Source organism: Streptomyces sp. NPDC050997 (assembly GCF_040660135.1).
GTDB lineage: Bacteria > Actinomycetota > Actinomycetes > Streptomycetales > Streptomycetaceae > Streptomyces.
Genome location: NZ_JBFAGK010000025.1, coordinates 57,672 through 114,044 on the forward strand (window position 1 = coordinate 57,672; position 56,373 = coordinate 114,044).

General features: G+C 70.6%; 50 protein-coding genes and 1 pseudogene (2 of these 51 running past the window's edge). 25 read left to right on the plus strand and 26 right to left on the minus strand.

Annotated features, from left to right (window positions below; genetic code table 11):
* The 11 genes from AB0H86_RS37710 to AB0H86_RS37760 form a co-directional block, all read right to left on the minus strand.
* Nucleotides 1-1,505 carry the 5' portion of a biotin carboxylase N-terminal domain-containing protein gene (locus AB0H86_RS37710; RefSeq protein WP_362449471.1) on the minus strand. Its footprint begins 337 nt before the window's first position, so 1,505 of the gene's 1,842 nt are visible here — the first part of the coding sequence; the start codon lies at nucleotides 1,503-1,505; its stop codon lies beyond the left edge, outside the window.
* Between the two features lie 5 nt (nucleotides 1,506-1,510).
* Nucleotides 1,511-3,109: a carboxyl transferase domain-containing protein gene (locus AB0H86_RS37715; protein ID WP_362449473.1), complete on the minus strand. Its 1,599-nt coding sequence runs from the start codon at nucleotides 3,107-3,109 to the stop codon at nucleotides 1,511-1,513.
* Nucleotides 3,106-4,785 (minus strand): acyclic terpene utilization AtuA family protein, encoded by a 1,680-nt coding sequence (locus AB0H86_RS37720; RefSeq protein ID WP_362449475.1) that lies wholly within the window; start codon nucleotides 4,783-4,785, stop codon nucleotides 3,106-3,108. Before AB0H86_RS37720 ends, AB0H86_RS37715 begins: the two co-directional genes overlap by 4 nt.
* Nucleotides 4,782-5,579, minus strand: a complete 798-nt coding sequence (locus tag AB0H86_RS37725) for a TIGR03084 family metal-binding protein (protein WP_362449477.1) — start codon at nucleotides 5,577-5,579, stop codon at nucleotides 4,782-4,784. Before AB0H86_RS37725 ends, AB0H86_RS37720 begins: the two co-directional genes overlap by 4 nt.
* A 140-nt stretch (nucleotides 5,580-5,719) precedes the next feature.
* Nucleotides 5,720-6,094 carry a hypothetical protein gene (locus tag AB0H86_RS37730; protein ID WP_362449479.1) on the minus strand — a complete coding sequence of 125 codons (375 nt, stop codon included), beginning with the start codon at nucleotides 6,092-6,094 and terminating at the stop codon, nucleotides 5,720-5,722.
* A gap of 452 nt (nucleotides 6,095-6,546) precedes the next feature.
* The gene (locus AB0H86_RS37735; RefSeq protein ID WP_362449481.1) at nucleotides 6,547-7,797 is read right to left on the minus strand and encodes a helix-turn-helix transcriptional regulator; all 1,251 of its coding nucleotides are present in this window, start codon (nucleotides 7,795-7,797) and stop codon (nucleotides 6,547-6,549) included.
* A gap of 546 nt (nucleotides 7,798-8,343) precedes the next feature.
* The gene (locus AB0H86_RS37740) at nucleotides 8,344-8,604 is read right to left on the minus strand and encodes a hypothetical protein (RefSeq protein WP_362449483.1); all 261 of its coding nucleotides are present in this window, start codon (nucleotides 8,602-8,604) and stop codon (nucleotides 8,344-8,346) included.
* Complete coding sequence (locus tag AB0H86_RS37745) at nucleotides 8,601-8,963, minus strand: DUF6247 family protein (RefSeq protein WP_362449485.1); 363 nt, start codon at nucleotides 8,961-8,963, stop codon at nucleotides 8,601-8,603. The genes AB0H86_RS37740 and AB0H86_RS37745 overlap by 4 nt, the downstream gene beginning before the upstream one ends.
* A 297-nt stretch (nucleotides 8,964-9,260) precedes the next feature.
* Nucleotides 9,261-10,097 (minus strand): ABC transporter permease subunit, encoded by an 837-nt coding sequence (locus tag AB0H86_RS37750; protein WP_362449487.1) that lies wholly within the window; start codon nucleotides 10,095-10,097, stop codon nucleotides 9,261-9,263.
* Nucleotides 10,094-11,656, minus strand: coding sequence for an ABC transporter permease subunit (locus AB0H86_RS37755; protein ID WP_362449489.1), 1,563 nt, complete (start codon nucleotides 11,654-11,656; stop codon nucleotides 10,094-10,096). The genes AB0H86_RS37750 and AB0H86_RS37755 overlap by 4 nt, the downstream gene beginning before the upstream one ends.
* A complete protein-coding gene (locus AB0H86_RS37760; RefSeq protein WP_362449491.1) occupies nucleotides 11,653-12,642 on the minus strand; it encodes an ATP-binding cassette domain-containing protein in 990 nt (329 codons plus the stop codon). Before AB0H86_RS37760 ends, AB0H86_RS37755 begins: the two co-directional genes overlap by 4 nt.
* A 139-nt stretch (nucleotides 12,643-12,781) precedes the next feature.
* On the opposite strand from AB0H86_RS37760, the gene AB0H86_RS37765 reads away from it, so the two are divergent.
* Together AB0H86_RS37765 and AB0H86_RS37770 are read left to right on the plus strand one after the other, a co-directional pair.
* Entirely contained in the window at nucleotides 12,782-14,041 is a 1,260-nt protein-coding gene (locus tag AB0H86_RS37765) for a HAMP domain-containing sensor histidine kinase (RefSeq protein ID WP_362449493.1), read from the plus strand.
* A complete protein-coding gene (locus tag AB0H86_RS37770; RefSeq protein ID WP_362449495.1) occupies nucleotides 14,038-14,715 on the plus strand; it encodes a response regulator transcription factor in 678 nt (225 codons plus the stop codon). The genes AB0H86_RS37765 and AB0H86_RS37770 overlap by 4 nt, the downstream gene beginning before the upstream one ends.
* Before the next feature lie 276 nt (nucleotides 14,716-14,991).
* Here the strand turns inward: AB0H86_RS37770 and AB0H86_RS37775 are convergent, their stop codons facing one another.
* Nucleotides 14,992-15,438 (minus strand): DUF1772 domain-containing protein, encoded by a 447-nt coding sequence (locus AB0H86_RS37775; RefSeq protein ID WP_362449497.1) that lies wholly within the window; start codon nucleotides 15,436-15,438, stop codon nucleotides 14,992-14,994.
* A 91-nt stretch (nucleotides 15,439-15,529) separates the two neighbouring features.
* Here AB0H86_RS37775 and AB0H86_RS37780 point away from each other — a divergent pair, with 91 nt between their 5' ends.
* On the plus strand, nucleotides 15,530-16,108 hold the full coding sequence (locus tag AB0H86_RS37780) for a TetR/AcrR family transcriptional regulator (RefSeq protein ID WP_362449499.1): 579 nt from the start codon (nucleotides 15,530-15,532) through the stop codon (nucleotides 16,106-16,108).
* A gap of 82 nt (nucleotides 16,109-16,190) precedes the next feature.
* Here the strand turns inward: AB0H86_RS37780 and AB0H86_RS37785 are convergent, their stop codons facing one another.
* The 3 genes from AB0H86_RS37785 to AB0H86_RS37795 all read right to left on the minus strand — a co-directional run bounded on the left by AB0H86_RS37785 (nucleotide 16,191) and on the right by AB0H86_RS37795 (nucleotide 20,991).
* Nucleotides 16,191-17,150, minus strand: coding sequence for an EamA family transporter (locus AB0H86_RS37785; protein ID WP_362449501.1), 960 nt, complete (start codon nucleotides 17,148-17,150; stop codon nucleotides 16,191-16,193).
* A gap of 148 nt (nucleotides 17,151-17,298) precedes the next feature.
* A complete protein-coding gene (locus AB0H86_RS37790; RefSeq protein WP_362449503.1) occupies nucleotides 17,299-18,063 on the minus strand; it encodes a metallophosphoesterase family protein in 765 nt (254 codons plus the stop codon).
* A gap of 9 nt (nucleotides 18,064-18,072) precedes the next feature.
* Nucleotides 18,073-20,991 carry an FAD-binding and (Fe-S)-binding domain-containing protein gene (locus AB0H86_RS37795; protein WP_362449505.1) on the minus strand — a complete coding sequence of 973 codons (2,919 nt, stop codon included), beginning with the start codon at nucleotides 20,989-20,991 and terminating at the stop codon, nucleotides 18,073-18,075.
* 281 nt (nucleotides 20,992-21,272) lie between these two features.
* Here AB0H86_RS37795 and AB0H86_RS37800 point away from each other — a divergent pair, with 281 nt between their 5' ends.
* From AB0H86_RS37800 to serC, 7 genes are all read left to right on the plus strand, one after another.
* Complete coding sequence (locus AB0H86_RS37800) at nucleotides 21,273-23,045, plus strand: ATP-binding protein (RefSeq protein ID WP_362449507.1); 1,773 nt, start codon at nucleotides 21,273-21,275, stop codon at nucleotides 23,043-23,045.
* Nucleotides 23,042-23,449 carry a roadblock/LC7 domain-containing protein gene (locus tag AB0H86_RS37805; RefSeq protein WP_362449509.1) on the plus strand — a complete coding sequence of 136 codons (408 nt, stop codon included), beginning with the start codon at nucleotides 23,042-23,044 and terminating at the stop codon, nucleotides 23,447-23,449. The genes AB0H86_RS37800 and AB0H86_RS37805 overlap by 4 nt, the downstream gene beginning before the upstream one ends.
* Entirely contained in the window at nucleotides 23,446-23,793 is a 348-nt protein-coding gene (locus AB0H86_RS37810) for a DUF742 domain-containing protein (RefSeq protein ID WP_362449511.1), read from the plus strand. The genes AB0H86_RS37805 and AB0H86_RS37810 overlap by 4 nt, the downstream gene beginning before the upstream one ends.
* Before the next feature lie 13 nt (nucleotides 23,794-23,806).
* On the plus strand, nucleotides 23,807-24,400 hold the full coding sequence (locus tag AB0H86_RS37815) for an ATP/GTP-binding protein (RefSeq protein ID WP_362449583.1): 594 nt from the start codon (nucleotides 23,807-23,809) through the stop codon (nucleotides 24,398-24,400).
* Complete coding sequence (locus AB0H86_RS37820) at nucleotides 24,397-25,605, plus strand: cytochrome P450 (protein ID WP_362449513.1); 1,209 nt, start codon at nucleotides 24,397-24,399, stop codon at nucleotides 25,603-25,605. The genes AB0H86_RS37815 and AB0H86_RS37820 overlap by 4 nt, the downstream gene beginning before the upstream one ends.
* 393 nt (nucleotides 25,606-25,998) lie before the next feature.
* On the plus strand, nucleotides 25,999-27,219 hold the full coding sequence (locus AB0H86_RS37825) for a cytochrome P450 (RefSeq protein WP_362449515.1): 1,221 nt from the start codon (nucleotides 25,999-26,001) through the stop codon (nucleotides 27,217-27,219).
* Nucleotides 27,220-27,441: 222 nt separating this feature from the next.
* Nucleotides 27,442-28,560, plus strand: a complete 1,119-nt coding sequence (gene serC, locus AB0H86_RS37830; protein ID WP_362449517.1) for a phosphoserine transaminase — start codon at nucleotides 27,442-27,444, stop codon at nucleotides 28,558-28,560.
* 90 nt (nucleotides 28,561-28,650) lie between these two features.
* Here serC and AB0H86_RS37835 read toward each other — a convergent pair whose 3' ends face one another.
* Nucleotides 28,651-30,264 carry an alpha/beta hydrolase gene (locus AB0H86_RS37835; protein WP_362449519.1) on the minus strand — a complete coding sequence of 538 codons (1,614 nt, stop codon included), beginning with the start codon at nucleotides 30,262-30,264 and terminating at the stop codon, nucleotides 28,651-28,653.
* A gap of 300 nt (nucleotides 30,265-30,564) precedes the next feature.
* Here AB0H86_RS37835 and AB0H86_RS37840 point away from each other — a divergent pair, with 300 nt between their 5' ends.
* A complete protein-coding gene (locus tag AB0H86_RS37840; RefSeq protein ID WP_362449521.1) occupies nucleotides 30,565-31,071 on the plus strand; it encodes a hypothetical protein in 507 nt (168 codons plus the stop codon).
* 50 nt (nucleotides 31,072-31,121) lie between these two features.
* On the opposite strand, the gene AB0H86_RS37845 is transcribed toward AB0H86_RS37840, so the two are convergent.
* The gene (locus tag AB0H86_RS37845; RefSeq protein WP_362449523.1) at nucleotides 31,122-31,790 is read right to left on the minus strand and encodes a class I SAM-dependent methyltransferase; all 669 of its coding nucleotides are present in this window, start codon (nucleotides 31,788-31,790) and stop codon (nucleotides 31,122-31,124) included.
* A gap of 118 nt (nucleotides 31,791-31,908) precedes the next feature.
* Between AB0H86_RS37845 and AB0H86_RS37850 the strand changes: the two are divergent.
* From AB0H86_RS37850 to AB0H86_RS37875, 6 genes and pseudogenes are all read left to right on the plus strand, one after another.
* A pseudogene (locus tag AB0H86_RS37850) lies at nucleotides 31,909-32,391 on the plus strand (DUF5753 domain-containing protein); the annotation flags it as partial.
* Between the two features lie 540 nt (nucleotides 32,392-32,931).
* Nucleotides 32,932-33,822: an alkaline phosphatase family protein gene (locus AB0H86_RS37855; protein ID WP_362449524.1), complete on the plus strand. Its 891-nt coding sequence runs from the start codon at nucleotides 32,932-32,934 to the stop codon at nucleotides 33,820-33,822.
* 5 nt (nucleotides 33,823-33,827) lie between these two features.
* Nucleotides 33,828-35,102, plus strand: coding sequence for an MFS transporter (locus AB0H86_RS37860; RefSeq protein WP_362449526.1), 1,275 nt, complete (start codon nucleotides 33,828-33,830; stop codon nucleotides 35,100-35,102).
* Entirely contained in the window at nucleotides 35,099-36,121 is a 1,023-nt protein-coding gene (locus tag AB0H86_RS37865) for a TolB-like translocation protein (protein ID WP_362449527.1), read from the plus strand. Before AB0H86_RS37860 ends, AB0H86_RS37865 begins: the two co-directional genes overlap by 4 nt.
* A 383-nt stretch (nucleotides 36,122-36,504) precedes the next feature.
* Nucleotides 36,505-38,310: a hypothetical protein gene (locus tag AB0H86_RS37870; RefSeq protein ID WP_362449529.1), complete on the plus strand. Its 1,806-nt coding sequence runs from the start codon at nucleotides 36,505-36,507 to the stop codon at nucleotides 38,308-38,310.
* A gap of 199 nt (nucleotides 38,311-38,509) precedes the next feature.
* On the plus strand, nucleotides 38,510-39,355 hold the full coding sequence (locus AB0H86_RS37875) for a hypothetical protein (RefSeq protein WP_362449531.1): 846 nt from the start codon (nucleotides 38,510-38,512) through the stop codon (nucleotides 39,353-39,355).
* Between the two features lie 83 nt (nucleotides 39,356-39,438).
* Here the strand turns inward: AB0H86_RS37875 and AB0H86_RS37880 are convergent, their stop codons facing one another.
* The 3 genes from AB0H86_RS37880 to AB0H86_RS37890 all read right to left on the minus strand — a co-directional run bounded on the left by AB0H86_RS37880 (nucleotide 39,439) and on the right by AB0H86_RS37890 (nucleotide 42,976).
* Nucleotides 39,439-40,992 (minus strand): cellulase family glycosylhydrolase, encoded by a 1,554-nt coding sequence (locus tag AB0H86_RS37880; protein WP_362449533.1) that lies wholly within the window; start codon nucleotides 40,990-40,992, stop codon nucleotides 39,439-39,441.
* Nucleotides 40,993-41,096: 104 nt separating this feature from the next.
* Complete coding sequence (locus AB0H86_RS37885; protein ID WP_362449535.1) at nucleotides 41,097-41,936, minus strand: ABC transporter permease; 840 nt, start codon at nucleotides 41,934-41,936, stop codon at nucleotides 41,097-41,099.
* Nucleotides 41,933-42,976: an ATP-binding cassette domain-containing protein gene (locus tag AB0H86_RS37890; protein WP_362449537.1), complete on the minus strand. Its 1,044-nt coding sequence runs from the start codon at nucleotides 42,974-42,976 to the stop codon at nucleotides 41,933-41,935. The genes AB0H86_RS37885 and AB0H86_RS37890 overlap by 4 nt, the downstream gene beginning before the upstream one ends.
* Nucleotides 42,977-43,165: 189 nt before the next feature.
* Between AB0H86_RS37890 and AB0H86_RS37895 the strand changes: the two genes are divergently transcribed.
* The gene (locus tag AB0H86_RS37895; RefSeq protein WP_362449585.1) at nucleotides 43,166-43,900 is read left to right on the plus strand and encodes a TetR/AcrR family transcriptional regulator; all 735 of its coding nucleotides are present in this window, start codon (nucleotides 43,166-43,168) and stop codon (nucleotides 43,898-43,900) included.
* Here AB0H86_RS37895 and AB0H86_RS37900 read toward each other — a convergent pair.
* On the minus strand, nucleotides 43,883-44,854 hold the full coding sequence (locus AB0H86_RS37900; protein ID WP_362449539.1) for a WD40 repeat domain-containing protein: 972 nt from the start codon (nucleotides 44,852-44,854) through the stop codon (nucleotides 43,883-43,885). The two genes, AB0H86_RS37895 and AB0H86_RS37900, sit on opposite strands and share 18 nt — an antisense overlap.
* Before the next feature lie 98 nt (nucleotides 44,855-44,952).
* On the opposite strand from AB0H86_RS37900, the gene AB0H86_RS37905 reads away from it, so the two are divergent.
* The 3 genes from AB0H86_RS37905 to AB0H86_RS37915 all read left to right on the plus strand — a co-directional run bounded on the left by AB0H86_RS37905 (nucleotide 44,953) and on the right by AB0H86_RS37915 (nucleotide 47,374).
* Nucleotides 44,953-45,636, plus strand: coding sequence for a GDSL-type esterase/lipase family protein (locus tag AB0H86_RS37905; protein ID WP_362449541.1), 684 nt, complete (start codon nucleotides 44,953-44,955; stop codon nucleotides 45,634-45,636).
* Nucleotides 45,637-45,724: 88 nt separating this feature from the next.
* Nucleotides 45,725-46,330 carry a Uma2 family endonuclease gene (locus AB0H86_RS37910; RefSeq protein WP_362449543.1) on the plus strand — a complete coding sequence of 202 codons (606 nt, stop codon included), beginning with the start codon at nucleotides 45,725-45,727 and terminating at the stop codon, nucleotides 46,328-46,330.
* A gap of 51 nt (nucleotides 46,331-46,381) precedes the next feature.
* Entirely contained in the window at nucleotides 46,382-47,374 is a 993-nt protein-coding gene (locus AB0H86_RS37915; protein WP_362449545.1) for an aldo/keto reductase, read from the plus strand.
* Nucleotides 47,375-47,524: 150 nt separating this feature from the next.
* Here AB0H86_RS37915 and thpR read toward each other — a convergent pair whose 3' ends face one another.
* Nucleotides 47,525-48,097 carry an RNA 2',3'-cyclic phosphodiesterase gene (thpR, locus tag AB0H86_RS37920; protein WP_362449547.1) on the minus strand — a complete coding sequence of 191 codons (573 nt, stop codon included), beginning with the start codon at nucleotides 48,095-48,097 and terminating at the stop codon, nucleotides 47,525-47,527.
* Between the two features lie 112 nt (nucleotides 48,098-48,209).
* On the opposite strand from thpR, the gene AB0H86_RS37925 reads away from it, so the two are divergent.
* Complete coding sequence (locus AB0H86_RS37925; protein ID WP_362449549.1) at nucleotides 48,210-48,797, plus strand: Uma2 family endonuclease; 588 nt, start codon at nucleotides 48,210-48,212, stop codon at nucleotides 48,795-48,797.
* Nucleotides 48,798-48,809: 12 nt separating this feature from the next.
* Here the strand turns inward: AB0H86_RS37925 and AB0H86_RS37930 are convergent, their stop codons facing one another.
* Nucleotides 48,810-50,267 carry an MFS transporter gene (locus AB0H86_RS37930; protein ID WP_362449551.1) on the minus strand — a complete coding sequence of 486 codons (1,458 nt, stop codon included), beginning with the start codon at nucleotides 50,265-50,267 and terminating at the stop codon, nucleotides 48,810-48,812.
* A gap of 27 nt (nucleotides 50,268-50,294) precedes the next feature.
* Nucleotides 50,295-50,732, minus strand: coding sequence for a MarR family transcriptional regulator (locus tag AB0H86_RS37935; protein ID WP_362449553.1), 438 nt, complete (start codon nucleotides 50,730-50,732; stop codon nucleotides 50,295-50,297).
* Between the two features lie 151 nt (nucleotides 50,733-50,883).
* On the opposite strand from AB0H86_RS37935, the gene AB0H86_RS37940 reads away from it, so the two are divergent.
* Entirely contained in the window at nucleotides 50,884-51,075 is a 192-nt protein-coding gene (locus tag AB0H86_RS37940; RefSeq protein ID WP_362449555.1) for a ribbon-helix-helix protein, CopG family, read from the plus strand.
* Between the two features lie 78 nt (nucleotides 51,076-51,153).
* On the opposite strand, the gene AB0H86_RS37945 is transcribed toward AB0H86_RS37940, so the two are convergent.
* A complete protein-coding gene (locus tag AB0H86_RS37945) occupies nucleotides 51,154-52,605 on the minus strand; it encodes an NCS2 family permease (protein WP_362449557.1) in 1,452 nt (483 codons plus the stop codon).
* Between the two features lie 158 nt (nucleotides 52,606-52,763).
* Between AB0H86_RS37945 and AB0H86_RS37950 the strand changes: the two genes are divergently transcribed.
* Nucleotides 52,764-53,045 carry a DUF2530 domain-containing protein gene (locus tag AB0H86_RS37950; RefSeq protein ID WP_362449559.1) on the plus strand — a complete coding sequence of 94 codons (282 nt, stop codon included), beginning with the start codon at nucleotides 52,764-52,766 and terminating at the stop codon, nucleotides 53,043-53,045.
* Between the two features lie 113 nt (nucleotides 53,046-53,158).
* A complete protein-coding gene (locus AB0H86_RS37955; protein WP_362449561.1) occupies nucleotides 53,159-55,549 on the plus strand; it encodes a cation-translocating P-type ATPase in 2,391 nt (796 codons plus the stop codon).
* 103 nt (nucleotides 55,550-55,652) lie between these two features.
* On the opposite strand, the gene AB0H86_RS37960 is transcribed toward AB0H86_RS37955, so the two are convergent.
* Nucleotides 55,653-56,373, minus strand: the 3' portion of a protein-coding gene (locus tag AB0H86_RS37960; RefSeq protein WP_362449563.1) for a hypothetical protein. 122 nt of this gene lie beyond the right edge of the window; 721 of the gene's 843 nt are visible here — the last part of the coding sequence; its start codon lies beyond the right edge, outside the window — the gene reads right to left on this strand; it ends in the stop codon at nucleotides 55,653-55,655.

Sequence of the window (56,373 nt, forward strand, 5' to 3'; positions counted from 1 at the left end):
ACTTCGAGTACGACGAGACGCGCGTCGGCGTGGACGACGAGGACGCCGTCCGCCGCCAGGCCGGCGCGGGTGTGGGTGTAGTGGACCTCGTGCTCCTCCCCCGCGATCGCGTAACGCTTGACCTGCGGCTGGGACGGGACGTTGCGCCAGCCGCCGAAGCGGGAGCGGGCGTGGGCGTCGGCGAGGGCCGCGGCGAGGGGGGCGTACGGGTCGGGTGCGGGCTTGGTGAGGTCGGTGAGGTGGCGGTCGTAGAAGCCGGTGTTCATGCGGGCGGAGGTGAACTCCGGGTGCCGTAGCGACCGTACGAGGAGGTCCCGGTTGGTGGGCGGGCCGTGGAGTGTCGCTCTGTCCAGGGCTGATGCCAGCTTGCGGACGGCCTCCTCGCGGGTGGGCGCGTGCGCGATGACCTTGGCGAGCATGGGGTCGTAGTGGACGCCGATCGTGTCGCCGTCGCCGTAGCCCGTGTCCAGGCGGACGCCGTCCGGGACGGTCAGGCGGTGCAGGGTGCCGGTCTGGGGGGTCCAGTCGTTCGCCGGGTCCTCGGCGTAGAGGCGGGCCTCGACGGCGTGGCCGGACGGGAGCGGCGGGTCGGTGTCCAGTGCGGTGCCCTCGGCGACGCGGAGTTGCAGGGCGACCAGGTCGATGCCGAACACCGCCTCGGTCACGGGGTGTTCGACCTGGAGGCGGGTGTTCATCTCCAGGAAGTGGGCCTTGCCGTCGGCGACCAGGAACTCGACGGTGCCGGCGCCGACGTAGTCCACCGCGCGGGCGGCGCGTACGGCCAGGGCGTGCAGTTCCCGGGTGAGCCCGCCCGGGAGTCCCGGTGCCGGGGCCTCCTCGATCACCTTCTGGTGGCGGCGCTGGAGGGAGCAGTCCCGCGTGCCCAGGGGCCAGACCGTGCCGTGTGTGTCGGCGAGGATCTGTACCTCTACGTGCCGGCCGCCTTCCACGTAGGACTCGACGAACACCTCGCCGTCCCCGAAGGCGCTCGCGGCCTCGGCGCGCGCGCCCTCCAGAGCGGCGTCCAACTCCTCGAGTCGGCGCACGATCCGCATTCCGCGCCCCCCGCCGCCCGCGGCCGCCTTCACGAGCACGGGCAGGTCGGCCTCGGTGACGTCGCGCAGCGGCTCAAGGCCCATCAGCTTCTTGGCGCGGGTCTTGGACGCCATCGCCTCGATCGCCTCCGGGGGCGGGCCGATCCAGACCAGGCCCGCGTCGAGGACGGCACGGGCGAAGTCGGCGTTCTCGGAGAGGAAGCCGTAGCCGGGGTGCACGGCGTCCGCGCCCGCGGCGACGGCGGCCTTCACGATCAGGTCGCCGCGCAGGTAGGTGTCGGCGGGCGCCGCGCCCGGCAGCCGTACCGTCGCGTCGGCCTCCCGGGTGTGGAGCGCGTTGTCGTCGGCGTCCGAGTGCACGGCGACCGTGCGGATGCCGAGCTCGCGGCAGGTGCGGAGGACACGGCAGGCGATCTCGCCGCGGTTGGCGACAAGGAGTGTCGAAATCATGGGCCTCACATCCGGAAGACGCCGAAGCCGCCGCGCGCGCCCTCGTAGGGAGCGGTGTGGATCGCGGACAGGCACAGGCCGAGGACGGTGCGGGTGTCTCGGGGGTCGATGACGCCGTCGTCGTAGAGCCGCCCGGACAGGAACATGGGCAGCGACTCGGACTCGATCTGCTGCTCCACCATGGTGCGCAGGGCGGCGTCCGCGTCCTCGTCGTACGGCAGGCCCTTCGCCGCCGCCGACTGCCGGGCCACGATCGACAGGACGCCCGCGAGTTGCTGGGGGCCCATGACGGCCGACTTGGCGCTGGGCCAGGCGAACAGGAAGCGGGGGTCGTAGGCGCGGCCGCACATGCCGTAGTGGCCGGCGCCGTACGAGGCACCCATGAGCACCGACAGGTGCGGCACCCGGGAGTTGCTCACCGCGTTGATCATCATCGCGCCGTGCTTGATGATGCCGCCCTGCTCGTACTCCTTGCCGACCATGTAGCCGGTGGTGTTGTGCAGGAACAGCAGGGGGATGTCGCGCTGGTTGGCGAGCTGGATGAACTGGGCGGCCTTCTGGGACTCCTCGCTGAAGAGGACGCCCTGGGCGTTCGCCAGGACACCGACGGGATAGCCGTGCAGGGTGGCCCAGCCGGTGGTGAGGCTCGTCCCGTACAGGGGCTTGAACTCGTCGAAGTCGGAGGCGTCGACGATCCGGGCGACGACCTCGCGCGGGTCGAAGGGGGTGCGCAGGTCGCCGGGGACGATGCCGAGCAGTTCGTCCTCGTCGTACTTGGGCGGCGCGGCCGGGCCCGGATCGCCGTACGCCTTGCGGTGGTTGAGGCGGGCGACCACGCGGCGGGCCTGGCGCAGGGCGTCCCGTTCGTCCACGGCGAAGTGGTCGGCGAGGCCCGACACGCGCGCGTGCATCTCCGCGCCGCCCAGCGACTCGTCGTCGCTCTCCTCGCCGGTGGCCATCTTCACCAGGGGCGGACCGCCGAGGAAGACCTTCGCGCGTTCCTTGACCATGATCACGTGGTCGGACATGCCGGGGATGTAGGCGCCTCCGGCGGTGGAGTTCCCGAAGACGACGGCGACGGTGGGGATGCCTGCGGCGGAGAGCCGGGTGAGGTCGCGGAAGACGGCCCCGCCCGGGATGAAGATCTCCTTCTGGGACGGCAGGTCCGCGCCGCCGGACTCGACGAGGCTGATGCAGGGCAGCCGGTTGGCGAGCGCGATGTCGTTCGCGCGCAGGGCCTTCTTCAGGCTCCACGGGTTGCTCGCACCGCCGCGCACGGTCGGGTCGTTGGCCGTGATCAGGCACTCCACGCCCTCGACGACTCCGATGCCGGTGACGAGGGAGGCGCCGACGGTGTGGTCGCTGCCCCAGGCCGCCAGCGGGGACAGCTCCAGGAAGGGCGTGTCGGGGTCGAGGAGCAGCTCGACGCGCTCGCGGGCGAGCAGCTTGCCGCGCCCCCGGTGCCGTTCCACGTACTTCGGTCCGCCTCCCGCGACGGCCTTCGCGTGTTCGGCGTCGAGGTCGGTGAGCTTGGCGAGCATGGCGTCGCGGTGGGCGCGGTAGTCGGCGCCGGTGGTGTCGAGGGTGGTCTCGATGACCGTCACAGGAGGGCCTCCGGGATGTCCAGGTGGCGGGAGCGCAGCCATTCGCCGAGGGCCTTGGCCTGCGGGTCGAAGCGGTGCTGGGCGGCGACGCCCTCGCCGAGGATGCCCTCGACGACGAAGTTGAGGGCGCGGAGGTCGGGGAGCGGGTGCCGGGTGACGCGCAGGTCCGCGGTCTCCGGCAGGAGTTCGCGCAGCAGGTCGACGGTGAGCGTGTGGGCGAGCCACCGCCAGGCGTCGTCCGTACGGACCCAGACGCCGATGTTGGCGTTCCCGCCCTTGTCGCCGCTGCGGGCTCCCGCGACGAGCCCGAGGGGGGCACGGCGGGCGGGCCCCGGTGGCAGGGGTTCCGGCAGCGGCGGCGCCGGCACCGGATCGAGTACGAGGGTCTCCTGGGCCGGCGCCACAGGGATGCGGCGCCCGTCGTAGAGGACGGCCACATGGTCGACGGCACCATGGGGGACGTACACATCCTCGAAGACTCCATAGGGCGCGCCCTTTCCCGGTGGCGCCAGCACATGGAAGCCGGGGTAGCTGGCGAGCGCCAGCTCTACGGCCGCACCGCTCAGTGCCCGCCCGACGACCTCCTGCTGCGGGTCCCGTACGACGAGCCGCAGCAGGGCGCTCGCGCTCTCCTCGGTCGGGGCGTCGGCCCGGTCGGTGCGGACGAGGTCCCAGCGGACGTCGGCGGGGGTCGCCTTGGCCAGCGCGTCCGTCATCTGCTGCCGGACCAGCTCGGCCTTGGCCTCGATGTCGAGGCCGGTCAGCACGAAGGCGACCTCGTTGCGGAAGCCGCCGAGGCGGTTGCGGCCGACCTTGAGGGTGGGCGGCGGGGCCTCTCCTCGTACGCCCTCGATCCGCACCCGGTCGGGGCCGTCCTCGGTCAGCCGTACGGTGTCGAGGCGGGCGGTGACGTCGGGGCCGGCGTACCGGGCGCCCGTGGTCTCGTAGAGGAGCTGCGCGGTGACGGTGCCGATGTCGACGAAGCCCCCGGTGCCGGGGTGTTTGGTGATGACGGCGGTGCCGTCCTGGTGGATCTCGGCGAGCGGGAAGCCGGGTCGGCGCACCTCCCGCGCGCGCTCCCGGAAGAACGCGTAGTTGCCGCCGGTGGCCTGTGTCCCGCACTCCAGGACGTGCCCGGCGACGACGGCCCCCGCGAGCCGGTCGTAGTCCGTCGGTGTCCAGCCGAAGTGGGCGGCGGCGGGCCCGGTGACGAGCGCCGCGTCCGTGACCCGGCCCGTGACCACGACGTCCGCGCCCTCCCGCAGACAGGCCGCGATACCGAAACCGCCGAGGTAGGCGTGGGCGGCGAGAGCGCCGGGGTGGGCGGCGGTGAGATCGTCGCCCTCGACGTGCGCGACCCGCACGGGCAGGCCGAGCCGGTCCGCCAACTGCCGTACTTTCTCGGCAAGTCCGGCGGGATGGAGGCCTCCCGCGTTGGTGACGATCCTGACGCCCCGCTCATGAGCGAGCCCGAGACACTCCTCCAACTGCCGCAGGAACGTGCGGGCGTATCCGGCGCCGGGGTCCTGCAGACGGTCACGGCCCAGGATCAGCATGGTGAGTTCGGCGAGGTAGTCGCCGGTGAGGACGTCGAGTTCGCCGCCGGTGAGCATCTCGCGCATGGCGTCGAAGCGGTCGCCGTAGAAGCCGGAGGCGTTGCCTATGCGCAGGGTCACAGGGTGGTGTCCCCCTTCGGCGGGCGTCCGGCGCCGGGCGGGCCCGCGAAGGCCTGGGCGATGTCCAGCCAGCGGTCGGCGTCCGGGCCGTCGGCGTGGAGGGCGAGGTCGGCGCGGTGGGCGCGCTGGGTGACCAGGAGGCAGAAGTCGAGGGCGGGGCCGGTGACACGCTGGGGGGCCTCTTCGGGGCCGTACGCCCACAAGTCGCCGGACGGGCCCACGAGTTCGACGCGGAACTCGTCGGCGGGCGTGGACAGCCCGTGCACACCGAAGGCGAAGTCCCGGGCCCGTACGCCGATGCGGACGACGTGGCGAAGGCGGTCGGTGGCGGCGCGGGTCGCCTGGAGCGCGTCCGCCACGTCCTGACCGTGCGCCCAGGTCTCCATCAGGCGGCCGTTGGCCATGGAGGCCGCGGACATGGGCGGGCCGTACCAGGGGAAACGGGCGCCGGGCGGCGAACCGCGCAGCGCCACGTCGAGCGCGGTACGTCCCTCACGCCACCGGGCGAGCAACTCGGCGGCCGGAAGCCGGGCCCCGTCCTCCGCACCCTCGTCGACGAACGAGCCGGGCGCGGCGAGCGCCTTCTCGACCAGCGCGCGGAACGCGTCCTCGTCGGTGACCGCCAGCAGGGCCGAGCGGTCGGTCCACGCGAGGTGCGCGATCTGGTGGGCGATGGTCCAGCGCGGGGCGGGAGTGGCGAGGGTCCACTGCTCCGGACTCAACTCGGCTACGAGCAGGTCGAGTTCGTCGCTCTCGGCACGTAGGTCGTCGAACACGGGGGTCGGGTCGGCCATGGGGGGAGCATGGCAGCAGGGTCAGAAACAATCAAGCGTGCTTGCATGAATTGTTGAGCGGCCCACGTCCTGGGGAGACGTCATGGCCCCGGCTCTCCTGGGTGAGAGCCGGGGCCATGACGCTGCTTCATGACCTCGGTCTATGTTGTTGTTCCCTGTTGGAGTTGCGGCCCGCCGTCGCCGTCGTCCTCGCCGTCGTCCTCCGGGTCGTCGACGATCAGGTCGGGATCGTCGAGCTTCCCGGCCATACGCGCACCCCGGCTGTCCGCGACGCGCATCACGTCGGTCAGTGCCTCGCTCATCCGGGCCAGCAGGAAGCGGAGTTGATCTGACGTCGCCTTGCGGTCGGCGAGCATGTCGGCTGCGTGGTCGAGGAGGTCACCCGCCATACCGAGTTGCATGCTTTCCACGTTGTCCGCGACCTTGGACAGGTACCCGTTCCCGTCGCTCGACAGGAAGCACGGCTTTCCCTCAGGGGACGCCCACGGCAACAACCGCGTCTCCACCGAGAACATCACCGCGTCACCTCCACCCCGTGGATCAAGAGGTGGCCCATGTCGACTCCGCGCGAGGCAAAACACAGTTCACGTGGCCTGACTGGCCGCGGCCTCCCCGGCTCGCGCCGTTCGTGCGCGATCACGTACGGAAGGGCAAGGCTGATCTCCTCGCCGTCGAGTACAGGAACCCTGCCCCGTGGCAGAGGCACAGCCGGCATGTCCGGACGCTGGTCGGCGTTGCCCCGGTCGTCGCGCCTGTGCCGCCCAGGGACGGGCAATAACAGACGCATCAGCGTTTCGAAGATGCGGGCGATACAGTTCGGCAAGTCGACGCTCCTAGCGGCGTTGGCCATGCCCCCGGACCGTCCACCACGGTCGCGGGGGTCTCCGGTAATCGGAGGCCACTGACCATAGGACTGCCGAACAACGGGAGAGGGCACACTCTGTGCCCCCTTCTACTCACGTTCTACTCAAGCCGCCAAAATGCCGACTTTGACAGCCAGTTCACTTGCGCGCCGACGTTGCCCCGAGCTCTTCGATTCGGCTTCTTCCAGGATGATGCGGCGGGCGTACCCGTTGTAGCGGATCGTCTCGGGCGCCGCCTCGTACGCCTTGTCGAGAGTGGCCAGCGCCACCTCGGCTTGACCATCAAGTTGGTATCCGCGCGCCTCCTCGATGCGGTGCCGGGCGCGGCGGGGACGAGACGGAATGGCCATGGTGTCCGCGGCGGCGGCCTGCCTGACGCTCTCGGCACCCGCGTTGAGTTCCACCGCGATCGTCACCGCGTGGGCCCCCATGACGGCGTGGGAGAAGGAAGTCACGGGGTGGTAGTAGTCGGTGGGCAACCTGTCGGCCATGGATCGGGCCATGTCCCAGTGGCGCCATGCCGTTCCTGTGTCGCCCCGGCGTGCTGCCGTGTATCCGGCCTCGAACTGCAGCGCTCCCGCAATGGCGAGCACATCGTCATCAGCGTCCGGCAAGAACGGTTCCAGGTAGTGAAGCGTTTCCAGGTTCACCGCGTCGGCGGCGTCGAAGTGCGCAGGTCCGCTGTCCCGATGTGCCTGTGCGGCAAGCCACGCGGAGACACCGATGGTGTGCGGGTCTTCGGATTCCTGAGCCGCGATCATTCCCCGCTCGACGACTCGCCAGAGCAACGACGCATCCGGTTGGTATGCAATGAAGAACTGACTCAGGCTGTACACCTCGGACAGAATCGCCTGCGCCCTGCGCCGTTCACTCGCTGAATCGGCTTGCATCACAGAATGTCGCGCATCCCTGATGAGCTCAGGCAGCAGGGCACCGATGACGTCCCGGTGATTCGGTGCCGAATGCCGGGCACCCCACGCACGAACGAGCCGCTGTCGTAGGTGTTCTGGCGTCGGCGCCTCTCGTCGCGCGCTCAGAGGATAGAGGTTGATCGCCGCTTGCACTTGAGGCAGTCGAGCGTGTCCAGGGCCCGTGAACAAGGCAACGGCCATGGAGTGATCGCCAGTCAGGTCGGACAGGTCGCGAACCCTGAGTGCCTCTGCGATACGCAAAATCGTTGGGAGTTTAGGCATCTGAAGCCGTCCACCCTCGACTTGTTTGACCCAGCTCTGCGACTTGCCCAGCAGGCCGGCCAGAACGCTCCGGCTCATCCCGCGACGGGTTCGGAGGATCTGCATACGCTGGCCGAACGCGATCGGCTCAGCGAACGGGTCGGGGGTAGCTTCGGGAGACACGGCCTTGCCCCTCTCTGTACAGTTCGTCACTGCCAGCGTACGGGTCGGCACCACGCCTGGTGATCCCTCTCGGAAGTCCTCTTCCCTCCCGCGCCCCGCCAAGGGGGCGCGCCGCGTTTCCCCCTTCTTGAACTCCTGCACCTCGGGCCTCGTAGCCCGTGTACGTAGGCCGTCGACACCAGGCCACGACTCAAGCTGGCCTGCTCAGGCCGGGGCACAGCGGAGCTGAGTTTCAAGCCGACGGGTGCCGGCACACCGGCCAAGGTGCCTTGTGATCAGTCCGTGGTCCGGCAGCGGATCACCGCGGGCAACCAGATCCACATCGACGTCGACGCCACCCAAGGATCCAGCGGCGTGATCGCCTGGGAGACCGACTCCATCTGACACAGGCCTACGGGCGCCTCCGGGCTCAGCAGCCGGAGGCGCCCATCCCGCACCGTGACATGGCCTCAATCCCTGCGCGAGCACGGGGACGGCTGGGCCAAAAGACCCCTTTCGCCAGCGAGAGCGAACAGCACGTCTCGGTCTGGGAGAAGGCTCGAAGCCTCACGGAAGGGGATCGGGCGTCACCTGCCAGATGGAGACGAGTTCAGAGCGCGGCGTGACCATGTAGACGAAGAAGCCGCCGAGAACGAAAACGTGCTTCGCCCCTTCATCCATCCCCTGGTATCCCGGGCCGTGAATGTAGAGGGCTTCGGCGGCTCGGACCAGTTCGTCCGCCTTCTTCTCCACCTCGGCGAGAAACGCGGGCGGAGCTCCGGCCGCCACGGTCTCCTCGTCCGGGACGTACTCCCAGCCCCAGCTCACTCGGTGTGCACCGCCTTGACGGCGTCACGGTAGATGCCGGCGGCGGTGGCCAGATGCTCACGCGCCTCCTTCGGCGCGGTCGAGATCTGCGCGAGGTACTCAGCGTGGTGGTACGCCATGGCCGTCTCCGGGTGACGCTCTATCTCGATCAGGGCGGCCCAGTGCGCGAGGTAGGCATGAACGGGCTTGAGGGACCCGTGCTCCACGGCCTCCGCCAGGGCCTTGTCCTTGGCCTGGTCGTAGGCGGCCAGATACTGCGGGGCGACGACGGCACAGGCAGCGCGCAGGGCGCCGGGGGTGCGGTCCGGGCGGGGAATCAGCGGCCGGTCGCCGAATGATTCGGTGTGCTGCAGACTCATCCTGCCGTTCCCTTTCATGTCCTCTGCGGACAGACCGGCCGCGCGCCGGGTGCCAGATAATTCGGGGCACGTGCCCGACTTTAGTCCCAACGGACCTCATCACGTCGCGGCGACGGTCAGGAAGGGTCACCCGGCCCCACCGTCTCCGGAGGATGCGGTGGCGGAGCAGGGGGAACCCGGCTCGGCCGTGCATCTGCCTCATGATCCGCTTGGTTCGTGTGATGGCGCCCTCGGTGCGGCCGTTGTGATACGGGAGGGTGAGTCCGGCGTCTACGACGGCGCGGCCGCTCGCGGCCGCTACGCGTCGCGCCTCCGCAGCAGCAGGCCGCCGACCAGCAGTGCGGCCGCGGCCCACGCGGCGAGCACGCCCAGGCCGCCCCACGGGCCGATGGGCATCCCGGGCAGATCCACGGTGGCCTGGACCGCGAGTCCGGCGGTCATCGGCGCGATCTGCTGGAGATGGCGCTGCCATTCCGGATCGTGGACCACCTGGGTGACGACCGGGAAGAGGTAGAGCAGCCCGAACACGATCCCGATGGCGGTCGCCGCCTCCCGTACCGCCATCGCCACGCCGAGGCCGATCAGGGCGATCAGGCCGAGGTAGAGGACCGAGCCCGCGGTCGCGCGCAGAGTCGGGCCGTCGGCCAGGGACAGCGGGGTGTAGCCGTGCGCCTCGGTGAATCCGTTGCCGGGCAGGATGTAGCGGCCGGCGAGGAGGGAGGCCAGGACGGTGACCGTCCCTACGGCCAGGACGACCGTGGTGAGGACCGTCGCCTTGGCGATGAGGACGGTGAGCCGGTTCGGCATCGCCGTGAGCGTGGTGCGGATCATCCCGGTGCCGTACTCGCCGCTGACGACCAGCACCGCGAAGACGGCGATGACCGCCTGCCCGACGGTGACGCCGGTCAGGGCGAGCTTGACGGCGTCCTGGCCACACCCCGTGTCCGGGCACTTCACGGCCTTGGCGGTGCCGCAGCCGACGGCCACGGTCAGAATGACGGCGAGCAGGAGCAGCCGGCCCGTTCCCCCCGCGGTGCGCATCTTCGTCCACTCCGCGCGCAGGGCGAGGCCGAAGCCCCCGTGCCCTGTGCCGTCCGCCCTGCTCATGAGTCGTGTGTCGCTCAGGAGACTCATACGTCCCTCCTGCGCAGCCGCACCACGGCCAGACCGAAGGCGAGCGCGGTGTAGCCGCACAGCACGGCGAAGCCGGCCCACGGAGCCAGCGGGTAGTACCCGGTCGACGGCTCGTACACGCTGACCACCTGCGCGTAGTACGGCAGGGTCTGCTGCACGGCGAAGCCCGCCGCCGGAGTCACCCGCAGCAGCCACTCCGAGACGCCCGGGGGCAGCACGCCGGAGGTGGCGAGCAGGAAAGGCAGCACGATCGACGCGATGACCAGGGCAACCGCCGTGGCGCTGCGCCGCAGCAGGGTTCCGACGCCGAGGGCGAGCACGGCGGCGGCCGCGCAGAGCAGTCCGGTGCCGGCCACGACGCGCAGTTCGGTCGCCGACGTGACGGGAAAGACATGGAAGCCTCTGCCGAGCGCGCCGCGTTCCCCGATGGGGATGGTGATCGCGGCGGCGACCAGGCCGATGACGAACGCGATGCCCCCGACCACCAGGGCCTTGGCGCCAAGTACCCGGCCCCGTAGCGGGATTGCCGTCATCGTCGTACGCAGCAGACCGCGCCGGTACTCGCCGGTGATGAACACCGTGCCCACGCCGATCACCACGATGAGCCCGGCGAACGTACCGACGAGGAAGTTCTCGACGGAGAAGCCGCCGCCCATGACGGGCCCACCGACGACCGGCGCGATGTCACCTGCCCCGGTCACAGTGAAAGCGCCGGCGGTCTGGGTGAAGCCGCCCTCGGTGGTGTTCGTGTAGCTGCCGGAGGTGCCCGCGTCGCCGCCCACCTGTGTGCCGCTCCAGGCGCCCTGGGACCAGCCGCCCTTGAGGCTGGGGGCACCGAAGGTGCCGGTGGCCACGGCGGGGCTGAAGCCAGCGCCCGCCGCGGTGTCCTGCTTCGCCTCCGGTGACGCCACGAAGAACCCGGCCCGCACGGTGTGCGCGAGGCCGGGCAGCTTCACGCTGTCGACCTCGGTCCAGCGGGAGCCGTCGGTGGAGGCGTAGCCGGTGAGGCTGTCGCCGGAACGGACCAGGCGCAGCCGGCGCGGGGACTCCTCGGAGACCATGCCGGAAGGGCCCGCCGTGTCGTGGGTGTAGTCGTACTGCATGCGCACGCCGTGGCCGCCGGTGGCCATGACCGCCGCGTACGGGGATCCCCGGGTGAGGCTCTCCTTCATGATGATCCCGGCCTTCGCCCAGGGCTGGGCGCTCTTGGCCGGCTTGCCGCCGGTCCCGGTGTCGGGCGCTGCGGTCAGGGATCGCAGATCGACGGTGAGGCTGCCGTCGCCGGTCAGCTGCTTGTGGACGAGGTAGAAGTTGTCGTTGACGGCCTCGCCGCCGGGGCCCTTCGGGTAGGAGGCGGAGCCGGTGCCGGAGCCGGTGGGGCCCGGCGCGGCCGTGCCGAGCAGGCCGACCACGATCGTCACCAGGAGTGCCGCCGCCATGGCGAGGACCCAGCCCCGTACCGTACGGAACTTCGTCCACTCGGCATGCAGCGTCGCGAGGAATCCACCTCGCTCGACGCGTCGCGGGGCCGGGGGGCGTGGGGTGAGGGTGGTGGTCATCGCGTGGCCTCCCCCGCCGGGATGCCCCGGTATTCCACCGCGTCCCGGGTGAGCTCCATGTACGCCTCTTCGAGCGTCGCCCGGTGTGCGGACACCTGCGAGAACGGCACCCCGTTCCGGGCGAGCAGGGCCACGATCTCTTCGTCGGCCATGCCCGTGACGCCGAGGGTGTCGGGGCCGGTGGCGACCACGGTGGCGCCCGCGTTGTGCAGCACCTGGGCGGCGTGCGGGGACGCGGAGGTGCGCAGGACGACCCGGCCGCCGGACGCCTCGGCGAGCAGCTCGGACACGCTGGTGTCCGCGACGACCCGGCCGCGTCCGATCACCACGAGATGGTCCGCGGTGCCTTCGAGTTCGCTCATCAGATGACTGGAGACCAGGACGGCGCGGCCCTGCCGGGCGAGCGTGGCCAGGAAGCCACGCATCCACACGATGCCGTCGGGGTCCAGGCCGTTGAACGGCTCGTCCAGCATGACCACCGGCGGGTCCCCGAGCAGCGCCGCCGCGATACCCAGGCGCTGGCGCATGCCCAGGGAGAAGCCGCCCGCCTTGCGCCGGGCCGCCGAGCCCAGACCCGACTGCTCGATGACCTCGTCCACCCGTGCGGCGGGCAGCCCTTGTGAATGAGCCAGCCACAGCAGATGGTTGCGGGCGGTGCGGCTGGGCTGCAGCGCGGAGGCGTCGAGCAGTGCCCCCAGGTGCCGCAGCGGGCGACGCAGGCTCCGGTACGGCACCCCGCCGACCAGCGCCTCCCCTTCCTCGGCCGCGTCCAGGCCCAGGATCACGCGCATGGTGGTGGACTTTCCCGCGCCGTTCGGGCCCACGAACGCGGTCACCCGCCCCGGGCCCACGCTGAACGTCATCCCGTCCAGGGCCGGCTGCGTCCCGAACCGTTTGCGCAGACCGATGACCTCGATGGTCGCCTTCGCGGCGTAGCTGCCGTAGCTGTCGTAGCTGCCGCTGTCGACGGCGCTCTCATTGCTCATGGGCCCCAACCCTGGGACGGCACGGGTTACAGGACCCGAACGGGCGCTGTCATCTCGCTGTTAGGCGCCGCCACTTAGCCTGGTCACGGGACCTCGGCCGGGAGGTGCCTGGTTCAGGTCGCGAGAAGGGAGCAGGCGGATGAAGTGGGGTCCGCCCCGACGGTTCACGGACCTGACCACCCGGCTCGGACTGCGCCGCGGCACCGCCCGCGCCCGCTTCACCGCCTTGTACGTCACTCTCTTCCTGCTGTCCGGAACGGCACTGCTCGCCATCACCGCCCTGGTGGCATCCGGCGGATCGAGCGACAGCCAGGCCGCGCCCGACAACGGCGTCGGCCGGCCCGCCACGGCGACACAGGCACAGGGCCGCATCGACGAGCTGGAACAGCAGCTGGCCCAGGCGCACGACACCCAGTCCCGGCAGATCCTGACCGGGTCCGCCATCGCGCTCGGCGTCATGGCGGTGATCTCGGTCGGCCTCGGCTGGTCCGTCGCCGGCCGGGTGCTGCGCCCGCTGCGCGTGATGACGGCGGCCACCCGCCGGATCACCGCCGACAGCCTGCACGAACGCCTGGCGATCAGTGGCCCCGGCGACGAGGTGAAGGACCTCGCCGACACCATCGACGACCTCCTCGGCCGCCTGGAAGGCTCCTTCGACGCCCAGCGCCTCTTCGTTGCCAACGCGTCCCACGAACTGCGCACCCCGCTCACCACGATGCGGGCCTCCCTGGACGTGGCCCTCGCCAAACCGGGCCCGGTGTCCGAGACCACGGCCACTCTGGCCGGCCGGATACGCGTCGAACTCGACCAGGTGGACCGGCTGTTGGAGAGCTTCCTCGTCCTGGCGCGTTCCCAGCACGGCGAGTTCACCGACTCGGGACTGCTCGCCCTCGGCCGGCTCGCGCGGGCCGCCCTGGCCGAACGGGCCGAGGACATCGCGGCCAAGGGCCTGACGGTGCGCGAGAACCCGATCGACGACTCCGCGTGGGTGTGGGGCAGTCGGACGCTGCTGCGCCGCGTGGCCGACAACGTGATCGACAACGCGATCACGCACAACGACTCCGGGGGCTGGATCGACGTCGTGGTACTGGCCGAAGAAGGCACAAGGGACAACGACGGCGCGGTGTCCCTTGTCGTCGAGTCCAGTGGACCGGTCCTCGACCAGCGGCGGGTGGCGGACCTCGCGCGGCCGTTCCGCCGCCTCGGCGCCGACCGGACCGGCACCGGCCGGGGCAGCGGCCTCGGCCTCTCCATCGTCGCGGCCGTCACCGAGGCCCACCACGGCACCCTGGACCTGCGCGCCCGCCCCGACGGCGGCCTGCGCGTCACCATCACCCTCCCCCACCCGGGCGACAGGGCGACAAAAAGCCCCAACGCAGAGACGGACGTGGCGCGTTGAGAGTCCTGGTGGTCGAGGACGCCCGCCCCCTCGCCGAGGTCATCGCCGAGGGACTGCGCGACCAGGGCATGGCCGTGGACGTGGCCCACGACGGGCTCGACGCCGCGGCCAAGCTGGACGTCAACGCGTACGACGTCGTCGTGCTCGACCGCGACCTGCCAGGCATCCACGGCGACACCCTCTGCCAGATGATCACCGAGCGGGACAGCCGCGTGATGGTCCTGATGCTGACCGCCGCCGACTCGCCCGGCGACCGCGTCAGCGGCCTGACCCTGGGCACCGACGACTACCTCGCCAAGCCCTTCCACTTCCCCGAACTCGTCCTGCGCATCCGCGCCCTGGCCCGCCGCCGCCCCGCCGCCCGGCCCCGCACCCTGCGCGCGGCAGGCATCGAACTCGACCCGATGCGCCGCACCGCCGGCCGCGACGGACGCCAACTCGACCTCTCCGTCAAGGAGTTCGCGCTACTCGAAGCCCTCCTGATCGCGAGCCCCGCCTTCCTCAGCACGGAGGACCTCCTCGAACAGGTCTGGGACGAGCACGCCGACCCGTTCACCAACACCGTCACGGTGACCATCAGCCGCCTACGCCGCAAACTCGGCGACCCCCCGGTCATCACCACCACACCCGGTGTGGGCTATCGGATCATCGACCCGCCCGCCCCACCCGACTGAACAGCCGGCAGCGTCTTGCGGATCCACCGGTCGAGAGGTTCTTCCTCGGCTTTGTTCGCCGTCCCCTGTCTCGGCCCCATCCTCATGATCAGGACGATTGTTCCCGCAACCACCGCCGGGCGCCGACCTCGCTCGCGTATTCACGCACCGTGAGCCAGACGGCCAGCTGGCCGACGAGGTCACGTGCGACGCGGCGCCACTGGATCTCCCCGACACACGAAGCTTCCGGAGCCCGGGACATGCGACTCCGGAAGCTGTTCACGCGGGAGACCGGGCTCAGGTGAGGGCGGCGGCCAGCAGGGCGAAGGCGGCGATGATGACGGCGACGCGGACGTAGTGGTAGCGGTTCCAGCGGTGCATCTGCTCCTTCCAGTCGGCAGGCCGGTTGTCAGGGGTCCACGTCTTGTTCCGGTTGTTGATCGGGACGAGGAGCAGAAGCGACATGATCACGCTGAGGATCAGCAGCGCGCCGGCGGTGACGACGAGGCCGGCGCCGTGGTGGTGCCATCCGGCGATGGCCCAGACCGCGACGAGGGCGAGCGAGCCGATGTACCAGAACGGCATCACGGCGCCGAGCATCCGGCCCCCGTGGGCATGGCCGAGTTGGCCGCTGTCCTCGGGGAGTGCGTTGAGGATCGGGTTCATGACGAAGGCGACGGAGAACTCCACCCCCACCATCACGCCGACGATCACGGTGGTGACGACCTCGAGTGCGTTGAGCATGATGACCCCTCCTGGAATCTAGCGTCGCTAGATGATGAGGCAACGCTAGTACTGCTGCCGCTCGATTGTCTAGCGATGCTAGGATCGAATCATGTCGGTACAGGAACGCAAGCAGCGCGAACGGGCGGAGCGCGAGCGCCTCATCGTGGCGACAGCCCGCGAACTCGCCGAGCAGCAGGGCTGGGACGCGGTCACCACCCGCCGGCTCGCCGAGCGCATCGAGTACAGCCAGCCCGTCCTCTACAGCCACTTCCGCGGCAAGCGCGAGATCATCGGCGCCGTCGCCATGGAGGGCGCCGCCGAGATGGCCGTGGCGGTGCGGGCCGCGACCTCCAGCGCGAACAGCCCGCGCGAGCGGGTCGCCGCCCTCGCCCGTGCCTACCTCGACTTCGCCGCACGCAACCCGGCGGTCTACGACGCCTTGTTCCAGCTCGACGGCGGCCTGGCCTTCGCGGACGAGGACACCCCGGAGCCTCTCAAGGACGCCTTCGCCGCGCTGCTGGAGAGCCTGGGCGAGGTCGCCGGGGACGGCGTCCAACCGGGGCTGTTCACCGAGCTGTTCTGGGCGTCCCTGCACGGTCTGGCGACCCTGACCCGGGCGGGACGGCTGCCGCCGGAGGACACCGAGCGGAGAGTGGAGCTGCTGGTGGACCGGCTCGCCATGGTCTGACACACGCGCAGCCGCAGATCGCCGGGCCTTCGAAATCAACGCGAGGCGGCGGCCTCTCCTCCGCCCACCTCGGTCCGCTCTCTCAGCCCTCGACGCCCTTCACCTTCCGCCGTCGCTTCCACCCCTGCCCCACCTGTGTCCGCACCGCTCCCATGCTCGCCGCGATGACGAGGGCGATCGCGGCGGCCTCGGTGACCGTCAGTGCCTGGTTCAGGATCAGGAAGCCGGCGGTGGCGGCGAGGGCCGGTTCCAGGCTCATGAGGATCGCGAAGGTGGAGGCGGGCAGGCGGCGCAGGGCGAGGAGTTCGAGGGTGTACGGGAGGACGGAGGAGAGGACGGCGACCGCCGAGCCCAGGGCGAGCGTCGTCGGGTCGAGGAGCCTCGTGCCCGCCTCGACGACTCCGAACGGGAGGAACACCAGCGCCGCGACCGCCATGGCGAGGGCGAGCCCGTCGGCCTGCGGGAAGCGGCGGCCCGTGCGTGCGCTGAAGACGATGTACGCCGCCCACATGGAGCCCGCGCCCACCGCGAAGGCGATGCCCACCGGGTCGAGGCTGCCGAAGCCGCCGCCGAGGAGGAAGACGCCGGCCAGGGCGAGCGCGGCCCACAGTGCGTTGATCGCGCGCCGGGAGGCGAGGACGGAGAGTGTGAGGGGGCCGAGCACCTCCAGGGTGACGGCGGGACCCAGGGGGATGCGGTCGACGGCCTGGTAGAAGAGGCCGTTCATCGCGGCCATGGCGAGCCCGAAGACGACGACCGTGCCCCAGTCCGTACGGGAGTGGCCGCGCAGCCGGGGGCGGCAGACCACCAGGAGCACCAGAGCCGCCACGAGCAGCCGCAGAGTGACCACGCCGAACGCGCCGGCCCTCGGCATCAGGGTCACCGCGAGAGCGGCACCGAACTGCACCGAGACCCCTCCGGCGAGCACCAGGCCCACCGGACCGAGGGCACCGCGGCGGCCCGGAGTACCGGCCGGGGCGGCCGCGGTGGCGGTGCCGACCGGGGGCGGAGTGGCGGGGGTGGCGGCGCTGGGGGTGCTCACGGGACCTTCCGGGGGACTGAGCTGCGGTTTGTTCACCTCACTGTACGACGCAGTCCAGGGTAATGGACTTCGTCAGGTGTGTGAACCGTTTATGCGGCTGTCCCAGAATGTGGTCACGACCCCGGTGAAGGTGCCTGGGAGGGCGGTCTCAGCTCTCCGGGGTACGGCCGTCCCGGGGCCCGAACGCCGTCAGCGCGTCGGCGTCCGTGACGCGGGCGGCGAGGTAGTAGTCCGCCCATGCGTCGATGTCCGGGTAGTCGCAGTCCGCCACCAGCCGGGCGCGGGCCGCCGGGATGTCGTACGGCGTCACGCGCAGGTCGGTGCCCGGGCCGAGCAGGCACCAGTGGGCGCCGGCGCGGCCGTACGGCATGCCGACGCTGCCGGGGTTCACCACCAGGCGGCCGTGGGCGAGGCGGACGTAGGGCATGTGGGTGTGGCCGCAGACGACCGTGCGGATGTCGTCGGGCAGACCGGTGAAGACCTCCGCCCAGCGGTCGGGACGGGAGTCGACGAGGACGACCTCCTCGTCGTCACGAGGTGTGGCGTGGCAGAACAGGACCCTGCCGTGACCGTGGACGTCCAGCACCAGCGACTCGGGCAGTGCGGCGAGGAAGTCGACCTGTTCCGCCCGGAGCCGGCCCGCGGCGAACGGGCCGATCGGGTCGGGGATGTCGTCCCGCTCTCCCCTGCGGTACTCGACCAGCTCACGATCCGCGTTGCCCGAGACCCACAGCACGCGCTCGCCCTGCGCCCGCAGCAGGTCGATCACCTCGGACGGCTGCGGGCCCGCCGTGATGTCCCCGGTGAGCACGATCCGCTCGGCACCGGCCACCTCGGGCTCGGCGAGCACGGCCTCCAGGGCGGGCAGCACGCCGTGGATGTCGGACAGAACCGCGACGCGCTTCAGCCGCATGGCCTCATCTCACTCTCGCGGACTGACGGCCGGTCCGTCCGTCAGTCCGTCCGTCAGTCCCTCCGCCAGCACCTCCGCCAGATGCCGCCCCCGCACCCCCGCCAGCTGCTCCAGCTGGGTGCGGCAGGAGAAGCCGTCGGCCAGGATCTCCGTGCCGTTCTCGGCTGCTCTCACCGCGGGCAGGAGCTGGTCCTCCGCGCAGGCCTTCGACACCTCGAAGTGGCCTTTCTCGAAGCCGAAGTTACCGGCGAGGCCGCAGCAACCGCCGCTCAGTTCGCCCGAGAGCAGAGCGGCTTGACGCAATCCACGGTCGGCCGTGTCGCCCAGGACCGCGTGTTGGTGGCAGTGGGTCTGGCCGGCCACCGGGCGGTCGACGCGGGGCGGGGTCCAGTCGGGGGCCAGGCGTTCCAACGCCTCCGCGAAGGTGAGGACCCTCGCGGCCAGGCGGGCCGCGCGCGGATCGTCGTGCAGCAGCTCCGGCAGGTCCGTGCGGAGCGCGGCCGCGCAGCTGGGCTCCAGGACGACGACCGGGACGTCCGTCTCCAGCACCGGGGCCATCAGGTCGAGGGTGCGGCGCAACACCGTACGGGCGCGGTCGAGTTGGCCGGTGGAGACATAGGTCAGACCGCAGCAGACCCGGCCGCGCGACCGGAGCGCCGACAGCGGGTTCAGGACGGCCGAGCTGCCGTCACCCACCGGCCGCCTACGCGGCCGTAGCGTCGGCGGCAGCGCCACCCGAAGCCCCGCCGCCTCCAGTACGCGTACGGCCGCCCGGCCCACCGACGGCGCCAGATGCTCGGTGAACGTGTCCGGCCAGAGGATCACGAGAGCCCGCCCGGCCGTGAGATCCCCTTGCCCACGCGCACGCCTGAGCCACCACCCGCTGAACGTCTGCCCCGCCACCCGAGGAATCCGCCGCTCCGCCGCGATCCCACCCATCCGCTTCACGACCGCCGCCAACGGGCCCACCGCGCCCACCGCGTTGACCACCGCCGCCGCACGCGACCGCTCCACCAGGCGCAGCCACACCGGCAGCCACCCCATGCTGTAGTGGGCGGCCGGGCGTCGGCGCCCGGCGTAGTGGTGGTGCAGGAACTCCGCCTTGTACGTGGCCATGTCGACCTCGACCGGGCAGTCGGAGCGGCAGCCCTTGCAGGACAGGCACAGGTCCAGCGCGTCCCGGACCTCCGGCGAGCGCCAGCCGTCGGTGACCAGTTCGCCCGCGAGCATCTCGTGCAGCAGCCGGGCCCGCCCGCGCGTGGAGTGGGCCTCCTCGCCGGTCGCGCGGAACGACGGGCACATGACGGCGGTCCCGGACCCGGCCGCCGCCGTCGGCGCCGTACGGCATTTCGCGACGCCCACGCACCGCCGCACCGCCGCCGAGAAGTCGCCGCCGTCGGACGGGTAGCCGAAGGCCACGTCCACCGGCCGGCTGGGGAGGACGGAGAAGCGGAGGTTGGTGTCCAGCGGGGCCGGGCGGACCAGCATGCCGGGGTTGAGCAGGTCGTCCGGGTCCCAGATGCCCTTCGCGCGCTCGAACAGCGCGACCATCTCCTCGCCGTACATCCGAGGCAGCAGCTCCGCCCGCGCCTGCCCGTCGCCGTGTTCGCCGGACAGCGAACCGCCGTGGGCGACGACCAGTTCGGCCAGGTCCTCCGAGAAGCTCCTGAAGCGTGCCACTCCCGCGTCCGTCAGCAGGTCGAAGTCGATGCGGACGTGGATGCAGCCGTCCCCGAAGTGGCCGTACGGAGTGCCGTGCAGCCCGTGTGCCCGCAGCAGCCCCCGGAAGTCCCGCAGATAGGCGCCCAGTCGGGCGGGCGGGACCGCGCAGTCCTCCCAGCCGGGCCAGGCCTCGGAGCCTTCCGGCGTCCTGGTGGCCGTGCCGCTCGCGTCCTCCCGGATGCGCCACAGGGCCCGCTGGCCCGCCGGGTCCGTCACCACCAGGGCGTCCACGACATCCGCCGCCCGCACGATCCGCTCGGCACGCGCGCGTGCCTCCGCCTCCGTGTCGCCGCCGGTCTCCACGAACAGCCAGGCTCCGCCGCGGGGCAGCCGGGCGGTGGCCGGCACCAGGTCGGCCGCCATGCCCTCCACCGTGAGCGGCCCGTGCGGCAACAGACCGGCCGCGGCGTCGGCGGCGGCGCTCTCGTCGGCGTACGCCAGCACGGCCAGCGCACGCGCGCGGGGCGCCCGCACCAGCCGTACGACCGCCTCCGTCAGAACACCGAGCGTGCCCTCCGAGCCGCAGAAGGCGCGGGCGACGTCGGAGCCGTTCTCGGGCAGCAGCGCGTCCAGCGCGTACCCGGAGATACGGCGGGGCAGTTCGGGGAAGCCGGTGCGCAAGCGCGCCAAGTCGCCCTCCACCAGGCCCCGCAGGCCCTCCGGCGCGCCCGCCCAGCGCGGGCCGAGCCGCAGCCGCTCGCCGCGCACGGTGAGCACCGACAGTTCGCGCACGCTGTCCGCGGTCGTCCCCCACGCGACCGAGTGCGAGCCGCACGCGTTGTTGCCGATCATCCCGCCGAGCGTGCAGCGGCTGTGTGTGGACGGGTCGGGGCCGAAGCGCAGGCCGTGCGGGGCGGCGGCCTCCTGGAGGCGGTCGAGGACCAGGCCGGGCTGCACGACCGCGGTGCCGGCCTCCGGGTCGAGGGACAGCAGGCGGTTCATGTGCCGGGTGAAGTCCAGCACCACGCCCGTGCCCGTCGCCTGCCCGGCGATCGACGTGCCCCCGCCGCGCGGCACCACCGGCACGCCCTGTGCCCGGCACACCGCGAGGACCGCCGCCACGTCATCGGCGTCCCGAGGGGCGACCACGCCCAGCGGGACCCGCCGGTAGTTGGACGCGTCCATGGTGACCAACGCCCGGGACGTGACGTCGAACCCGACCTCGCCCCGGACGGCCCTCCGCAGTTCTGCCTCGAGATCCGTCATGGGTCCAGAGTGCATCCAACCTCCGACAGCGAGGCCGCTTATCCACAGGTGGGATGCCGTTCGGCGGGCCCGGGCCGAGGCCACTTTTCAGAAACGGAACCAGATGCTTCCCAATTAAATCGGAAAGTCTCCTATAGTGACCGCCAGTTGTACCAACCTGAACACACAGTGTCGCTGCTCACCTGCCCAGGACCACCACTCACCCACAGACCAAGGACCCGACCGAGGGCCGCCCGCGGTACGACGGCGACCGCCCGAGGACCCGACCGAGGATCCCCTTCATGACCGCGCCCACCCTCCCCGGCGACCGCCCCGCCTTCCGCACCGTCGCGCCGGCCCTGCTGCTCGCCGCCGTCCTGTCCGCTCTCGCCGTCGCCGGTGCGGTCGCCGCGGCACCCTCGTCGGTGCGCACCCCGCTCGCCTGGGGCGCGTCCGCCGCCGCCCTGCTGCTGTGCGCGGCCGTCACCCTGGCCGCCCACGGTGTCCAGACGACCCGGCTCACCCGCCGCCGACTGGAGGCCGCCACCCTGGACGCCGGACGGCTGCTCCAGGAACGGGCCCGACTGGCCGACGAGTCCCGCCGCGAGCACGACCGCCTGACCGGCGAACTGGCCCGGGAACGCACCCGGCTGACGGCCGAGTTCGACTGGGAACGCACCCGGATCACCGACTCCTTCGGCAAGGAACGCGTCCAGCTCACCGAGTCCTTCGCCGAGACACGCGAACGCCTCACCGAGTCCTTCGCCGAGGAGCGCACCCAGCTCGTGGAGGAGCGCGACCGCCTCGTCGGCGAGAACTCCCGGCTCACCGCCCAGCTCCGCCGTGCCACCAGCGAGCGCGCCGCAGCGATCTCCGCCACCGCCAACGCGGCCGGCCGCATGCAGGCCCTCTCCACCGGCATGCTCGCCGACCTCCGGGCCATGGAGGAACGGCACGGCGACGAGGACGTCCTCGCCGATCTCCTCCACCTCGACCACCGCACCGCGCAGGCGGGCCGGCTCGCCGACTCCGTCGCGGTCCTCAGCGGCGCCCGCTCCGGCCGCCGCTGGGCACGCCCCATCGTCATGGAGTCGATCCTGCGGGGCGCGATGGGCCGCATCAGCGGCTATCAGCGGGTGCGCGTCCACTCGGCCAGCGAGGCGGCCGTCGCCGGCCACGCCGCCGAGGGCGTGATGCACGCGCTCGCCGAACTCCTCGACAACGCCGCCAACTTCTCGCCGCCGACCGCCGAGGTCCACGTGTACGTGGAGGAGGTGCCGGCCGGCGTGATCGTGTCCGTCGAGGACAGCGGACTCGTCATGGGCGAGGTGCAGCTGCGCCGTGCCGAGGAGTCGGTCTCCGGCGAGTCCACCGGGCTCGGCGGTCTCAGCGGCACCCGGCTCGGTCTCCCCGTGGTCGGACGGCTGGCCCGCAAGTACGGCCTGACGGTCTCCTTCCGGCCGTCCGCGCGCGGCGGCACGGGCGTCCTCATGCTCATCCCGCAGGACATCCTCACCAACCCGGCCGCAGCCGAGCCGCCCGCCGCGCTCCCGAGTGCCCCCGCCGAGCCGCCCCGCCCCCGGGCCACCCCCGCCCCGGCCGACTCCACGACCGGCCCGGACCCCGATCCCGTACCGCCGCACGACTTCCCGGACCCCGACCCCCTGCCCGTCCACGAGTCCGCGGACCACGCGGCGGACGAGCGGCCCTCGGGGCTGCCCAAGCGCCGCCGTGGCCGGACCCTGGCCGAGGCCGAGCGCCGGCTCGGTACGGCCCGTTCCACCGAGCCGCACCCCGCGCCCGCCGCCGACGACGCCAGGACCCGGGCGACCCGCTTCGACAACTTCCGTCAGGCCGTACGGGCCGGCGCACCGGACCAGGCCGACCTCCGGGACCCGGCCGTCACGGACCGGACCGACGCGCCCCAGGATCCGGCCGCCCCGGACCCGGACGACGCCCCACGCGACGCCACCGCCGCGGAACCCGAAGCGGCCGAGGCGGCCGCCGACATCCCGTCCCAGGCACACGCACACGCACACGAACACGCACACCCGGAAGGCGACCCCACCTCATGACCGGCACGACCACCGCCGACGAGAAGCTCACCTGGCTCATCGAAGGCCTTTTGGAGCGGACCCCGGGCGCACGGCACGCCCTGGTGCTGTCCCGCGACGGCCTGAAGCTGTGCCGCACGCCGGAGCTCACCGCCGACCAGGCCGACCAGCTCGCCGCGATCGCCGCCGGCATCCAGTCGCTGTCCCACGGGGCGTCCGTCGAGTTCGGCGACGGCAGCGGGGGTGTGCGGTCGGCGATGACGGAGTTCTACGGCGGCGTCCTGTTCATCGTCGAGGCCGGCCAGGGCGCGCATCTCGCCGTGGTCACCACCGAGGACGCGGACGTCGGGCTCGTCGGCCACAACATGAGCGAGCTCGTGGAGCAGCTCGGCGAGCATCTGACCGCGCCTCCGCGCGCCTCATGAGCCGACCCGGCAGGGACGACGCCCCGGACCGCCTCTACACCGTCACCGGAGGACGCAGCCGGTCCGGGCCCGACAGCCCGTTCGACCTGGTGACCCTCGTCGTCGCCGAGAGCGGCCCCAGGCCCGGCATGCAGTCGGAGCACGTGGCGATCCTCAAGATGACCGAACGCCCCACGGCGGTCGTCGAGGTCGCCGCCGAACTGCGGCTGCCGGTGAGCATCACCAAGATCCTGCTGTCCGACCTCCTCGCGGCGGGCCGCGTCAGCGCCCGCCACCCGTACACGACAGCAGTACCCCGACCCGATCTCCTGGAGCAGGTGCTCGTTGGACTCCGCAATCTCTGACGCACGCACCCCGTTGGGTGCCTCCGCCGACAACGGCCTGAAGATCGTGGTCGTCGGCGGCTTCGGCGTCGGCAAGACGACCCTGGTCCGCTCGGTGAGCGAGATACGTCCCCTCAACACCGAGGAGACGATGACCCGGGCGGGCGAAGCCGTCGACGACATCAGCGAGGTGAGCGGCAAGACCGCCACCACCGTCGCCTTCGACTTCGGCCGCATCACCCTCGACGCGCGCAATGTGCTCTACCTGTTCGGCGCGCCCGGCCAGGAACGGTTCTGGTTCCTGTGGGACCGCCTGTTCTCCGGCACGCTCGGCGCGGTCGTCCTCGTCGACACCCGCCGTATCGACGACTCCTGGTACGCCATAGACCGCCTCGAACACCACGGCACGCCGTTCATCGTCGCCTGCAACGACTTCGGCGGCCCCGCCTTCGCCCCGGCGGACGTCCGCGAGGCCCTCGACCTCGACCCGCATGTGCCGCTGCTCGACTGCGACGCCCGCTCCCGCGCGTCCAGCAAGCAGGTCCTCATCACGCTGGTCCAGCACATCAAGGACCAGTACGCCGGACAGGCCGCCCAACCCGCCCTGCCCCGACAGGAGTTCGCGTGACCCTCGATGCCGTCCCGCTCGGCGGGCCCCGGTTCCAGTCCGAACCGGCCCAGCTGTACCGGGAGATGCGACGCGAGCACGGCCCCGTGACACCGGTGCTGCTCGACGGCGACGTACCCGCCTGGCTGGTCCTCGGCTACCGCGAGCTGCACCAGGTCACCGGCGACCCGGTCCTGTTCAGCCGGGACTCGGACCTGTGGAACCAGTGGGACACCATCCCCGACGACTGGCCGCTGCTGCCGATGATCGGCCGCAAGCAGCCGTCGATCCTCTACACCGTCGGCGAACGCCACCGCGAACGCGCCGCCATGATCAGCAACGCGCTGGAGGCGGCCGACGCCTCCGAACTGCGCGGCCACGCCGAGCGGTTCGCCGACGAACTGATCGACGCGGTGTGCGCCAAGGGCGAGACGGACCTCATCGCCGACTACGCGATGCTGCTGCCGGTGCGGGTCCTCGCCCGCCTCTTCGGCTTCTCCGACGAGCAGGGCCCGGGCCTGGTCACCGCCCTCAACGACATGATCGACGGCCGGGAAGGGGCGATCGCCGGCCAGACCCACCTGGCCACCTCCATGGTCGAGCTACTGGCCGACCGGAGAGCGAACCCCTCCGAGGACGTCGTGTCCCGGATGCTCGCGAACACCTCCGGCTTCACCGACGAGGAGATCACGCAGGACCTCATGGTGATGCTGGCGGCGGGCCACCAGCCCACCGCCGACTGGATCGGCAACTCGCTGCGTCTCATGCTCACCGACAACCGTTTCGCCGCCTCCCTCTTCGGCGGCCGCAACAGCGTCGCCGAGGCCATGAACGAGGTGCTGTGGGAGGACGCCCCCTCGCAGAACATCGCCGGCCGCTGGGCATCCCGCGACACCCACCTCGGCGGACGCCGCATCCGCGCCGGCGACCTGCTGGTGCTCGGCCTCCAGGGCGCCAACTCCGACCCGCAGGTCCGCACCGACGGGTCCGCGCTCACCGGCGGCAACAACGCGCACTTCTCCTTCGGGCACGGTGAGCACCGCTGCCCGTTCCCGGCGCAGGAGATCGCCGAGGTCATCGCGCGGACGGGCATCGAGGTCGTACTGGACCGGCTGCCGGACATCGACCTGGCGGTGCCCGCCGAGTCCCTCACCCGCCGGCCCTCGCCGTGGCTGAGGGGACTGACCGAACTGCCGGTCCGCTTCACGCCCGTGCCCGCGCTCTGACACCACCCGTGCCCGCCGCCTCGGACGCCGGCCCGTGCCCGCCGCCTCGGACGCCGGCCCGTGCCCGCTGCTCGGACGCCGGCCCGTGGCCACTGCCCCCGGACGCCGGCCCGTGCCCGCTGCTCGGGCGCCGGCCCGTGCCCGCTCTGCGGCACGGGCGGCGCTCCCCCATCCGCGCCCCTGCCGGCTCCCCGACCCGGGCCCTTGGCCGCTCGGCGGCAATGGCCCGGTGGCGGCCTCTCCGACCCGCGCCATGCCCTGCCGACCTGCTTCACGGCCGGAGGTCCGCAGACACACCTCGGGCCTCCGGCCGGCCGGTTGGCCGGTTGGCCGGTTGGCCGGCCGGCCGGAATGACGTAGTACCCCGACCCCCCGCCTTGGAGGCACCTCCGTATGACGACCGACATCGAAGAGACCCGTATCGCCCTCGATCCCTTCGTGAGGGACCTGGAAGGTGAGAGCGCCAGGCTGCGCGAGGCGGGGCCGCTGGCCGCCGTCGAGCTGCCGGGCGGTGTCCCCGTCTGGGCCGTCACCCACCACGCCGAGGCCAAGGCGTTACTCACCGACCCCAGACTGGTCAAGGACATCAACGTCTGGGGTGCCTGGCAGCGCGGCGAGATACCCGCCGACTGGCCCCTGATCGGCCTCGCCAACCCCGGCCGCTCCATGCTCACCGTGGACGGCGCCGACCACCGGCGGATGCGCACGCTCGTGGCGCAGGCGCTCACCCCGCGCCGGGTGGAGCGGATGCGGGAGCGGATCACCCAGCTCACCGAGGGGCTGCTCGACAAGCTGGCGGGTGACGTCGTCGACCTGAAGGCGGCCTTCGCGTATCCGCTCCCCATGTACGTCATCACCGACCTGATGGGCATCGACGAGTCGAAGCTGCCCCGACTCCAGGAGCTGTTCGAGAAGTTCTTCTCGACCCAGACGCCGCCCGCGGAGGTCATCGCCACGCTCACGGAGCTGGCGGGCATCATGGCGGAGACGGTCGCGGCCAAGCGCGCGCAGCCCGGCGACGACCTGACGTCCGCCCTGGTCCTGGCCTCCGAGGACGGCGACCACCTCACCGACGAGGAGATCGTCTCCACCCTCCAGCTGATGGTCGCGGCGGGCCATGAGACGACGATCTCGCTGATCGTCAACGCGGTGGTCAACCTCTCCACCCACCCCGACCAGCGGGCCCTCGTCCTGTCGGGCGAAGTGGACTGGACGGCGGTGGTCGAGGAGACCCTGCGCCACTCCACCCCCACCTCCCACGTCCTGATCCGCTTCGCCACCGAGGACGTACCGGTCGGCGACAAGGTGATCCCCGCGGGGGACGCGCTGATCGTCTCGTACGGCGCGTTGGGCCGCGACGAGCAGGCGCACGGCCCGTCCGCGGGCGACTTCGACATCACCCGTGAGACGAAGAACCGCCACATCTCCTTCGGGCACGGTCCACACGTCTGCCCCGGCGCGGCGCTGTCCCGCCTGGAGGCCGGGGTGGCGCTGCCCGCCCTGTACGAGCGCTTCCCGCGGCTGGACCTGGCGGTCCCGGCAGGCGAACTGCGCAACAAGCCGGTGGTCACCCAGAACGACCTCTTCGAGCTGCCGGTACGGCTGACCCCGTAGATCCGCTGTCGTAGACCCACCGCCGTAGACCCACCGCCGCAGATCCACCGCCGCAGATCCGCCGCCGCAGATCCGCCTACGTCAAGGATGCACGTGACCACTGAAAGTCACCGGTCCCGGCCGTCGCCGGCTGGATTCCCACTGGTCCAGCCACTGGAGGAACGTGTCTCATCGAACGGACACAGTTCCGTCCGGTTTCACCGAGGGGATACCCTCCGGCACGTGGCTGAGATCCAGATTCCTGCTGACATCAAGCCCGCCGACGGTCGATTCGGCGCGGGCCCCTCCAAGGTGCGGGTGGAGGCGCTGGACGCGCTGGCCGCCACCGGTACGTCCCTGCTGGGCACCTCTCACCGCCAGGCTCCGGTCAAGAACCTGGTCGGCAAGGTGCGCGAGGGCATCAGCGAGCTGTTCCAGCTCCCCGAGGGCTATGAGGTCGTCCTCGGCAACGGCGGCTCCACCGCCTTCTGGGACGTCGCGACGCACGGCCTGATCGAGAACAAGTCGCAGCACCTGACCTTCGGCGAGTTCAGCTCCAAGTTCGCCAAGGCGGCCAAGCTCGCGCCCTGGCTCGCCGAGCCCACGGTCATCTCCTCCGACCCGGGCACCCACCCCGACCCGCGGACCGAGGCGGGCGTCGACGTGTACGCCTACACCCACAACGAGACCTCCACGGGTGTCGCCGCCCCCATCAAGCGGGTGCCGGGCGCCGACGCGGGCTCCCTCGTCCTGGTGGACGCCACCTCCGGCGCCGGCGGCCTCCCGGTCGACATCGCCGAGACCGACGTCTACTACTTCGCCCCGCAGAAGTCCTTCGCCTCCGATGGCGGCCTGTGGATCGGCGTGTTCTCCCCGGCCGCGATCGAGCGCGCCGAGCGGATCCACGCCTCGGGCCGCCATGTCCCGGAGTTCTTCTCGCTCCCGACGGCGATCGACAACTCCCGCAAGAACCAGACGTACAACACCCCGGCCCTCGCGACCCTGTTCCTGCTGAACGACCAGCTGGAGTGGATCAACGGCCAGGGCGGCCTGGACTGGTCGGTGGGCCGCACCGCCACCTCCGCGCGCACGCTCTACGGCTGGGCCGAGGACGTCAAGTACGCGAACCCGTTCGTCACCGACCCGGCCAAGCGCTCCCAGGTCATCGGCACGATCGACTTCGACGAGGACGTGGACGCGGCCGCCGTCGCCAAGGTCCTGCGCGCCAACGGCATCGTCGACACCGAGCCCTACCGCAAGCTCGGCCGCAACCAGCTCCGCGTCGCGATGTTCCCGGCGATCGACCCGGCGGACGTCGAGGCGCTGACGAAGTGCGTCGACTATGTGATCGAGAAGCTCTGATCATTTCTTCGACACGACGATGAAGGGCGCCCGGTGAGCCACCGGGCGCCCTTCTCATGTCCCGTCATGTCCCGCTTGTTCAGCGGCTGTTCAGCCCCGGAAGCCGAGCAGCCCGTGCAGGGTGTCACCGTCCGGCGCGGTGGCCGACTCAGCCGTTGCCGCCATGGCGGACTTCGCCGTGGCGGTCGGCACCGGATCGGCGGTCTTCTTGCAGACGGCATCGGCCTCGCCGTGGCCGCGCGGCACCGTGCCGTCGGTCAGGTACTTCGCCAGGTACTTGTCCAGGCAGGCGTTCCCGCTCAGCGTGATGCCGTGGTTGCCGCCGCCCTGCTCGACGACGAGGCTGGAGCGCTTGAGCAGACGGTGGACGGTGACGCCGCCCTGGTAGGGAGTGGCCGCGTCGTCCGTCGCCTGGAACAGCAGCGTCGGCGGCAGCTTGGCATTGGCGACGTTCACCGGCTTCAGAGACTTCGTCGGCCAGAACGCGCACGGCGCGTTGTACCAGGCGTTGCTCCACGCCATGAACGGCGCCTTCTCGTACACCGCCCAGTTGTCCTTCCGCCACTGGCTCCAGTCACGCGGCCAGGAGGCGTCACGGCACTGCACGGACGTGTAGACGCTGTAGCCGTTGTCCCCGGACGCGTCGATGGCGGCGAAGTTCTCGTACGCCTCCACCAGCGGGTCGGCGTTCTTGTCGTTCACGTACGCCGCGAACGCCTCGGCCAGGTCCGGCCAGTAGCCGTTGTAGTAGCCGCCCGGGATGAAGGTGTCCTCCAGCTCCGCGGCGCCCACCTTCCCACCCACCGGCTTCTTGGCGAGCTCGGCCTGCATCGCGTACCACTTGGCCTCGATCCTGGCCGGGTCGGTGCCGAGCTTGTATGTCGAGTTGTACTTGGCGATCCAGGCCATGAGCGCCTTGTGACGGGCGTCGAAGGCGTAGTCCTGGCCGAGGTTGTCGTCGTACCAGACGCCGGTCGGGTCGACGATCGAGTCCAGGACCAGGCGCCGCACCCGCTCCGGGAAGAGCTTGGCGTAGATCGCGCCGAGGTAGGTGCCGTAGGAGTAACCGAAGTAGTTGATCTTCTTCGCGCCCAGTGCCGCGCGGATCGAGTCCATGTCCTGCACGGTCTGGACCGTGTTGATGTACGGCAGGACGTCCGCGTACTTCTTGCCGCAGGCGGCGGCAAAGGACTTGGCGCGCTTGAGGTTGGCCTTCTCGATCGCGGGGGTGCTGGGAACGCTGGCGGGGCGCACCGGGTTGAACTGGCCCGGCTTGCAGTCGAGGGCGGGCTTGCTCTCACCGACCCCGCGCGGGTCGAAGCCGATGACGTCGTACTGGGCCGCGACCGCCTTGGGCAGCGAGGACGCGACGAAGCCGGCGAGCGTCAGACCGCTGCCGCCGGGGCCGCCGGGGTTGACCAGCAGCGGGCCCTGGTACTTCGTCGCGGTGTGCGGGACACGAGACAGGGCCAGGGTTATCTTCCGCCCCTGCGGCTTGGCGTGGTCGAGCGGCACCTTCACCGACGCGCACTGGAGGGTCGGGTAGTCGTCCGTGCCGCACTTCTTCCAGGTGGCCTTCGCCGCCTGGACGGCGTTCGCGGACTGCGCCGTGCTCGCCTCGGCGCTCGCCTCGGCAGGGACGGCCGTGAGTGTCCCCGCCAGTACGACTGTCGCGCCGCACAGCACGGCTGCGCTCTTTCTCATGAAATTCCTTCAGGAGGTGGGGGGTTGCAGAGGGCCGAATGTGAACGACCCTGGCCGAATCCTTACCGAAGAAGCACGAACATGAGAACAGCTTCGGGTGAAGCTTTGAAACTCCTTTGATCCGGGGGCACTTGGTGCCCCCCGGGCACACCCCTCGCTCATGCTGGTCAGACGGTTTACGCGGAAGGCAAGATCAAGGCAAAGCCTTCCGCGGCCCGTTGAGTCGCCTCCGTCGCAAGCCCGACACTGTGTGCCCCATGCGCCCACATCGGGCCATGCGACGGAAGGACCGGCGGGGACATGAACAGACCGATACCGGGCACCGTGGAGGTCGCGGTGCGCCACATCCTCAGCGACCGGACGACCGGCATCTTCCTGCGGACCCGCAAGGTCGCCTGGCGCGACACCGACTACCGCGTGCGCCGGCCCGCGACGGGCAAGCAGAGCGTCGAGCTGATCTGCTCCGTCTGCGAGGCTTCCCTGCTCGCCGAGGTGACCGACGAGGCCGGCGCCCGCCTGCGCTCCGCCGTACACCTCGTACTCGCCGTCTTGTGCGCGGTCGTTTTCGTCGCCTCGCTCGTCTACGCCGTCCACGTGGGCGGCCAGGTCCGGCCGGAGGGCGAATCCGGCCCGGCGCTGTTCCCCGTCAGTATCATCGCGATCTTCGTGACGTTCGTGGCCGGGCCTCTCTTCTACCTCCGCAGGAGCGGATCCAACGGCGTCACGATGCTCGACGCCCCCAAGCCGCGCAGAGCCCACGCGATCGTGCCAGTACGCAGGACCGTCATCTCCACCGGCCGCCCCTGACTTCTTCAGCACACCAGGCGCCCGCTTCCTCACGCCGGCTCAGGAGGGGATCACACGTCAGTCGAGGGCACTTCCGCGCGGACGACCAGTGTGCCGATGTGGTCGGCACTCGGAGCGTCCAGCACGCACGCTTCAGCCGAGGCGAAACCCGCCCGGGTGAGCAGACGCTCCCAGACGGCGGGCCGGTAGCTGTAGCGGTACGTGAACATGGCCCTGCCCGCGAAGCCCCCCTTGTACATGCCCTGCGGACCGTACGCGCCGGGGATGGCGGGCGGCTGGGAGAACACGAATACGCCGCCCGGGTTGAGCCGCGCCCGCACGAGCGGGAAGAGCCGTCCCGGGTCGGTGAACCAGGCGGCACCGAAGATCGAGTAGACGGCGTCGTACGTCTCAACGGACGCCGCCAGCCAGTCCAGAACCTCCCCGCGAGCGAAAACGGCACCGGTGTCGGCCCACCGCTCGCTGCTCTTCCTCACCATGACCGGGGAGAGATCGACACCGTGCGCGGTGATGCCACGCCGGGCGAGGAAGGCGAGCGCACGCCCGGTGCCACAGCCGATCTCCAACACGCGGGACGGCGCCCCGAGCAGTTCGGGGCCGGGTCCGTGCCCGGCGTACTGCGTCCAGCAGAAGCCGGGCTCGGCGTCGTCCTTGAAGGCGGACTCGGCGAAGGTGTCCCACAGTTCGGTCTCGGCAGGGATGTCGTGTTGTGCGACCAAGGCAGTTCCTCGTTGCAGGCGCCAGGATGGGACGGTTCAGTGGCTGTCGGGGACCTTGTTGTCGCACGGTGAGCAGTCCGTGCCGTCGATCGCCCACAGCTCCTCTGGGAGGACCGCCGGTCTGATCCAGACACCGGAGTACGCACGCCACGTCATCGGGCGCTATTCGGAGCTGCTGGGTCCGGTCGCCGACATCGAGGACGCCGTGCGCGCCCGGGTGCAGCGCCAGGAATGGTTGTACCGGTCCGGCCGCAAGCTCCACGTGCTGATGTGGGAAGCCTCGCTGCGTTCGCTGATCTGCCCGCCCTCGGTACTCGCCGCGCAGCTCGACCGGCTGACCGGCGTGATCGGGATGGACACTGTCGAGCTGGGCATCGTCCCGTTCACTGCCCCCGTGAAGCTCGTGCCCGCCAACGGCTTCTGGGTCCTTGATAACCGCTTGGTCGTCGCGGAGGACTGGCACGCAGAACTCTGGCTGGACGACGCCGACAATGTCGCCTTGTACAGGAAGGTCTGGAGGACGCTACGGGAGTCCGCGGTCTACGGCCCTGACGCCCACAACGTGGTCAACGCTGCGCGACGTGCGCTGAACCCGCGCTGAACGGCCTAGCCGAACTGCCGGATGAACGCCTGCCAGCCCTCTCGGGAGACGGTGAGCAGGGGGCCTGTGTGGAGGTACGCGTTCCGGACCCGTACGTATGGCGGCTGCCGAACCCTCACGAAGCCCGCTGGCGCCGCTGGGCCAAGCGCTCCCGCGCGGCGGGCTGCCACCTGCCCTTTCCGCACACGGAGGAGTGCTGGCAAGTCCCCGGCCGCCGCCCACCGGTGCCCCTCTGGGAAACCTCCGACGACGTTGTACGGCCCTATGTGTACGAGCCCTGACCCATTGGGGCCACGCCCACGCCGTGGGGGCGCACCCCCGAACCCGAACCTCGCCGAACGGACCCACCGCGAGGGGCCGGTGCCCGCTTGACGTGGGCTTTGCCGGCATGGGGATCCCTTGACGCGGGCTTTGCCCGGCGGGGCCCAGCGTTCGTCTGATCTTCCCTCACGACGCGCGGCCGGGGCCCCGGACGGGCACCTAGGGTTACGGCGCGCTGCCACCCCCCGTACGTCCGTCACTGCTGTCCGGAGGACAGGTATGACCGCCGTCAAGGCCGCCAAGCCCAGCCGACGTCCCCTCGCCTCGCTCGCCGCAGCCGTGGCCCTCACCGCAGGGTCGATCGGCCTGTGGGCCGTCACCGGCTCCACCGCTCAGGCCGCCGCTCTCCCCACCCCCGACCACGTCGTGGTCGTGGTGATGGAGAACCACGCCTACTCGCAGGTGATCGGCAGCTCCAGCGCCCCGTACCTCAACAACACCCTGAAGGCGGGGGGCGCCAACCTCACCCAGTCCTACGGCCTCACCCACCCCAGCGAGCCGAACTACTACATGCTGTTCTCGGGCTCCAACCAGGGCCGCACCGACGACAGTTGCGTCGGCGTCGGGTCCATCTCCGCGCCCAACCTCGCCTCCGAGCTGATCGCCGCCGGGAAGACCTGGGCGAGCTACAACGAGTCGCTGCCCAGCCAGGGTTCGACGACGTGCAGCAGCGGCAACTACGCGCAGAAGCACAACCCGTGGTTCGGCTTCTCCAACGTGCCCACGAGCACCGCGAAGACGATGACGCAGTTCCCGACCGACTACACGACCCTGCCGAAGGTCTCCTTCGTCACCCCGAACCTGTGCAGTGACATGCACGACTGCTCGGTCTCCACCGGCGACACCTGGATCAAGAACAACCTGGGCGCCTACGCCACCTGGGCCAAGACCCACAACAGCGTCCTCGCCGTCACCTTCGACGAGGACAACAAGCTGTCCGGCAACCGCATCCCCACGGTCCTGTACGGGCAGCACGTCACCCCCGGCAGCTCCAGCGCCACCACCTACAACCACTACAACGTGCTGCGCACCGTGGAGGACCTGGCCGGTCTGACCGCGCACGCGGGCAACGCCGCCTCGGCGTCCGACATCACCGGCATCTGGAACTGACGCCGGTGTATCTCGCGGACTCCCGCGGTACGAAGGCCACCGTCGTCCCGGACTCCCGTCCGGGGAGGCGGTCGGCCGCCGTGCCCGGCACCGTGCTGGCCCTGGGCGCGGTCAGCCTCATCACGGACGTCTCCTCGGAGATGGTCACGGCCGTCCTGCCGCTCTACGTGGTCACGGCCCTCGGCCTGTCCCCCCTCGGTTTCGGTCTCCTCGACGGCATCAACAACGGCGTCGGGGCCCTGGTCCGGCTGGCGGGCGGTCATCTCGCCGACCGGGGAGGCCGCCGGCACAAGGTGGTTGCGGGCCTCGGCTACGGCCTGTCGGCGGCGTGCAAACCGCTGCTGCTGCTCGCCCACACCCTCCCCGTGATCAGCGCCGTCCTCGCGGTCGACCGCACCGGCAAGGGGCTGCGTACCGCTCCCCGGGACGCGATGATCTCGCTGTCGACCGGACCCGAGCACCGGGGGCGGGCGTTCGGGGTGCACCGCGCCATGGACACCACCGGCGCGCTGCTCGGCCCGCTCGTCGCGTTCGCCGTACTGCGGGCCACCGTCGACGGTTACGACGCGGTCTTCGCGGTCAGCGGCTGCGTGGCCGCGCTCGGCGTCCTGGTGCTGGTGCTGTTCGTGCCTCGCCACATCGCCCCGGCCGATGTCGTACGGCTGCCCGAACCCGAGGCATCCCGGCCCGCGCTGCGTGACTCCCTCGCGCTGCTGCGCCGCCCAGAGCTGCGCCGCCTCACCCTGTGCGCGACCCTCCTCGGTCTCACCACCGTCAGCGACTCCTTCCTCTACCTGCTCCTGCAACGCGAGGGGAACCTGTCCGCCCACCTGTTCCCGCTGCTGCCGCTGGGCACGGCCGCCGTCTTCCTGCTGCTGGCCGTCCCGCTCGGCGCGCTCGCGGACCGCGTCGAGAGTCGCCGGCTCTTCCTGGCCGGCCACGGCGTCCTGCTGCTCGGTTACGGCCTGGTGCTCTCCCCCTGGCACGGCGTCCCGGCCGTGATCGCCGTCCTCGTCCTGCACGGCACCTTCTACGCGGCCACCGACGGCGTACTCGCGGCCGCCACGGCGGGTGCCGTCCCGGCACGGCACCAGGGCGCCGGGCAGGCACTGGTGGGCACCGGCCAGGCGTTGGCCCGGTTCGGCTGCTCGCTCGCCTTCGGCGCGGCCTGGAGCCTGTGGGGTGGGCGGGCCGCCCTCGCCGTCACCGCCGCCGCACTGACCGTCAGCGCCGTCGTGGCCACGTTCCTTCTCCGTACCGCCGAAGAGGTGTCCGCGTGACCAGAACCGCCCGTCTGACGATCCTGCTCGCCGCTGTCCTGCTGCTCGGGGTGGTCGGTACCGGGGCGGTGCTGCACGCCGCCCACCGGTCGGGCCTGCGTGACCGGCAGCAGGCGGACGGTCCGACCGTACGGGCCGGTGCCGTCTCGCTCCGGCCGACGACCGGCCGCCGGCTGCTGGTACGCAATCTGGCCTGGGGTCCGCACCGCGACGAGATAGCCGCCGTGCCCGCCGGCGATCCGCGGGGGCCGCGCACCGCGTCGGGCGTCAAGTGCCTGCGCTTCCACGCGGTCGCCGGTACGGCCATCTGCCTCCAGGCCGACCACGGCGCCCTGGAGGACACCTACCGAGCGGTGGTACTCGACTCCCACCTCCACGAGCTGCACCACTTCCCGGCAGCGGGCATCCCCACCCGGGCCCGGGTCTCGCCCTCCGGCCATCTGGTCGCCTGGACGGTCTTCGTCAGCGGGGACTCGTACGCCGGCACCGACTTCTCCACCCGCACCGCCATCGTCGACACCCGCACCTGGGCGATCGACGACAACCTGGAGACCTTCCACATCACCAAGGACGGCCGTCCCTACCGCGCCGCGGACACCAACATCTGGGGTGTCACCTTCGCCGACGACACCCGCTTCTACGCCACCCTGGCCACCGGCGGCCGGACCTACCTCGTCCGGGGCGACGTCACCGACCGCACCCTCACCACCGTGCACCGCGACGTCGAATGTCCGTCGCTCTCGCCCGACGGCACCCGGATCGCCTACAAGAAACGCGTCCGCGGGGCCTCGCCCGACGCTCCCTGGCGGTTGTACGTCCTCGACCTGCGCACCATGAGGGAGACAGCCACCGCCGAGCGGCGCAACATCGACGACCAGGCACTCTGGTCCGACGACTCCACCCTCGTCTACGCCCTCCCCGGCGACTACGGCTCGGACCTGTGGACCGTCCCCGCCGACGGCACCGGCACGGCCCGCCGACTGATGACCTCCGCGGTCGCCCCCGCCTATCTGGGGTGACGGACAGGCGGCCGGGGCCCGAGCGGTGACGCTCGCCCTGGACTGGGTGTACGACGCGTTCCAAGCCGCCGCCCCAGTCGCTGCTGACGGTGCAGGAGGCGGTGCAGGCCGCGCCGTGCCGCCTCCCGGATCGCCGGGGTCGCCCGGGCCACCGGGATCGCCGGCCGGGAAGCCCGGCATGTACGGGACGGGTCGCAAGATCAGCGCCGAGCCCCGTTCGCGTGTACGCCGGCAACCCCTTTGAGGGGGCGCTTGGGCCATCTGGGCGGACGGGCTGCCTGGGCCATGCCGAGCGGAGTCCGGCGTCGTTGTGACACGACGCCAGAGAGCTCGCTACGTCGCGTCCGTTCGGGAGGAACAAGGTGCGCACGCACAGGATCAGGATGGCCACACTGGTGGCCCTGGCAGTTGGTGGCCTGGCGCCGGCCACCTGCGGGGTCGCCCTTGCCGACGACCCCGGCGCGACCGCCACGGGCGGCTCCAGCAGCGCAGGCGATCTGTTCCAGCAGAACACCGCCCAGGAGAGCAAGCAGAACAACAACTGCTCACACGAGAATTCTCCCGTCCTGCCCGAGTTGACGGACAACAGAAGAGACGTGCGGTGCGTGACTGACGACGCGTCTTGGAACAAGCACGACCTCGTCGAGGATGGCGGGGCCCGCGCCGAGGGCGGATCCAGCACCGCCAGCGGCGTGATGCAGCAGAACACCGCGCAGCAGGGACGGCAGAACAACAACTGCGCCAACCCCAACGCCTCCCCCGTCGACGCGAGCGGTGGCGGGCGGCAGGAGAGCAGGTGCTTGACCGGCGACGCCTCCCGCAACAAGCACACCACCGTCAAGAGCGGCGGCGCGCACGCCGAAGGCGGATCCAGTACCGCCGGCGACGTGGTGCAGCAGAACACGGCACAGGAGGGCCGCCAGAACAACAACTGCGCCAACCCCAACGCCTCCCCCGTCGGCGCGAGCGGTGGCGGGCGGCAGAAGAGCGAGTGCGCCAACAAAGACGCCTCCCGCAACAAGGACACCACCCTCAAGAGCCGCGGCGCGCACGCCGAAGGCGGATCGAGCACCGGCGGCGGCGTGGTGCAGCAGAACACGGCACAGGAGGGCCGCCAGAACAACAACTGCGCCAACCCCAACGACTCCGGCGTCACCGCGAATGAGGGGCGGCAGGAGAGCGAGTGCGCGAACAAGGACGCCTCCCGCAACAAACACACCACCCTCAAGGGCGGCGGCGCGCACGCCGAAGGCGGCTCCGCCACCGCCAGCTCCGTGTTCCAGCAGAACACCGCGCAAGTGGGACGGCAGAACAACAACTGCGCCAACCCCAACGACTCTGTCATCACCGCGCGTGAGGGTGGGCGGCAGAAGAGCGGGTGCGCGAACAAAGACGCCTCCCGCAACAAACACACCACCCTCAAGGGCGGCGGCGCGCACGCCGAAGGCGGCTCCGCCACCGCCAGCGTGGTCCAGCAGAACACGGCGCAAGAGGGCCGGCAGAACAACAACTGCGCCGACCCCAACGACTCCCGCGTCGACGCCATCGAGGGTGGGCGGCAGAAGAGCGGGTGCGCGAACAAAGACGCCTCCCGCAACAAACACACCACCGTCAAGAGCGGCGGCGCCCATGCCGAAGGCGGCTCCAGCACCGCCAGCGGCGTGACCCAGCAGAACACCGCCCAGGAAGGGCGACAGAACAACAACTGCGCCGATCCCAACTTCTCCTCCGTCATCACGAGCGGGCGGCAGGAGAGCGGGTGCGTGAACAAGGACGCCTCCCGCAACAAGCACACCACCGTCAAGAGCGGCGGCGCGCACGCCGAAGGCGGCGCCAGCACCGGCGGCGAGGTGATCCAGCAGAACACCGCCCAGTCGGGCCGGCAGAACAACAACTGCGCCGACCCCAACTTCTCCTCGATCATCGGGACCGGCGACCGGGCGGAGACCCGGTGCAAGACGATCGACCACTCCAAGAACATCGGCACCGCGGAGATCAGCGGCGGCGCCGAGGCGGAAGGCGGTTCGAGCGCGCTGAGCCTGTCCCAGCAGAACACCGCCCAGGAAGGCCGGCAGAACAACAACTGCGGCAACCCCAACAACCTGACCGTCACCGCCACCGGCAGCAGCACGCAGGCCGAGTGTGTTGCCGTCGACCGGTCCACCAACATCGGCTCCGTCCACCGCTAGACGCCACTCACCGCACTCCCAGCCGCAGCCGGCCCCGCCCGACCAGTTCCCCGGGCGGGGCCGGTTGGCCTTCTTCGCGAACCGTGACTTTTCGACCGGCCGGGCGTTCTTGATCGCGGCAAGGGCCGTCGCCGCACAGGGAACCACCCGGATGCGGCGCAACGGGACCCGACGGTGAACGGTCAGGAGATCCGGGCGTATGGGACAGCGGGGACGGCACGCGGCGCCGAGTGCCAGGGCGCGGAAGATCCGCCAGGCGGCGGCCGTGGTGTTCGTAACCGGTGCGCTGGTCGCCGCCGGCGGCAGCAGCGCCTTCGCCGACATCCTCGAAGACGTCCCCTTGAACGGGGAGGAGAACACCGACCAGGACGGGCAGCAGAACCTGTCCTGCGGCAACTCCGCCCGTCTGGTGCGGCTCAACGTCGCAGAGACGGAGCACCGGGAACGGGTCTGCGTCGATGACGACGGCCACACCCGCCACAACAGCGCCCATGCGGGCGGCGCCCGGGCCGCAGGCGGCACCTCGATCGGTCCTCAGGTCAACACCGCCCAGACCGGCAAGCAGAACCTCTACTGCGGCAACTCCTCCGACACCCTCACCGTCAACGTCGCGGGCACCATGAGCTGGGACACCACCTGCATGGCCGCCGACTACGGCAACCTCCCCCGCAGCAGCGGTCACGGCGAGCACGCGGGTGGTGCCCAGGCCGTCGGGGACACCTCGATCGGTCCTCAGGTCAACACCGCCCAGACCGGCAAGCAGAACCTCTACTGCGGCAACTCCTCCGACACCCTCACGGTCAACGTCGCGGGCACCATCCGCAAACACACCACCTGCACCGCCGTCGACGACTCCTCCCCCGGCACCGGCGACACGCACCGCGGCCGCGCGTCCGCCAAGGCCGGCCAGGCCGTCGGATTCGAGACCAACACCGCCCAGAACGGCCGCCAGAACCAGACCTGCGGCAGCCCCGGCATGGGCATCGAGGTACCCCTCGGCCAGACCGGACGCGAGGCCCACTGCACCGTCCTGGACAGCCCCTGAGCTCCAGTCGGCACCAGGTGCCCGGCGGCTACCACCGGGCACCCTTACGGCACACGGCACCGCAGCTCATACGCCCGTCCGACTCAAGCCGCCGTGCAACTCACACTCGGCACACCCCCGCCCCCCGGCGCTCCCCCGAACCCGAAGCTCGCCGAAGCGCCCGCCGCGATCGCCCCGTTGTGGGAGGCGTTCACCGCGGTCACCGTCGAACCGCTCTGCGTGTACGAGGCGTTCCACATGCTGGTGACCTTCTGGGAGCCGGGCCAGGTCCAGGTCACCTTCCATGAACTGATCGCCGTGGCCCCTGAGTTGGTGACCTTCACCTCGGCGTTGAAGCCGCCGCCCCAGTCGCTGCTGACGGTGTACGCGGCGGTGCAGGCGGCCGTGCCCCCTCCCGGATCACTGGGGTCACCGGGATCGCCGGGATCGCCGGCCGGGAACCCCGGCGCCTTGACGCTCGCCAGGTACCCGTCCTTCACGGTGTCCACGGTCGACCAGTCGTCCTTCAAAATCCCGCCCGTGTCACCGGAGTTGGGGTTCCAGGACCAGAACGTCCAGTGGAAGGAGTCGGCTCCGTACGTCGACGTGGGCCGGAGGTAACTCACCAGTGCGGCCAGCCACTTCTGGTCCACCGTCGACTGGAGGGTGGTCCCGAACTCGCCGACCCACACGGGCGCGATGTTCTGCTTGAAGATGTAGCCCCAGTACTTGTCCCAGATCCCCGGCATGTTGTTCGGGAACGTCGGATCGCTGAACCAGCTCTGCTGGGCGACGCTGGTGGCGTAGTCGTGGGCGGAGTACACGACCCGGCCCGCCACGTCGAGCTGCACCGGGTACTGGGCGACTCCCATCAGGTTGCCGCCCCACCAGCCGGAGACGCCGTTGAAGGTCTGCACGCCCTCGACGAAGATCAGCAGCTCGGGGTTGACGGACAACACCGCGTTCCCGGCGCGCTGGGCCGCCAGCCGCCAGTCCCTCGTGGTGTCGCCGCAGCCCCAGCAGGCGGGGTCGTGGGGCTCGTTGTGCAGGTCGATGCCCACGACGGCGGGGTTGCCCTGGTAACGGGTCGCCAGCGACTTGAGGTTGGTGATCCAGGTCGACTCGGGGACCGCCGCCGTGTACCAGAGCGCCGACTGGCCGCCGGCGTCCGGGCGGTGCCGGTCCAGGATGACCTTGAGGCCGTCCTGACCCGCGTACTCGACGATCTTGTCCAGCACGCCCAGCGAGCTGAGCCCTTGCAGGCCGGCGTTCTTGCCGCCGGAGAAGTCGATGCTGTTGGGGACCGTGGAGCTCTTGAAGATGTCGTCGCTGAACGGGATGCGGAGGGTGTTGTAGCCCAGCGACCTCATCTGGTCGATCATGCTCTTGTAGTCACGGGACCAGAGGCCGTGGACGACGTAGTTGCCGGTCTCGAAGCCGAACCAGTTGATCCCGGCGACCCGGACCGGCTGACCGGCCGCGTCCAGGATCTGGCGGCCGCTGGTGTGCCAGTAGCCGGCGCCGGCCTCCGCGGCCGCCGTGGTCGCCCTGGCCGCCCTGGCCGCCGTAGCCGCCGTGGCCGCCGTCCCTGTCCCGGCCAGGAGTAACAGGAGCGCCGCTGCCACGGCACACAGCGCACTGCCCGCTCTTCGCACCATGTCGCTGCTTCCTTTCGGGGGCGCGGGCCCGGAATCATGGGAGCGCTCCCACACCCGCACCCCCCATGGAAGCAGGTCACATCAACACGTCAAGGACTCCGGCGTCACCGGCTCAGCCTCTGGAACCTCCGTACCGCCAGCGGCAGGAAGATCGCCGTGAGGACCACCGGCCACCCGGCCGCCATCAGCAGCGCGTGCCGCTCGACCCAGGAGCCGCCGTCGCCGACCGGCGTCCCGAACAGCTCGCGGGTGGCCGCCGCGGTGGACGAGATCGGGTTCCAGGCGGCAACCGTGCCGAGCCAGTCGGGCATGAGCTGCGGCGCGACGAAGATGCTGGAGATCATCGTGAGCGGGAAGGCGACCGCGAACAGCCCGCCCGCCGCCTCGGGGTTGGGCACCAGCAGCCCGAGCCACACGCCGATCCAGATCAGCGCGAACCGCAGCCACAGCAGCAGCCCGAAGGCCCCCAGGAAGCCGAGCCCGCCGTCCGGCCGCCACCCCATCGCGAACGCCGTGCCCATCATGATCCCCAACTCGGCGCAGGCGACGAGCAGATCGGTCACCCCGCGCCCGGCGACCACCGCGGACGCGGCCATCGGCATGGAGCGGAAGCGGTCGATGACGCCCTTGGTGGAGTCGTAGACGACGACGGTGGCGGTGTTGATGAAGCCGAACGCCATGGTCATCACGAACATCCCGGGCATCAGGAAGTCCTTGTAGTCCCCGCCGCCCGGCACCCGCATGGCGCTGCCGAAGACATAGCCGTAGAGGAGGACGGAGAGGATGGGAAAGCCCAACTGCCAGGCGATGTTCACCGGTTGGCGCTGGTAGTGGGTCAGTCCGCGGCGGACGATGTTCCAGCAGTCGGCGAACACCCAGTAGACACGGCCGCGGCCGGCCGGGCCGGCCGGGTCTGTCAGGTCGGTCAGGTCGACGGCGCTCATACGGCGGCCTCCTTCCCCGTCGATTTCCCCGTCGATTTCCCCGTCGATTTCCCGGTCGGGTTCTCTGTCGAGCTCTCGGTCGAGTTCCCGGTCGAGGCGTTCGTCCGGTGTCCGGTCAGGCGCAGGAACACGTCGTCGAGGCTCGGCCTGCGCAGCCCGATGTCCTCGACCTGGACGCCTTCGTCCTGGAGGGTCCGGGCCACCTCCGTGAGAGCGAGGACCCGGTCGGTCACCGGGGCGTGGACACGCAGTTCGGCGTCCTCCGTCTCGGGTTCGCCGTCCGAGACCCGGGCGACGACCTTCACCGCCCGGGGGATGTCGGCCCGCTCGGCGACCACGACCTCGATCCGGTCACCGCCGACGCGGTTCTTCAGCCTGTCCGGGGTGTCGTCGGCGATGGCCCGGCCCTGGTCGATGACGGTGATGCGGGAGGCCAGCTTGTCGGCCTCCTCCAGATGCTGCGTGGTCAGCAGCACGGTGGTGCCGCTCGCCACCAACGCCCGTACGGAGTCCCAGACCTCGCCGCGGCTACGAGGGTCCAGTCCCGTCGTCGGCTCGTCGAGGAAGAGCACGGCGGGGGCCAGGATCATCGACGCGGCGAGGTCGAGCCGGCGTCGCATGCCGCCGCTGTACTTGCCGACGCCCTTGTCCGCGGCGTCGGTCAGGTCGAACTGCTCCAGCAGCTCGACGGCCCGCAACCTGGCCCGCCTGCGGCCCAGATGGAACAGCCGACCGAACATCTCCAGGTTCTGCCGGCCGGTGAGCACCTCGTCGACCGCCGCGTACTGCCCGGTGAGGCCGATCCGGGCGCGCACCTCGCGCGGCCGGCGAACCACGTCGAGCCCGGCCACCTGCGCTCGGCCGCCGTCCAGCCGGACCAGCGTGGACAGGATGCGGACGGCGGTGGTCTTGCCCGCGCCGTTCGGTCCGAGCAGGCCGTGCACGGTGCCCTCGCGCACGGCCAGGTCGAAGCCGTCGAGGGCACGTTTCCCGCCGTAGTTCTTCTCCAGGGCCTGTGCCTTTACGGCGTACCCCTCCATGGATCCCTCCCTAGGTAACTGAGTACAACGTACCCGATTGCGCGTACGTTGTACTCGGTTTTTCGCGCCGGATCTAAGCTGAACGGCATGACGAGTGGCAAGGGCGGCACCGACCGCACGGGCGGTACCAGCGGCGCGAGCGGTACGGACGGCACGGAGACCAGCGGCAGCGGCGACATCGCGCGCACCATGGAACTGCTGTGGGACACCGGCCGACGCCCCAGCCGAGGGCCCAAACCGGGCCTCACGCTGGACCAGATCGTGGAAGCGGCCGTCCGGGTCGCGGACACCGAGGGGCTGGAGTCGGTGACCATGCGCCGGGTCGCCACCGAGCTGGGCACCGGCACCATGTCGCTGTACCGGTACGTCCCCGGCAAGGGCGAGCTGCTCGACCTGATGCTGGACCGCGTCCAGCGACCGTCCGAGAACCCCGCGGACCTCGGCGACGCCGGCGACGTCGGCTGGCGCTCCACCCTGGAGGCCCTGGGCCGCGCCACCCTCGCCCTCTACCGCCGGCACCCCTGGCTGCTCCGGGTCAACCAGTCCCGCCCGATCCTGGGCCCGAGCGCGATCGACGGCATGGAGAAGGTGCTCAGCCGGATCAAGCCGATGGGACTCACCGACCCCGAGCTGGTCTCGGCGATCATCATGATCGACGGATACGTGGTCGGGGCGGCCCGCACCCAGCTCTACGAGCGGGAGGCGGAGCGCCGCACGGGCCTGACGGACGCGGAGTTCTGGCAGGCCCAGACGCCCATGCTGGAGAAGATCATGACCTCGGGCCGCTACCCGCTGCTGGCCTCACTCTCCAAGGACACCTTCGGCTCCGACTTCGACCACTTCGAGTTCGGGTTGCAGCGGATCCTGGACGGGCTGGAGGTGTTCGTCACCGAGCGACGCGCGCGCTCAGGAGCGGCGGAATAGCCTCCGGAGCCCGAAGAGGGCCGCGACCGCGACCACCGCGATCGCGCCGACCTTGACGTTGCCGCTCATGCCACCGTCGCCGCCACCGTCGGAGTCGCCCGAACTCCCGCTCGCCGAGGGCGACTTGGCACCGGAGTCGCCGGGCGCGTCCTTGTCCTCCACCGGACTGTCCGTGCCCTCGCTGCCGTACATCAGCTTCGTGCCGTCGGCGGAGTAGCTGACGGACTCGCCCTGCCCTTGAAGGGGCACGCTGAGCCGCCCCTTCCGTTTGATCTTCCCGCCGTTCCAGTCGTACCAGATGCCGCCGAGGTAGCCGCGTACGGCGAGCTCCTTGCCGTCCGGGGACAGGGCGGCGTCGGTGGCCCACAGGTCGACGGGGGCGATCGGCTTGAAGACGTTGGCGCCGGAGGCGGAGAGCTTCGCGGGCCCCTCGTAGAGATGCCCGCCGTCCTCCTTCTTGTCGATGATGTACGTCCGCCCGGTCTTCGGATCCACGACGAGCGACTCGGCGTCCCGGGCGCCGTCGGAGTACTTCACGACGTACTGCGTGGCACGGATGGTCTGGTTCTTGAGCTGCTTGGGCTCGGGCAGCTGGTAGATCCACACGTACGGCCAGTTGCCGCCCAGGTTGTCCCCGATGTCACCGACGTAGATCTGGTTGTCGGGCCCGATGGAGATCGCCTCGACGTCACGCGGGGTACCGACGCCGGTGAGGGTGATCGTGGCGACGGTCTTGCCGGTGGAGCTGTCGACGGCGTAGAGGTACGGGCCGTCGTCGCTGTCGTTGTGCGTCCAGTAGACGCCGGGATGCTGACGGGAGGCGGCCAGCCCGCTGGACTCGGTGATACGGGGGTCCGAGATGGTGAACCCCTCGTCTCCGTCCGCGGCGGCGGCCGGCACGGCGAGCACACCGACGAGGAAGCCAACGGCAAGGAACGCAAGGGAGCGACGCATGGCCCAAGCCTGCCATCCCGGCCCCGGTGTGATGGCGCGTGGCGGGCCTCACACGCTCGCGCACCCCACCCGTTCCGGAGATCGTCCATCATGAGCGGATGCTTAGGATCATGCCGGTCGGCGACTCCATGACGATCGGGAGCGCGGGCGAACACACCTGGCGCTACTGGATGTGGCGCCACCTGTGCACGACGTACGGCGGCCCGTTCGCCCTGGTCGGCCCGCGTGAGACGCTCCACGACAAGACGACGGACGCGCCCACCTCGTACGCCTACGCCGACCCCGACTTCCCGCGCGCCCACCTGGCCGGCTGGGGCGAGGGCTGGCTGCACATGGCCCCGCTGATCGGCGGGGCGGTACGGGAGACCGGGGCGGACGTCCTCCTCGTCTCGCTCGGCCTGATCGACCTGGGTTTCTACACGAACGCCGAGCAGACGGCGGAGAACGTCCGGGCGTTCGTGGCGGCGGCGCGGGAGGCCAACCCGCGGATACGCGTCGTCCTGCTGCCGGTGATCCCCAACATCCGGGCCCGGACGGACGCCGACTTCGCGACACAGGTGGCGCTCTTCAACGACCTGCTGGCGAAGACCGCGGCCGACCTGGACGAGCCGCGCTCGCCCCTGCTGCCGGCCTCGCTCCCGTCCTCGTACGACATCCACACCGACACCTACGACGGGACGCACCCGAACCAGAGCGGCGAGCACAAGATCGCGGCGGCGTTCGCGGACGCGATGTACCAGGCGTGGGACGTGGCGGGACCGTACCCGGCCGAAAGCACCTGACCGAATCCGGGCGTGCCCTGGTCACTCTGCGTATCGTTGTACCGCGCGGCTGCACTCGTCCGAGCTGCAGCCGGGGAGGAGCGCCACGATGACCGTCCTTGAAGACAGGATCGAGATGGCCGAGAGCAGCGAGAACAGCGCGAGTGTCGACGAACCCACTCTCGACGCGCTGTTCAAGTGGCTTGAAGAGAGTCCCATCCCCGAGGGCTACAAGACCGAGATCGTCGGGGGGAATATCTTCATGTCACCTCAGCGGGACACCCATTGGGACATCACCCTGGACATCGTCGAGCAACTGCGCGCCAAGTACCCGCGCAAGCGCCTGAAGTCCGACGTCCGCATCGACTACCCGGGCCGCCTCAACGGTTTCGCCTCCGACGTGACGCTCGTGGCCGACGGCGCCGACAAGGACGACAAGGGCCTCTGGCGCTACCAGGACGTCGAGTTCGTCGCCGAGGTGATCTCGAAGAGTACGGGCGCCAACGACTACGGCCCCAAGAAGACCGCGTACGCCGAGGCCGAGGTCCCCGTCTATCTCGTCGTCGACCCGTACCAGGGCAGGTGCCACCTCTACACCCACCCGAAGGACGGCGACTACGCGACCGAGACGAAGGTCCCCTTCGGAGACGACGTGGACCTCACCGGCACCGTCGTGGACCTCGTCCTCAAGACGGCCGGGTTCCCCCGGGACTGAGGCAGGCAGGGCTGCTTGCATAGAGCGCACTCCAAGTCGTTGGCTTGGACCATGAAGTACACGCAGCTCGGACGCACGGGACTCAAGGTCAGCCGACTCGTCCTCGGCACCATGAACTTCGGTCCGCAGACCGACGAAGCGGACAGCCACGCGATCATGGACGCGGCGCTGGACGCGGGGATCAACTACTTCGACACGGCCAACGTCTATGGCTGGGGCGAGAACAAGGGCCGCACCGAGGAGATCATCGGTAGCTGGTTCGCCAAGGGCGAGGGCCGCCGCGACAAGGTCGTGCTCGCCACCAAGGTCTACGGCAACATGGCCGGGGACGGGCCCTCGTGGCCCAACCACGACAAGCTGTCCGCCGTGAACATCCGGCGGGCCGTGGACGCCAGCCTGAAGCGGCTGCAGACCGACTACATCGACGTCTACCAGTTCCACCACATCGACCGCTCGACTCCCTTCGAGGAGATCTGGCAGGCGATCGACGTCCTCATCCAGCAGGGGAAGATCCTCTACGTCGGGTCGTCCAACTTCCCCGGCTACAAGATCGCCCAGGCCAACGAGATCGCCGCCCGGCGCGGCGGCACCATCGGTCTCGTCAGCGAGCAGTGCCTGTACAACCTGGCCGAGCGACGCGCCGAGATGGAGGTCATCCCGGCCGCGCAGGAGTACGGCCTCGGGGTCATCCCCTGGTCGCCGTTGCAGGGCGGGCTGCTGGGCGGGGTCATCAAGAAGGAGGTCCTGGGCGGACGCCGTGCCTCCGGGCGGGCCGCGGACACCCTCGCCAACCCCGCCTCACGCGCCCAGATCCAGGCTTACGAGGACCTGCTCGAGAAGCACGGGATCGAGCCGGGTGAGGCCGCGCTGGCCTGGCTGCTGACCCGTCCCGGCGTGACGGGCCCGATCGTCGGTCCGCGCACCGCCGAGCAGCTCGACTCCGCCCTGCGCGCGGTCGAGCTGGAGCTGAGCGAGGATCTGCTGACGGGCCTGGAGGAGATCTTCCCCGGTCCGGGGCCGTCTCCGGAGGCGTTCGCCTGGTAGGCGGCGGCCCGCCGGGGGTCGCCGCGCTGTCGGCCGGCGGTGGTCGGGTGCTACCTCCCGACCGCCGCCGCCACCGCCACCACGACGAACAACAGCACAAGCGCACCGGCCATGATCCGGTTCCGGGTTTTCGGGTCCACGTCTTCGAGCCTAACCGGCCGCCTCCAGGGGCCAGCGGCCGACCGTCTCATAGCGGGGCTGTTCTCCCGGCACCCCCGACTTCGGCAGGTCGCTGCGGACCAGGGTCAGCTCGTCCACTGTCCAGGTACGGCTCGCGAACCGCCTCAGGGCGTCCAGGTACGGCTGGACGTCCACGTTCTCCCGGCTGCGGGCCACCGTCAGATGGGCCTTGTACCGACGGTGCTCCCCCATCGGTACGCCCGCCTTGCGCGCCGCCGACTCCGCCCGGTCCGCCAGCAGCCGCAGTGCGGACACATCACCCTCCGCGCCCGCCCACAGCGCCCGCCCGTGCCCGAACTGACCGCCGCCACGCACCGCCAGCGGGAAGCGGGCGGTGCGGTGCGCGGCCCGCTCCAGCCGTGCCGACAGGTCCGGTACGAGGTCGTCGTCCACCTCGCCGTAGAAGGCGAGGGTGTAGTGCCAGCCCGGGCGGCCGGTCCAACGCAGGCCGTCCGCACCGGGGAGTCTCCGCAACTCGGCCACCTCGGCGGCGAGTTCGCTGGTCACGTCCTCGGGGGGCAGCACGGCGGCGAAGAGTCTCATGGGGCCAGTCTGCCCGCCGGGCCCGCACGCCCGGGCGTGTCCTGGTCACCGTGCGTATCGTTGTACCGCGCGGCCGCACTCGTCCACAGGGCAGCCGGGGAGGAGCGCCACGATGACCGTCGTAGACGACAGGATCGCCATGGCCGACGCCAACATCAAGCGCTTGGACGAGTGGTTCGAGCGGCTTGAGCGGATGCCCGTCCCCGAAGGCTTCAGGGTCGAGATCGTCGGGGGCAACGTTCACATGACGCCGCAGCGCGACACCCGCTGGACGATCATTCGCCGGATCGTACGGGCCGTCGAGGACAGGTTCGGGAGGGACGCCAAGGTCTTGTCGGACGTGCGCATCGACTTCCCCGGGCACGAGAACGGCTTCTGTCCGGACGTGGCCCTGCTCAGCGCCTCGGCGGTGAAGGACGACGAGGGACGCTGGCGTCATGAGGACGTCGAGTTCGTCGCCGAGGTCATCTCCCGGGGCACGGCCGCCAACGACTACGGCCCCAAGAAGACCGCGTACGCGCTGGCCGAAGTCCCCGTGTACCTCATCGCCGACCCGTATCAGGGCACGTGCCGTCTCTACCTCCACCCCAAGGGCGGCGACTACCGGATCGAGACGAAGGTCCTGTTCGGAGACGACGTGGACCTCACCGACACCGTCGTCGGCCTCACTCTCGAGACCGACGACTTCCCCCGCGACTGACGCCCCGCGGGGCTACGCCGCCGCGGCCAGTGGCTCGCGCTCCCGTGGTACGAAGGCGACCCGTGGATGCCCGCCGTTCCAGCCCACCGTCATACGCAGGTTGCCCATCCGGGCCAGGACCAGGCCGATCACCGCGGCCGCGGTGGCCGCGATCGCGCCGCCCGCGGCGAGGCCGACCCGGGCGCCGTACGTGTCGGTGACCCAGCCGACGATCGGGGCTCCGACCGGCGAGCCGCCGAGGAAGACCATCATGTAGAGGGCCATCACACGGCCGCGCATGGCCGGGTCGGTGGACAGCTGGATGGTGGTGTTCGTGGTGACGTTCACCGTCATGCCGAAGAGCCCGAGCGGGATCATGAACAGCGCGAACAGCCACAGCGACGGTGTCATGGCCGCCACGATCTCCAGCGTGCCGAAGACGATCGCCGCCCCGATCAGCACCCTCAGCCGGGCGGTACCGCGCCGGGCGGCGAGCAGGGCGCCGGCCAGCGAGCCGACCGCCATCAGGGTGTTGAACATGCTGTAGGCGCCGGCGCCGCCGTGGAACACGTCGTCCGCGAAGGCGGAGAGGTAGACGGGGAAGTTGAAGGCGAAGGTGCCGACGAATCCGACGAGGACGATCGGCCAGATCAGCTCGGGTCGCCCGGTGACATAGCGGACGCCCTCCCGCAGCTGCCCCTTGCCGCGCGGTGCCCGCTCGACGGCGTGCAGCTCACGCGTGCGCATCAACAGCAGGCCGGCCAGGGGGGCGACGAAGGACAGGCCGTTGGCGAGGAACGCGTAGCCGGTGCCGACGCCGGTGATCATCAGTCCGGCGACGGCGGGGCCGACCAGCCGGGCGGACTGGAAGTTCGCCGAGTTCAGGCTGACCGCGTTCTGCAGTTGCGCGGGGCGGACCAGTTCGGAGACGAAGGACTGGCGGGCCGGGTTGTCCACGACGGTCGCGAGGCCCACGGCGAAGGCGGCGAGGTAGACGTGCCAGACCTGGACGTGTCCGGACAGGGTCAGGACGGCGAGCGCGATCGCGGTGAGGGCCATCGCCGACTGGGTTACGAGCAGGGTGGGCCGCTTGCGCAGCCGGTCGACCAGGACACCGCCGTAGAGGCCGAACAGCAGCATGGGCAGGAACTGCAGGGCCGTCGTGAAGCCGACGGCGGTCGAGGAGCCGGTGAGGCTGAGGACCAGCCAGTCCTGGGCGATGCGCTGCATCCAGGTGCCGATGTTGGAGACGACCTGGCCGAGGAAGAAGAGCCGGTAGTTGCGGACCTTGAGGGAGCCGAACATCGACGACTTGCGGGCGACGCCTACGACGGGTGCCTGCGGCGAGAGCTGGGGGCTGGTCGCGGGCTCGGGGCCGGTCGAGGGCTCAGGGCTGGTCGAGGGCTCGGGGGTGTGCGGGGAGTCGTGTGCGGTCGGGGTGTAGTGGGTGGTCGGTGCGGGGGCGGAGTCTGCTCCGGATCCCGTACTCAAAAGGGCTCGCCTCCTCGTGAACGCTGCTTACCGGTGTGCGAGCTTCTCCAGCACGGGGGCGGCGGCGCGCAGTTTCGCCCACTCGTCCTCGTCGAGACCGTCGACCAGGGTGGCCAGGAAGGCGTTCCGCTTGCGGCGGCTCTCCTCGAGCATGGCCTCGGCCTGCTCGGTCTTCGTGACGACCTTCTGACGGCGGTCCTCGGGATGCGGCTCCAGGCGGACCAGCCCCTTGGCTTCGAGCAGCGCCACGATCCGGGTCATCGACGGCGGCTGGACGTGCTCCTTGCGGGCGAGTTCGCCCGGGGTGGCCTTGCCGCACAGGGACAGGGTGCCGAGCACCGACATCTCGGTGGGGCTCAGCGACTCGTCGACCCGCTGGTGCTTGAGTCGGCGCGACAGGCGCATCACGGCGGAGCGTAGGGAGTTCACGGCGGCAGCGTCGTCGCCATGGGTAAGGTCCGGCATCTCTTTAGCGTAACTCATTACTCTGGCTAAACAAGCTGGAGTGCACGACGATTCCCGTGACACGGACCACTGAAACCCGATCTTCACCCGTACGAGTGAAGGGGCGGCGGAAAGTGAACGGCATCGGAAGCCTGGCCCCGACCCTCGTGTCATGGGGACCAGTGTGCTCAGCCTGCGGATAGACGGGGAGCTGCTCGATCGGCTCCGGCACCATGCGGCGAAGAGGGGGATGAGCGTCCAGGACTATGTGGTCCGGACGCTCGTCCGCGACGACTTCGACGAGCGGTTCCAGGCCGCCGTCGACGAGACGGAGAAGTTCTACGGGGTCAACGGGGTCACGTGAGGCCCTGTGGATCCCGTGAGGGCCTCTCCGGATCAGGTGAGGCCGGGAGCCGGCATCAGGTGAGATGGAGGGCCGGCATCAGGTGAGACCGAGGGCCGGCATCAGGTAGTAGAAGGCGAACACGGCCGACACGACGTACATCGCGGCCGGGATCTCCTTGCCCCGGCCGGCCGCCAGGCGCAGCACCACGAAGGTGATGAAGCCCATGCCGATGCCGTTGGTGATCGAGTAGGTGAACGGCATCATCACCATCGTCACGAAGGCCGGGATGGCGATGGTGTGGTCGGCCCAGTCGATCTCCTTGACCGAGCCGGCCAGGATCAGGAAGCCGACCGCGAGCAGGGCCGGGGTGGCGGCCTGGGACGGGACCATCGTGGCGATCGGGGTCAGGAAGAGCGCCACGGCGAACAGGCCGCCGGTGACGACGTTCGCGAAGCCGGTGCGGGCGCCCTCGCCGACGCCGGCGGTGGACTCGACGAAGCAGGTGGTGGCCGAGGAACTGCTGGCACCGCCCGCGGCGACCGCGATGCCGTCGACGAAGAGGACCTTGTTGATGCCGGGCATCTGGCCCTGGGCGTCGGTCAGCCTGGCCTCGTCGCTGACGCCCATGATCGTGCCCATGGCGTCGAAGAAGCAGGACAGCAGCACGGTGAAGACGAAGAGGACGCCGGTCAGCACGCCGACCTTGTCGAAGCCGCCGAAGAGGCTGACCTTGCCGAGCAGACCGAAGTCGGGGGTGGCGGCGGGGTTGCCGGGCCAGGTGGGGGTGGTGAGACCCCAGGACGGCACCTTCACGACCGCGTTGATGATCACGGCCAGGACCGTCATCGTGACGATCGAGATGAGGATCGCGCCGGTGACCTTGCGGACGATGAGGGCCAGGGTGAGCAGGGCGCCCAGGACGAAGACGAGCACGGGCCAGCCGTTGAGGTGGCCGTCGCCGCCGAGTTGGAGCGGGACGGTGGTCTGGGCGACGTCCGGGATACGGGAGATGAAGCCGGAGTCGACGAGGCCGATCAGCATGATGAACAGGCCGATGCCGATGGAGATGGCCTTGCGCAGTCCGTAGGGCACGGCGTTCATGACGCGCTCACGGAGCCCCGTGGCGACCAGCAGCATCACGATGAGGCCGGCCAGGACGACCATGCCCATCGCGTCCGGCCAGGACATCCTGGGTGCGAGCTGGAGGGCGACAACCGAGTTCACACCGAGGCCGGCGGCGAGCGCGATCGGCACGTTGCCGACGACTCCCATCAGCAGGGTGGTGAACGCCGCTGTCACGGCCGTCGCCGTCACCAGCTGGCCACTGTCGAGCTGGTGCCCGTACATGTCCTTCGCGCTGCCGAGGATGATCGGGTTCAGCACGATGATGTAGGCCATCGCGAAGAAGGTGGCGAATCCGCCGCGGATCTCGCGGGGCAGGGTGCTGCCCCGTTCGGTGATCCTGAAGTAGCGGTCGAGGGCGCCGTATGCGGGCGTGCCGCCCGGTTGACCGGGCGCGGGGACCTTGGCGGGGGCCGAGGTGGGCATGCGAGACCTCATCACCAGCGACTTTCCCCCAGGAGCCTTGGTGTTTCGTACGAAGAGAAGTAGCCGGACACAAACGGATTCAGTATGAACATATGACCTCGGGAACGCTATCTCCGCGCGTAGATACCGGGCGGAGAGCGGGGCCGTAAGCTGTCCCCATGGACGTGTTCTCTTCGGGATCCCTCAAGCACGAGGCGCCGGAGCCCCTGGAGGGCCCCATCGTCCCCACCATCGTCGGTGGCACGATCCTCTGGTTCGTCCTCTTCCTGGTGCAACTCCCCTTCTACGGCTGGTTCGACGACCACGGCCACGCGTGGTGGGTGTGGACCTGCCTGGCCGGGGGCGGGCTCGGATTCATCGGCATCTGGTACGTCCGCCGGCGGGAAGCGGCGATCAAGAAGTCGGACGCCGAGGACGGGCCGGCCACTGCCGCCGAGTGACCGGCGGCCCGTAGTACCAGGGCATCGCTCACCCCCGTCTCCTCTCCTCCGCAAGTCGGATCTTCCGCCCACTCGGCGGGTGAAGGCGTAAATCCGCACGTACCGTCGGATGCATGACGCACATCGACGCGGGCGCCGAAGTCGACCCTGCGCACCCCACAACAGCCCTGACGGTGACCGGTCTCAGCACCGCCGAGGTCGCGGAGCGGGTGGCCCGGGGGCAGGTCAACGACGTGCCGGTGCGCAGCAGCCGGTCCCTGGCCGAGATCGTCCGCGCGAACGTCTTCACTCGGTTCAACGCGATCATCGGTGTGCTCTGGCTGGTCATGCTGTTCGTCGCGCCGATCCAGGACAGCCTGTTCGGCTTCGTGATCCTCGCCAACACCGGCATCGGCATCGTCCAGGAGTGGCGGGCGAAGAAGACCCTGGACTCGCTCGCCGTGATCGGGGAGGCCCGGCCGACCGTACGGCGGGACGGGGTCGCCTCCGCGGTCGCCACCAGCGACCTGGTGCTGGACGACCTCATCGAGTTCGGGCCCGGCGACAAGGCCGTCGTGGACGGGGTGTGCGTCGAGGCCGACGGGCTGGAGATCGACGAGTCGCTGCTGACGGGAGAGGCCGATCCCGTGGTCAAGCGGCCGGGCGACCAGGTCATGTCGGGCAGCTTCGTGGTCGCCGGCGGCGGTGCCTTCAAGGCGACCAAGGTCGGGCGCGAGGCCTACGCCGCCCAGCTCGCCGAGGAGGCCTCCCGGTTCACCCTCGTCCACTCCGAGCTGCGCTCCGGTATCTCCACGATCCTCAAGTACGTGACGTGGATGATGATCCCGACCGCGATCGGCCTGGTCATCAGCCAGTTGTTCGTCAAGAACAACGACCTCAAGGACTCGATCGCGCGGACGGTCGGCGGGATCGTGCCGATGGTCCCGGAGGGGCTGGTCCTGCTCACCTCCATCGCGTTCGCCATCGGTGTCATCCGGCTTGGCCGAAAACAGTGCCTGGTGCAGGAACTCCCGGCCATCGAGGGCCTCGCCCGTGTCGACACGGTCTGCCTCGACAAGACGGGCACGCTGACCGAGGGCGGCATGAACGTCACCGAGGTGCGGGCCCTGGACGGCGGCGACGAGTCGTACGTACGCAAGGTCCTGGGCGCCCTCGGCGCGTCCGACCCCCGGCCGAACGCCTCGCTCCAGGCGATCATCGACGCCTACCCGGACGTCGAGGACTGGCGCCGCACCGAGTCGCTGCCGTTCTCCTCCGCCCGCAAGTACAGCGGCGCCTCCTTCACCGAGGGCAACGGGGAGAGCGGTACCTGGCTGCTCGGTGCCCCGGACGTGCTGCTGCCTGCCGACGCCCCCGACCTCGCCGAGACCGAGCGGCTCAACGAGCAGGGCCTCAGGGTGCTGCTGCTGGCCCGGGCCGTCCGCGGCCTCGACGATCCCGAGGTCGCCGCCGGTACCCAGCCGGCCGCGCTCGTCGTACTGGAACAGCGGCTGCGGCCGGACGCGGCCGACACGCTCGGCTACTTCGCCGAGCAGAACGTCCGCGCCAAGATCATCTCCGGGGACAACGCGGTGTCGGTGGGCGCGGTGGCCGCCAAGCTCGGGCTGAACGGTGCCACGGTGGACGCGCGCCGGCTCCCCGCCGACCGGGACGGCATGGCCGAGGCGCTCGACGAGGGCACGGTGTTCGGGCGGGTCACCCCGCAGCAGAAGCGGAACATGGTGGGCGCGCTGCAGTCACGCGGGCACACCGTCGCGATGACCGGCGACGGCGTGAACGACGTGCTCGCGCTGAAGGACGCCGACATCGGCGTGGCCATGGGGTCGGGGTCGGAGGCCACCCGGGCGGTCGCGCAGATCGTGCTGCTCAACAACAGCTTCGCGACGCTGCCCTCGGTGGTCGCGGAGGGCCGGCGGGTCATCGGCAACATCACGCGGGTGGCGACTCTCTTCCTGGTGAAGACGGTCTACTCGGTGCTGCTGGCCGTCCTCGTGGCGTGCTGGCAGGTCGAGTACCCCTTCCTGCCCCGTCATCTGACGCTGCTGTCCACCCTGACCATCGGCATCCCGGCCTTCTTCCTGGCCCTCGCGCCCAACAGGGAACGGGCCAGGCCCCACTTCGTCCGGCAGGTCATGCGGTACTCGATACCCGGCGGGGTGGTGGCGGCGGTCGCGACCTTCGTGACGTATCTGATCGCCCGTCACTACTACACCGGCAGCGACGCGTTGGACGCGGAGACCAGCGCCGCCACGCTGACGCTCTTCCTGATCTCCATGTGGGTGCTGGCGATCATCGCCCGCCCCTACACCTGGTGGCGGATCGCCCTGGTCGCGGCGATGGGTGCGGCGTTCCTGGTGGTCCTGGTGGTGCCGTGGCTCCAGGACTTCTTCGCGCTGAAGCTGGTCGGGGTGACGATGCCGTGGCTGGCGGTCGGCATCTCGGTGGTCGCGGCGGCCGTCCTGGAACTCGCGTGGAGGTGGGTCGACCGCCGCGTTGCCGCTTAGCGCTGGGCTAGGGCCCTTCTTGCCTACGAGGCTCCTGTGGAGTGTTGTCTGCGGGAGCATCGTGGCTGGTCGCGCAGTTCCCCGCGCCCCTTGGGGGCGCGGTTCAGCGTACGTCGACGTAGTCGCCCGTGGCGCTGACTGCCGGGGTCGTCGAGGTGCCGGCGAAGCTGAAGCGCCAGTAGCCGTCGTAGGCGGCCGTGGCGGTGGCCTTCACGTTGCCGGTCGAGTCCGAGGTCACCGTCTTGACCGTGGTGTACGTGGTGGTGCCCGCCTTGCGGAACTGGAGCTTGACCGGCTGGGCGGTGTAGCCGTGGTACTGGCCGTCCTCCCAGTTGGCGCGGGACAGCTTGCCCGTGGAGGTCACGGTCTTGCCCTTGTAGACCGGCTCGGGGCCGGCGTTCACGGTCAGCTTGGAGTAGCGCTGCACCAGGGTGGTGGCGAGGGCGCCCTGGTCCTTGTAGCCGACCTTGCTGTAGTCGATGCTGCTGGAGGACGGGTCCTGGCCGTTGAAGGCGGTCGCCTCGGCGGCGGCGTGCCAGGTACCGGCGTCCGCGTTGGCGAGGTCGCCGTCGGCGGGGTGGATGTCGATGGAGCCGGTGCAGGTGGCGGTGGTCGACGAGGTCGCCGTGCAGGTGGAGAAGTCGTCGTCGTAGACCTCGTTCGTCGGGGCGTCGTACGAACCGCGGTAGATGAAGGCGTCGGTGAAGAAGTCGTCCGCCGTGATGTCGACGTCCGTGCCGTGGGTCAGCGTGTAGGTGACCGCGGCGGAGACCTCGTTGGTGGTGCCGACCTTGATCGCGGAGGCGATCTTGAAGTTCGAGAAG

What these genes read in the sequence shown, in the direction of transcription:
- AB0H86_RS37725 (WP_362449477.1), bottom strand. Translation starts at nt 5,579, where the DNA reads ATGGCCGACCCGACCCCCGTGTTCGACGACCTACGTGCCGAGAGCGAC.
- AB0H86_RS37730 (WP_362449479.1), bottom strand. Translation starts at nt 6,094, where the DNA reads ATGTTCTCGGTGGAGACGCGGTTGTTGCCGTGGGCGTCCCCTGAGGGA.
- AB0H86_RS37745 (WP_362449485.1), bottom strand. Translation starts at nt 8,963, where the DNA reads ATGAGTCTGCAGCACACCGAATCATTCGGCGACCGGCCGCTGATTCCC.
- AB0H86_RS37750 (WP_362449487.1), bottom strand. Translation starts at nt 10,097, where the DNA reads ATGAGTCTCCTGAGCGACACACGACTCATGAGCAGGGCGGACGGCACA.
- AB0H86_RS37755 (WP_362449489.1), bottom strand. Translation starts at nt 11,656, where the DNA reads ATGACCACCACCCTCACCCCACGCCCCCCGGCCCCGCGACGCGTCGAG.
- AB0H86_RS37760 (WP_362449491.1), bottom strand. Translation starts at nt 12,642, where the DNA reads ATGAGCAATGAGAGCGCCGTCGACAGCGGCAGCTACGACAGCTACGGC.
- AB0H86_RS37765 (WP_362449493.1), top strand. Translation starts at nt 12,782, where the DNA reads ATGAAGTGGGGTCCGCCCCGACGGTTCACGGACCTGACCACCCGGCTC.
- AB0H86_RS37775 (WP_362449497.1), bottom strand. Translation starts at nt 15,438, where the DNA reads ATGCTCAACGCACTCGAGGTCGTCACCACCGTGATCGTCGGCGTGATG.
- AB0H86_RS37780 (WP_362449499.1), top strand. Translation starts at nt 15,530, where the DNA reads ATGTCGGTACAGGAACGCAAGCAGCGCGAACGGGCGGAGCGCGAGCGC.
- AB0H86_RS37790 (WP_362449503.1), bottom strand. Translation starts at nt 18,063, where the DNA reads ATGCGGCTGAAGCGCGTCGCGGTTCTGTCCGACATCCACGGCGTGCTG.
- AB0H86_RS37795 (WP_362449505.1), bottom strand. Translation starts at nt 20,991, where the DNA reads ATGACGGATCTCGAGGCAGAACTGCGGAGGGCCGTCCGGGGCGAGGTC.
- AB0H86_RS37800 (WP_362449507.1), top strand. Translation starts at nt 21,273, where the DNA reads ATGACCGCGCCCACCCTCCCCGGCGACCGCCCCGCCTTCCGCACCGTC.
- AB0H86_RS37805 (WP_362449509.1), top strand. Translation starts at nt 23,042, where the DNA reads ATGACCGGCACGACCACCGCCGACGAGAAGCTCACCTGGCTCATCGAA.
- AB0H86_RS37810 (WP_362449511.1), top strand. Translation starts at nt 23,446, where the DNA reads ATGAGCCGACCCGGCAGGGACGACGCCCCGGACCGCCTCTACACCGTC.
- AB0H86_RS37825 (WP_362449515.1), top strand. Translation starts at nt 25,999, where the DNA reads ATGACGACCGACATCGAAGAGACCCGTATCGCCCTCGATCCCTTCGTG.
- AB0H86_RS37835 (WP_362449519.1), bottom strand. Translation starts at nt 30,264, where the DNA reads ATGAGAAAGAGCGCAGCCGTGCTGTGCGGCGCGACAGTCGTACTGGCG.
- AB0H86_RS37840 (WP_362449521.1), top strand. Translation starts at nt 30,565, where the DNA reads ATGAACAGACCGATACCGGGCACCGTGGAGGTCGCGGTGCGCCACATC.
- AB0H86_RS37855 (WP_362449524.1), top strand. Translation starts at nt 32,932, where the DNA reads ATGACCGCCGTCAAGGCCGCCAAGCCCAGCCGACGTCCCCTCGCCTCG.
- AB0H86_RS37870 (WP_362449529.1), top strand. Translation starts at nt 36,505, where the DNA reads ATGGCCACACTGGTGGCCCTGGCAGTTGGTGGCCTGGCGCCGGCCACC.
- AB0H86_RS37875 (WP_362449531.1), top strand. Translation starts at nt 38,510, where the DNA reads ATGGGACAGCGGGGACGGCACGCGGCGCCGAGTGCCAGGGCGCGGAAG.
- AB0H86_RS37880 (WP_362449533.1), bottom strand. Translation starts at nt 40,992, where the DNA reads ATGGTGCGAAGAGCGGGCAGTGCGCTGTGTGCCGTGGCAGCGGCGCTC.
- AB0H86_RS37885 (WP_362449535.1), bottom strand. Translation starts at nt 41,936, where the DNA reads ATGAGCGCCGTCGACCTGACCGACCTGACAGACCCGGCCGGCCCGGCC.
- AB0H86_RS37890 (WP_362449537.1), bottom strand. Translation starts at nt 42,976, where the DNA reads ATGGAGGGGTACGCCGTAAAGGCACAGGCCCTGGAGAAGAACTACGGC.
- AB0H86_RS37895 (WP_362449585.1), top strand. Translation starts at nt 43,166, where the DNA reads ATGGAACTGCTGTGGGACACCGGCCGACGCCCCAGCCGAGGGCCCAAA.
- AB0H86_RS37900 (WP_362449539.1), bottom strand. Translation starts at nt 44,854, where the DNA reads ATGCGTCGCTCCCTTGCGTTCCTTGCCGTTGGCTTCCTCGTCGGTGTG.
- AB0H86_RS37905 (WP_362449541.1), top strand. Translation starts at nt 44,953, where the DNA reads ATGCTTAGGATCATGCCGGTCGGCGACTCCATGACGATCGGGAGCGCG.
- AB0H86_RS37910 (WP_362449543.1), top strand. Translation starts at nt 45,725, where the DNA reads ATGACCGTCCTTGAAGACAGGATCGAGATGGCCGAGAGCAGCGAGAAC.
- AB0H86_RS37915 (WP_362449545.1), top strand. Translation starts at nt 46,382, where the DNA reads ATGAAGTACACGCAGCTCGGACGCACGGGACTCAAGGTCAGCCGACTC.
- thpR (WP_362449547.1), bottom strand. Translation starts at nt 48,097, where the DNA reads ATGAGACTCTTCGCCGCCGTGCTGCCCCCCGAGGACGTGACCAGCGAA.
- AB0H86_RS37925 (WP_362449549.1), top strand. Translation starts at nt 48,210, where the DNA reads ATGACCGTCGTAGACGACAGGATCGCCATGGCCGACGCCAACATCAAG.
- AB0H86_RS37935 (WP_362449553.1), bottom strand. Translation starts at nt 50,732, where the DNA reads ATGCCGGACCTTACCCATGGCGACGACGCTGCCGCCGTGAACTCCCTA.
- AB0H86_RS37940 (WP_362449555.1), top strand. Translation starts at nt 50,884, where the DNA reads ATGGGGACCAGTGTGCTCAGCCTGCGGATAGACGGGGAGCTGCTCGAT.
- AB0H86_RS37945 (WP_362449557.1), bottom strand. Translation starts at nt 52,605, where the DNA reads ATGCCCACCTCGGCCCCCGCCAAGGTCCCCGCGCCCGGTCAACCGGGC.
- AB0H86_RS37950 (WP_362449559.1), top strand. Translation starts at nt 52,764, where the DNA reads ATGGACGTGTTCTCTTCGGGATCCCTCAAGCACGAGGCGCCGGAGCCC.
- AB0H86_RS37955 (WP_362449561.1), top strand. Translation starts at nt 53,159, where the DNA reads ATGACGCACATCGACGCGGGCGCCGAAGTCGACCCTGCGCACCCCACA.